The 54,961-nt window shown below is 71.2% G+C and carries 52 protein-coding genes and 3 tRNA genes (1 of these 55 cut by a window edge); 27 read left to right on the top strand and 28 right to left on the bottom strand.

Annotated elements, in window-relative coordinates:
- A protein-coding gene (locus ACIBJB_RS42360; RefSeq protein ID WP_398939354.1) for an MFS transporter crosses the window boundary here: on the bottom strand, positions 1 to 1,343 show its 5' portion. 61 nt of this gene lie to the left of the window's left edge; the window shows 1,343 of its 1,404 coding nt (coding positions 1-1,343); it begins with the start codon at positions 1,341 to 1,343; the stop codon falls past the left edge of the window.
- 67 nt (positions 1,344 to 1,410) lie between these two features.
- On the opposite strand from ACIBJB_RS42360, the gene ACIBJB_RS42355 reads away from it, so the two are divergent.
- The 4 genes from ACIBJB_RS42355 (at position 1,411) to ACIBJB_RS42340 (ending at position 4,093) form a co-directional block, all read left to right on the top strand.
- On the top strand, positions 1,411 to 1,938 hold the full coding sequence (locus ACIBJB_RS42355; RefSeq protein WP_398939352.1) for a winged helix-turn-helix transcriptional regulator: 528 nt from the start codon (positions 1,411 to 1,413) through the stop codon (positions 1,936 to 1,938).
- 49 nt (positions 1,939 to 1,987) lie between these two features.
- Positions 1,988 to 2,299, top strand: a complete 312-nt coding sequence (locus tag ACIBJB_RS42350) for a DUF6412 domain-containing protein (RefSeq protein ID WP_398939350.1) — start codon at positions 1,988 to 1,990, stop codon at positions 2,297 to 2,299.
- Positions 2,300 to 2,405: 106 nt separating this feature from the next.
- Complete coding sequence (locus tag ACIBJB_RS42345) at positions 2,406 to 3,119, top strand: YidC/Oxa1 family membrane protein insertase (RefSeq protein ID WP_398939348.1); 714 nt, start codon at positions 2,406 to 2,408, stop codon at positions 3,117 to 3,119.
- 116 nt (positions 3,120 to 3,235) lie between these two features.
- On the top strand, positions 3,236 to 4,093 hold the full coding sequence (locus ACIBJB_RS42340) for a fumarylacetoacetate hydrolase family protein (protein WP_398939347.1): 858 nt from the start codon (positions 3,236 to 3,238) through the stop codon (positions 4,091 to 4,093).
- A gap of 122 nt (positions 4,094 to 4,215) precedes the next feature.
- Here the strand turns inward: ACIBJB_RS42340 and ACIBJB_RS42335 are convergent, their stop codons facing one another.
- The 3 genes from ACIBJB_RS42335 to ACIBJB_RS42325 form a co-directional block, all read right to left on the bottom strand.
- Positions 4,216 to 5,073: an LLM class F420-dependent oxidoreductase gene (locus tag ACIBJB_RS42335; protein ID WP_398939345.1), complete on the bottom strand. Its 858-nt coding sequence runs from the start codon at positions 5,071 to 5,073 to the stop codon at positions 4,216 to 4,218.
- Positions 5,074 to 5,213: 140 nt separating this feature from the next.
- Positions 5,214 to 5,723 (bottom strand): heme-degrading domain-containing protein, encoded by a 510-nt coding sequence (locus ACIBJB_RS42330; RefSeq protein WP_398939344.1) that lies wholly within the window; start codon positions 5,721 to 5,723, stop codon positions 5,214 to 5,216.
- Entirely contained in the window at positions 5,720 to 6,793 is a 1,074-nt protein-coding gene (locus tag ACIBJB_RS42325; RefSeq protein ID WP_398939343.1) for a Gfo/Idh/MocA family oxidoreductase, read from the bottom strand. Before ACIBJB_RS42325 ends, ACIBJB_RS42330 begins: the two co-directional genes overlap by 4 nt.
- Before the next feature lie 48 nt (positions 6,794 to 6,841).
- Here ACIBJB_RS42325 and ACIBJB_RS42320 point away from each other — a divergent pair, with 48 nt between their 5' ends.
- From ACIBJB_RS42320 to ACIBJB_RS42300, 5 genes are all read left to right on the top strand, one after another.
- Positions 6,842 to 7,996, top strand: a complete 1,155-nt coding sequence (locus ACIBJB_RS42320) for an ROK family protein (RefSeq protein WP_398939342.1) — start codon at positions 6,842 to 6,844, stop codon at positions 7,994 to 7,996.
- Between the two features lie 432 nt (positions 7,997 to 8,428).
- Positions 8,429 to 9,187 (top strand): hypothetical protein, encoded by a 759-nt coding sequence (locus tag ACIBJB_RS42315; protein WP_398939341.1) that lies wholly within the window; start codon positions 8,429 to 8,431, stop codon positions 9,185 to 9,187.
- A gap of 113 nt (positions 9,188 to 9,300) precedes the next feature.
- A complete protein-coding gene (locus ACIBJB_RS42310) occupies positions 9,301 to 10,080 on the top strand; it encodes an HAD-IIA family hydrolase (protein ID WP_280851281.1) in 780 nt (259 codons plus the stop codon).
- 100 nt (positions 10,081 to 10,180) lie between these two features.
- Positions 10,181 to 10,720, top strand: a complete 540-nt coding sequence (locus ACIBJB_RS42305) for a hypothetical protein (RefSeq protein WP_398939339.1) — start codon at positions 10,181 to 10,183, stop codon at positions 10,718 to 10,720.
- 6 nt (positions 10,721 to 10,726) lie between these two features.
- Positions 10,727 to 11,428: a class F sortase gene (locus tag ACIBJB_RS42300; protein WP_398939337.1), complete on the top strand. Its 702-nt coding sequence runs from the start codon at positions 10,727 to 10,729 to the stop codon at positions 11,426 to 11,428.
- Positions 11,429 to 11,700: 272 nt separating this feature from the next.
- On the opposite strand, the gene ACIBJB_RS42295 is transcribed toward ACIBJB_RS42300, so the two are convergent.
- On the bottom strand, positions 11,701 to 12,480 hold the full coding sequence (locus ACIBJB_RS42295) for a GAF and ANTAR domain-containing protein (RefSeq protein ID WP_398939335.1): 780 nt from the start codon (positions 12,478 to 12,480) through the stop codon (positions 11,701 to 11,703).
- A 163-nt stretch (positions 12,481 to 12,643) separates the two neighbouring features.
- On the opposite strand from ACIBJB_RS42295, the gene ACIBJB_RS42290 reads away from it, so the two are divergent.
- Positions 12,644 to 13,684: a glycoside hydrolase family 6 protein gene (locus tag ACIBJB_RS42290; RefSeq protein WP_398939333.1), complete on the top strand. Its 1,041-nt coding sequence runs from the start codon at positions 12,644 to 12,646 to the stop codon at positions 13,682 to 13,684.
- A gap of 64 nt (positions 13,685 to 13,748) precedes the next feature.
- Here ACIBJB_RS42290 and ACIBJB_RS42285 read toward each other — a convergent pair whose 3' ends face one another.
- The 3 genes from ACIBJB_RS42285 to ACIBJB_RS42275 form a co-directional block, all read right to left on the bottom strand.
- Complete coding sequence (locus ACIBJB_RS42285) at positions 13,749 to 15,686, bottom strand: galactose oxidase-like domain-containing protein (protein ID WP_398939331.1); 1,938 nt, start codon at positions 15,684 to 15,686, stop codon at positions 13,749 to 13,751.
- The gene (locus ACIBJB_RS42280; protein WP_398939329.1) at positions 15,683 to 17,707 is read right to left on the bottom strand and encodes a glycosyltransferase family 2 protein; all 2,025 of its coding nucleotides are present in this window, start codon (positions 17,705 to 17,707) and stop codon (positions 15,683 to 15,685) included. Before ACIBJB_RS42280 ends, ACIBJB_RS42285 begins: the two co-directional genes overlap by 4 nt.
- A 516-nt stretch (positions 17,708 to 18,223) precedes the next feature.
- Positions 18,224 to 18,297 (bottom strand) — tRNA-Lys (locus ACIBJB_RS42275).
- A 168-nt stretch (positions 18,298 to 18,465) separates the two neighbouring features.
- Between ACIBJB_RS42275 and ACIBJB_RS42270 the strand changes: the two genes are divergently transcribed.
- From ACIBJB_RS42270 to ACIBJB_RS42250, 5 genes are all read left to right on the top strand, one after another.
- The gene (locus tag ACIBJB_RS42270; protein ID WP_398939327.1) at positions 18,466 to 19,800 is read left to right on the top strand and encodes a peptidoglycan-binding protein; all 1,335 of its coding nucleotides are present in this window, start codon (positions 18,466 to 18,468) and stop codon (positions 19,798 to 19,800) included.
- A 121-nt stretch (positions 19,801 to 19,921) separates the two neighbouring features.
- On the top strand, positions 19,922 to 21,043 hold the full coding sequence (locus ACIBJB_RS42265) for an SPFH domain-containing protein (RefSeq protein ID WP_398939325.1): 1,122 nt from the start codon (positions 19,922 to 19,924) through the stop codon (positions 21,041 to 21,043).
- Positions 21,044 to 21,139: 96 nt separating this feature from the next.
- The gene (locus tag ACIBJB_RS42260; protein WP_398939323.1) at positions 21,140 to 21,745 is read left to right on the top strand and encodes a lytic polysaccharide monooxygenase; all 606 of its coding nucleotides are present in this window, start codon (positions 21,140 to 21,142) and stop codon (positions 21,743 to 21,745) included.
- An 86-nt stretch (positions 21,746 to 21,831) separates the two neighbouring features.
- Positions 21,832 to 22,266, top strand: a complete 435-nt coding sequence (locus tag ACIBJB_RS42255) for a hypothetical protein (RefSeq protein WP_398939321.1) — start codon at positions 21,832 to 21,834, stop codon at positions 22,264 to 22,266.
- Positions 22,267 to 22,306: 40 nt separating this feature from the next.
- On the top strand, positions 22,307 to 24,010 hold the full coding sequence (locus tag ACIBJB_RS42250; RefSeq protein WP_398939319.1) for a long-chain-fatty-acid--CoA ligase: 1,704 nt from the start codon (positions 22,307 to 22,309) through the stop codon (positions 24,008 to 24,010).
- 98 nt (positions 24,011 to 24,108) lie between these two features.
- Here the strand turns inward: ACIBJB_RS42250 and ACIBJB_RS42245 are convergent.
- From ACIBJB_RS42245 to ehuB, 6 genes are all read right to left on the bottom strand, one after another.
- A tRNA-Lys gene (locus ACIBJB_RS42245) sits at positions 24,109 to 24,185 on the bottom strand.
- 187 nt (positions 24,186 to 24,372) lie between these two features.
- The gene (locus tag ACIBJB_RS42240; RefSeq protein ID WP_398939317.1) at positions 24,373 to 25,131 is read right to left on the bottom strand and encodes an IclR family transcriptional regulator; all 759 of its coding nucleotides are present in this window, start codon (positions 25,129 to 25,131) and stop codon (positions 24,373 to 24,375) included.
- A 220-nt stretch (positions 25,132 to 25,351) separates the two neighbouring features.
- Positions 25,352 to 26,128 carry an ectoine/hydroxyectoine ABC transporter ATP-binding protein EhuA gene (ehuA, locus tag ACIBJB_RS42235; protein WP_398939315.1) on the bottom strand — a complete coding sequence of 259 codons (777 nt, stop codon included), beginning with the start codon at positions 26,126 to 26,128 and terminating at the stop codon, positions 25,352 to 25,354.
- A gap of 10 nt (positions 26,129 to 26,138) precedes the next feature.
- Positions 26,139 to 26,789 carry an ectoine/hydroxyectoine ABC transporter permease subunit EhuD gene (gene ehuD / locus ACIBJB_RS42230; RefSeq protein WP_057610923.1) on the bottom strand — a complete coding sequence of 217 codons (651 nt, stop codon included), beginning with the start codon at positions 26,787 to 26,789 and terminating at the stop codon, positions 26,139 to 26,141.
- A complete protein-coding gene (gene ehuC / locus ACIBJB_RS42225) occupies positions 26,786 to 27,508 on the bottom strand; it encodes an ectoine/hydroxyectoine ABC transporter permease subunit EhuC (RefSeq protein ID WP_398939310.1) in 723 nt (240 codons plus the stop codon). Before ehuC ends, ehuD begins: the two co-directional genes overlap by 4 nt.
- Positions 27,505 to 28,410, bottom strand: a complete 906-nt coding sequence (gene ehuB, locus ACIBJB_RS42220) for an ectoine/hydroxyectoine ABC transporter substrate-binding protein EhuB (protein ID WP_398939308.1) — start codon at positions 28,408 to 28,410, stop codon at positions 27,505 to 27,507. Before ehuB ends, ehuC begins: the two co-directional genes overlap by 4 nt.
- Positions 28,411 to 28,507: 97 nt before the next feature.
- On the opposite strand from ehuB, the gene ACIBJB_RS42215 reads away from it, so the two are divergent.
- Entirely contained in the window at positions 28,508 to 29,002 is a 495-nt protein-coding gene (locus ACIBJB_RS42215; RefSeq protein ID WP_398939306.1) for a DUF3830 family protein, read from the top strand.
- On the opposite strand, the gene ACIBJB_RS42210 is transcribed toward ACIBJB_RS42215, so the two are convergent.
- Both ACIBJB_RS42210 and ACIBJB_RS42205 read right to left on the bottom strand, forming a co-directional pair.
- Complete coding sequence (locus ACIBJB_RS42210) at positions 28,989 to 30,416, bottom strand: amidase (RefSeq protein ID WP_398939304.1); 1,428 nt, start codon at positions 30,414 to 30,416, stop codon at positions 28,989 to 28,991. The two genes, ACIBJB_RS42215 and ACIBJB_RS42210, sit on opposite strands and share 14 nt — an antisense overlap.
- A 22-nt stretch (positions 30,417 to 30,438) precedes the next feature.
- The gene (locus ACIBJB_RS42205; protein ID WP_398939302.1) at positions 30,439 to 31,386 is read right to left on the bottom strand and encodes a D-2-hydroxyacid dehydrogenase; all 948 of its coding nucleotides are present in this window, start codon (positions 31,384 to 31,386) and stop codon (positions 30,439 to 30,441) included.
- A gap of 198 nt (positions 31,387 to 31,584) precedes the next feature.
- On the opposite strand from ACIBJB_RS42205, the gene ACIBJB_RS42200 reads away from it, so the two are divergent.
- Together ACIBJB_RS42200 and ACIBJB_RS42195 are read left to right on the top strand one after the other, a co-directional pair.
- Entirely contained in the window at positions 31,585 to 32,409 is an 825-nt protein-coding gene (locus ACIBJB_RS42200) for a decarboxylase (protein ID WP_398939300.1), read from the top strand.
- On the top strand, positions 32,406 to 33,137 hold the full coding sequence (locus ACIBJB_RS42195) for a decarboxylase (protein WP_398939298.1): 732 nt from the start codon (positions 32,406 to 32,408) through the stop codon (positions 33,135 to 33,137). Before ACIBJB_RS42200 ends, ACIBJB_RS42195 begins: the two co-directional genes overlap by 4 nt.
- Before the next feature lie 19 nt (positions 33,138 to 33,156).
- Here ACIBJB_RS42195 and ACIBJB_RS42190 read toward each other — a convergent pair whose 3' ends face one another.
- Together ACIBJB_RS42190 and ACIBJB_RS42185 are read right to left on the bottom strand one after the other, a co-directional pair.
- Positions 33,157 to 33,690, bottom strand: coding sequence for a hypothetical protein (locus ACIBJB_RS42190; protein ID WP_398939296.1), 534 nt, complete (start codon positions 33,688 to 33,690; stop codon positions 33,157 to 33,159).
- A gap of 14 nt (positions 33,691 to 33,704) precedes the next feature.
- Complete coding sequence (locus tag ACIBJB_RS42185) at positions 33,705 to 33,965, bottom strand: hypothetical protein (RefSeq protein ID WP_398939294.1); 261 nt, start codon at positions 33,963 to 33,965, stop codon at positions 33,705 to 33,707.
- 191 nt (positions 33,966 to 34,156) lie between these two features.
- On the opposite strand from ACIBJB_RS42185, the gene ACIBJB_RS42180 reads away from it, so the two are divergent.
- Positions 34,157 to 35,257 (top strand): LLM class flavin-dependent oxidoreductase, encoded by a 1,101-nt coding sequence (locus ACIBJB_RS42180; protein ID WP_398939291.1) that lies wholly within the window; start codon positions 34,157 to 34,159, stop codon positions 35,255 to 35,257.
- Here ACIBJB_RS42180 and ACIBJB_RS42175 read toward each other — a convergent pair.
- Positions 35,254 to 37,068 (bottom strand): putative bifunctional diguanylate cyclase/phosphodiesterase, encoded by a 1,815-nt coding sequence (locus tag ACIBJB_RS42175; protein ID WP_398939289.1) that lies wholly within the window; start codon positions 37,066 to 37,068, stop codon positions 35,254 to 35,256. The genes ACIBJB_RS42180 and ACIBJB_RS42175 overlap by 4 nt on opposite strands.
- 315 nt (positions 37,069 to 37,383) lie before the next feature.
- On the opposite strand from ACIBJB_RS42175, the gene ACIBJB_RS42170 reads away from it, so the two are divergent.
- Entirely contained in the window at positions 37,384 to 38,637 is a 1,254-nt protein-coding gene (locus ACIBJB_RS42170; protein ID WP_398939477.1) for a M6 family metalloprotease domain-containing protein, read from the top strand.
- A 134-nt stretch (positions 38,638 to 38,771) separates the two neighbouring features.
- Here the strand turns inward: ACIBJB_RS42170 and ACIBJB_RS42165 are convergent.
- The 7 genes from ACIBJB_RS42165 to ACIBJB_RS42135 all read right to left on the bottom strand — a co-directional run bounded on the left by ACIBJB_RS42165 (position 38,772) and on the right by ACIBJB_RS42135 (position 45,297).
- Positions 38,772 to 38,845, bottom strand: a tRNA-Lys gene (locus ACIBJB_RS42165).
- Positions 38,836 to 39,426, bottom strand: coding sequence for a bifunctional DNA primase/polymerase (locus ACIBJB_RS42160; protein ID WP_398939287.1), 591 nt, complete (start codon positions 39,424 to 39,426; stop codon positions 38,836 to 38,838). Before ACIBJB_RS42160 ends, ACIBJB_RS42165 begins: the two co-directional genes overlap by 10 nt.
- Before the next feature lie 145 nt (positions 39,427 to 39,571).
- Positions 39,572 to 39,940, bottom strand: a complete 369-nt coding sequence (locus tag ACIBJB_RS42155) for a hypothetical protein (protein WP_398939284.1) — start codon at positions 39,938 to 39,940, stop codon at positions 39,572 to 39,574.
- 304 nt (positions 39,941 to 40,244) lie between these two features.
- A complete protein-coding gene (locus ACIBJB_RS42150) occupies positions 40,245 to 41,582 on the bottom strand; it encodes an AAA domain-containing protein (protein ID WP_398939282.1) in 1,338 nt (445 codons plus the stop codon).
- Positions 41,579 to 43,171, bottom strand: a complete 1,593-nt coding sequence (locus tag ACIBJB_RS42145) for a hypothetical protein (RefSeq protein ID WP_398939280.1) — start codon at positions 43,169 to 43,171, stop codon at positions 41,579 to 41,581. The genes ACIBJB_RS42150 and ACIBJB_RS42145 overlap by 4 nt, the downstream gene beginning before the upstream one ends.
- A gap of 88 nt (positions 43,172 to 43,259) precedes the next feature.
- Entirely contained in the window at positions 43,260 to 44,393 is a 1,134-nt protein-coding gene (locus ACIBJB_RS42140) for a hypothetical protein (RefSeq protein ID WP_398939278.1), read from the bottom strand.
- Entirely contained in the window at positions 44,344 to 45,297 is a 954-nt protein-coding gene (locus ACIBJB_RS42135) for a phosphatase PAP2 family protein (RefSeq protein WP_398939276.1), read from the bottom strand. Before ACIBJB_RS42135 ends, ACIBJB_RS42140 begins: the two co-directional genes overlap by 50 nt.
- Before the next feature lie 209 nt (positions 45,298 to 45,506).
- Between ACIBJB_RS42135 and ACIBJB_RS42130 the strand changes: the two genes are divergently transcribed.
- A complete protein-coding gene (locus tag ACIBJB_RS42130) occupies positions 45,507 to 46,103 on the top strand; it encodes a histidine phosphatase family protein (protein WP_398939274.1) in 597 nt (198 codons plus the stop codon).
- A gap of 173 nt (positions 46,104 to 46,276) precedes the next feature.
- Here the strand turns inward: ACIBJB_RS42130 and ACIBJB_RS42125 are convergent, their stop codons facing one another.
- Positions 46,277 to 47,683 (bottom strand): tetratricopeptide repeat protein, encoded by a 1,407-nt coding sequence (locus ACIBJB_RS42125; protein ID WP_398939272.1) that lies wholly within the window; start codon positions 47,681 to 47,683, stop codon positions 46,277 to 46,279.
- A gap of 263 nt (positions 47,684 to 47,946) precedes the next feature.
- Between ACIBJB_RS42125 and ACIBJB_RS42120 the strand changes: the two genes are divergently transcribed.
- On the top strand, positions 47,947 to 48,327 hold the full coding sequence (locus ACIBJB_RS42120; protein ID WP_280857819.1) for a hypothetical protein: 381 nt from the start codon (positions 47,947 to 47,949) through the stop codon (positions 48,325 to 48,327).
- Positions 48,328 to 48,397: 70 nt separating this feature from the next.
- Positions 48,398 to 49,249 carry a spermidine synthase gene (locus tag ACIBJB_RS42115; RefSeq protein ID WP_398939270.1) on the top strand — a complete coding sequence of 284 codons (852 nt, stop codon included), beginning with the start codon at positions 48,398 to 48,400 and terminating at the stop codon, positions 49,247 to 49,249.
- Positions 49,250 to 49,265: 16 nt separating this feature from the next.
- On the opposite strand, the gene ACIBJB_RS42110 is transcribed toward ACIBJB_RS42115, so the two are convergent.
- Positions 49,266 to 49,766 carry a hypothetical protein gene (locus ACIBJB_RS42110; protein ID WP_398939268.1) on the bottom strand — a complete coding sequence of 167 codons (501 nt, stop codon included), beginning with the start codon at positions 49,764 to 49,766 and terminating at the stop codon, positions 49,266 to 49,268.
- Positions 49,767 to 49,864: 98 nt separating this feature from the next.
- Between ACIBJB_RS42110 and ACIBJB_RS42105 the strand changes: the two genes are divergently transcribed.
- The 4 genes from ACIBJB_RS42105 to ACIBJB_RS42090 all read left to right on the top strand — a co-directional run bounded on the left by ACIBJB_RS42105 (position 49,865) and on the right by ACIBJB_RS42090 (position 54,937).
- Positions 49,865 to 50,569: a response regulator transcription factor gene (locus tag ACIBJB_RS42105; protein ID WP_398939266.1), complete on the top strand. Its 705-nt coding sequence runs from the start codon at positions 49,865 to 49,867 to the stop codon at positions 50,567 to 50,569.
- The gene (locus ACIBJB_RS42100) at positions 50,566 to 51,975 is read left to right on the top strand and encodes a sensor histidine kinase (RefSeq protein ID WP_398939263.1); all 1,410 of its coding nucleotides are present in this window, start codon (positions 50,566 to 50,568) and stop codon (positions 51,973 to 51,975) included. Before ACIBJB_RS42105 ends, ACIBJB_RS42100 begins: the two co-directional genes overlap by 4 nt.
- Before the next feature lie 74 nt (positions 51,976 to 52,049).
- The gene (locus ACIBJB_RS42095) at positions 52,050 to 53,432 is read left to right on the top strand and encodes a cellulose binding domain-containing protein (protein ID WP_398939261.1); all 1,383 of its coding nucleotides are present in this window, start codon (positions 52,050 to 52,052) and stop codon (positions 53,430 to 53,432) included.
- A 200-nt stretch (positions 53,433 to 53,632) separates the two neighbouring features.
- Positions 53,633 to 54,937 (top strand): ABC transporter substrate-binding protein, encoded by a 1,305-nt coding sequence (locus ACIBJB_RS42090; RefSeq protein WP_398939259.1) that lies wholly within the window; start codon positions 53,633 to 53,635, stop codon positions 54,935 to 54,937.
- The last annotated feature ends 24 nt before the right edge of the window (positions 54,938 to 54,961 follow it).

The raw sequence follows: 54,961 nt of genomic DNA, 5'->3' as shown, positions 1-54,961 counted from the left end.
AGCATCGCGATGTCCGCGCCGTGGGCGAGGCCGCTTCCCGAGGACGTGGCGAGCGCGATCGTCAGGGCGACTCCGGCGCAGGAACCGATGTAACGGAAGGTCTGCTGGGCGCCCGATCCCATGGCGGCCCGCGCGGCCGGGACGGACTCCACCGCGAGCAGCGGGAGTGCCGCGTTCAGCAGGCCGCTCCCGATGCCGGCCACCACGAGACCGGGGAGCAGCCGTACCCAGGAACCGGCGTCCAGGGAGCCCAGCATGGTCAGGACGCCCGCCGCGTGCAATAGGAAGCCGATCGCGAGCTGCCAGCGCGGCGGCACCCGGCCCGCGAGGCGCCGGACCTGGAGGGCCACCGCGAAGGAGAGGCCGGACCAGAGGAGGAAGAGCCAGGCGGTGTCCATCGCGGACAGGCCGACCGTCTGCTGGAGGAGGGCCGGCAGGAAGCTGAACAGGCCGATCACCGCGAGACCCGTGAACAGGCCGCCGGAGGAGGACGCGAGGAACCGGCGGTGGCGCAGCAGGCCCAGGTCGATCATCGGGGTGGCCGAGCGGCGCTCCACCGCCGCGAACCCGGCGAGCAGGACCACGAACGCCAGCAGCAACAGCCCGACCGGTGCCCGCAGCCAGCCGTCCCGGCCCAGGGTCAGCGCTGCCACCAGGGCGACCAGGGCGAGCCCGAAGGTCACGGCCCCGGCGAGGTCGGGGCGGCCGCCGCGTGGGGCCCGGGACTCCGTCAGGAGCCGTGCGGACAGGGCGGCCACGAGCACGGCGGCGGCGCCGAGAACGCCGTAGGACACCCGCCAGTTCGGCATCGCGCCGCTCAGCAGCGGGCCGACCGCGATGCCGCCGCTCACGAACGCGCCCCACACGCCGGTCGCGTGCAGACGGCCCCTGGGTGAGGGGAAGGCGTGCACGATCAGGCCCAGGCTGCTCGCGAGGAGCGCCGCGCTGGCCGCGCCCTGGGCGATCCGGGCCAGGGTGAACAGCCAGGTGGACGAGGTCAGCGCGCCGAGGGCCGTGGTGAGGCCCAGTGCCAGGGTGCCGGCGACGAAGATCCGGCGGCGCCCGTAGTCGTCGGCGAGGCTGCCGGCGACCAGGAGGAGGGCGGCGAGGCCGAGCGGGGTGCCGTTCAGGAGCCAGGCCTGCGCGGACAGCGGGGTGTGCAGGTCGGCGGCGACATCGGGGAGCGTGACCATCGGAGCCGTGTACGTCATCAGGGCCACGGCGGTGGCGGCGCTGGTCAGGGCCAGGGTCGCGGAAGGGCGCGGGGGCGCTGGGGCCGGGGCGGCCGACACCTTCGTTTCGGAAAGAGCTTCCGATAGAGTTCGTTCACTGAACCTAGTCATGCCGAGAACCGTAGCAGAGTAGGTTCTGTCATTGAACCTACTGCCGGAAAATGGTTACAGTGGCGCCATGGCACTGGGTAAGGACTACGCGACACAGGAATGCTCGATCGCCCGCGCGCTGGAGATCGTCGGCGAACGCTGGACCCTGCTCGTCGTCCGCGACGCCCTCTACGGCGTCCGGCGCTACAACGACTTCCTCGCCCACCTCGGCATCCCGCGCGCGGTCCTCGCCGCCCGCCTCCAGATGCTCACCGAGGAGGGGATCCTCGAGAAGCGGCGGTACCAGGAGTCCCCGCCGCGCGACGAGTACGTCGCCACCGACCGCGCCATCGCCCTGTGGCCCGCCCTGCGCTCCCTCGGCCGCTGGGGCCGCGAGCACCACGGCGAGACAGCGCTGCGCACCTTCCAGCACACCGAGTGCGGCACCGAGATCGGCTCCTACGGCGAATGCCCCGCCTGCGCCAGGGTCGTACCGCTCGAGGAGGTACTGATGGTGCCGGGGCCCGGACTCGATCCCCACCCGGCGGATCCGGTCAGCCGGGCCCTGCTCAAGCCGAAGAGGCTCTTGCAACCGATCGTGGTCGATCAGGTATAACCGGGGGAGGACCGACAACGAGGCCGACAACAGGGAGAGGGGGAGCGCCGTGATCCGCAACTGGACGGGCGTGCGGCCCGCCGCCGTGCTCCTGCTCCTCGTCCTCGACGTCGTCCTGCTCGACACCGGCAGCCTCTCCGCCGCCGTCGCGCTCGCCGCGACCGCCGCGGCCGGCTCCGCCTTCGCCGCCTGCTCGCTGATCGCCTCGCGCTGCGCGCCCGCCGTACCGCCCACCCGGGTCCGTACGGCCATCCGCGACCGCGCCCGCCGCACGGCCTTCCTCCCCCAACGCGACCCCGACGCCAACGGCCGCCCCCGCCCCCGAGCGCCCGGACACGCCCTCCCGGCGACCGTCGCGTAGGGGCTCACTCCTGTAAGGACGCCCGCTCCTGCAAGGACACCCCGCGCGGGTCGTCATGCCGCCTCGCACCACTCCCGGCACGACGAGACCCCCGGAGGGCTCACCCATGTCCGTCTTCGCTGATCTGGTCCAGCATCTCGCCGACCTGCTCCACCCCCTCTTCGGCGCCACCGCGGCCGCCGCCGCGATCGTCCTGTTCACCGCTTTCGTACGACTGCTCGTGCATCCCCTGTCCCGCGCCGCCGCCCGCGGCCAGAAGGCCCGCACCAGGCTCCAGCCGAAGATCGCCGAGCTGCGCACCCAGCACAAGGGCAACCCCGACAAGCTCCAGAAGGCGGTGCTGGAACTGCACGCCGAGGAGAAGGTCTCACCGCTGACCGGCTGTCTGCCCGTGATGTTCCAGATGCCGGCGTTCTTCCTGCTCTACCACCTCTTCTCCAACACGACGATCGGCGGGAAGACGAACGAACTGCTCGGCCACCAGCTGTTCACCGCGCCACTCGGCGGGCGCTGGGCGGACGCGCTCGGAGACGGCGGGATGTTCCAGGGAGCGGGCCTCGTGTACGTCTGCCTGTTCGCGTTCGTGATCGTGGTGGCGACCTTCAACTACCGCCGCACGAAGCGGATGATGGCCGCGAACCCGGTCATGCCGGTGACGGAAGGGCAGCCGGTGCCCGGGGCGGGCGCGATGGGCAAGGTCATGCCGTTCATGTCCTTCTTCACGCTCTTCACCGTGGCGGTGGTGCCCCTGGCGGCCGCGCTGTATGTGGTGACCAGTTCGACGTGGGCCGCGGTCGAGAGGGCGGCCCTCTACCGCTGACCGGTCCAGTCCGTGAACCAGGTATTGCGGACTGGACACGCAGCTTGGAGGATCGACCAGTCATCCGATGGCTGCACCCGTCGGCGGGCGCCCCGCAATCGAGGGAGATAGTGATCATGAAGCTGCTGCGAGTCGGTACGGCGGGAACGGAGACGCCCGCGCTGCTCGACGCCGACGGGGTCCTGCGGGACCTGTCCGGTGTCGTGGACGACATCGACGGGACGCTGCTCGCCGACGACGCGGCACTCGGCCGGGTCCGCGCGGCCGCGGAGGCCGGGGAACTGCCGTCGCTGGACGCCACGGGGCTCCGCGTCGGGCCGCCGGTCGCCCGGATCGGGAAGGTCGTCTGCATCGGGCTCAACTACCACGACCACGCGCGCGAGACGGGGGCCGAGCCGCCCGCCGAGCCGGTGATCTTCTTCAAGGCCGCGGACACGGTGGTGGGCCCCTACGACACGGTGCTGGTGCCCCGGCGGTCGGTGAAGACCGACTGGGAGGTCGAGCTGGCGGTCGTCATCGGGCGTACGGCCCGCTACCTGGAGTCCGTGGAGGAGGCGCTCGCCCATGTCGCCGGGTACGCGGTGGCGCACGACGTGTCCGAGCGGGAGTTCCAGATCGAGCGCGGGGGGACGTGGGACAAGGGGAAGAACTGCGAGACGTTCAATCCCCTGGGGCCCTGGCTGGTGACCGCGGACGAGGTTCCCGATCCGCAGGACCTGTCCCTGAAGCTGTGGGTCAACGGCGAGCTGAAGCAGAACGGCACGACCGCCGAGCAGATCTTCCCCGTCGGTGAAGTGGTGCGGTACGTCAGCCAGTTCATGACCCTGTACCCGGGGGATGTGATCAACACGGGTACGCCGGCCGGCGTCGCGATGGGGGAGCCCGAGCCCAAGCCCTATCTCCGGTCGGGGGATGTGGTGGAGCTGGAGATCTCGGGGCTCGGGCGTCAGCGCCAGGAATTCAAAGACGCGTAAACGCTCCGCTGGGGGAACCGGGGACTGCGCGTTGTCCGGCGGCTGCAGGCCGTCTGTGGCTGGTCGCGCCCACGCGGCGGAGCCGCAGATCGACACAGTCCCGCGCCCCTGGGTCGGTCCAGTCACGTCAGTAGTGATGCGAGCTTGCGCCAGGCCTCCCTCGGGAGGCTGTAGCGCGGGCCGCCGTCCACGATCTGCAGGGCCACGTGGTCCGCGCCCGCCTCGATGAACTCGTCGATGCGGGCGCGGATCTTCTCGTCCGTGCCCCAGGCGTAGACCGCGTCGACCAGGCGGTCGCTGCCGCCGTCCTTCAGGTCGTCCTCCGTAAAGCCGTTGCGGAGGAAGTTGTTGGTGTAGTTGGGCAGGCCCAGGTAGATGGCGAGGTAGTCGCGGGCCACGCTGCGGGCCTTCGCAGGGTCGGATTCGAGGACGACCTTCAGCTCCGGGGCCAACAGGGGCGCCTCGCCCAGGAGTTCGCGGGACCGTGCCGTCTGCTCCGCGGTGATCAGATACGGGATCGAGCCGGCCGCGCGGTCCCGGGCCAGCTCGATGGTTTTGGGGCCCAGCGCGGCCAGCACGCGGCCCTCGGCAGGGACTCCCGCCTCGTCCAGGGCGTCCAGGTAGGCCACCAGGGCCGAGTACGGGCGCCGGTACTGGTCCGCGAGCTTGGCGTGGCTGACGCCCAGACCCAGGACGAAACGGCCGGGGTGGGAGGCGTTCAGGTCGGTGAAGCTCGCGGCGGCGGCCTCGGGTTCGTGTTCCCAGATGCTCTGGATGCTGGTGCCGACGACGATCCGGGAGGTCGCCTCGAGCAGCGGGGCGGCGTTGGCGGCCGAACTGTTGCCGCCCAGCCAGATCGCGCCGAACCCGAGTTCCGCCAACTCGGCGGCGGCCTCGGCGCGTTCGCCTCGCTGGGCCGGGTCCTCCCCGCGCAGACCGCCGCCGTTCCAGATGCCGTACTTGCCGATGATCTCCTTCATGGCAGGTGCCAACGCGGGAGGGCCCGGCGATAATTCCTGCCCGGACTCCCGGACTCCCGGACTCCCGGACTCCCGGACTCCCGGACTCCCGGACTCCCGGACTACCGGACTCCCGGACTCCCGGGCTACCGGACTACGGACTAACGGTCCTTGCTCAGGAACTCCTCCAGCGCCTCGACCACGAAACGGTGGTCCTGGAGCTGGGGCAGGCCCGAGACCGTCACCGTGCCGACGACGCCCACGCCCTCCACCGTGATGGGGAAGGAGCCGCCGTGGGCCGCGTACTCGTCCGGGTCCAGGCGCGAGGACTCCTCGAAGGTGCTGCCCTTGGCGCGGAAGCGGGCACCGACCAGGTAGGAGGCGGAGCCGTAGCGCTCCACGACCCGGCGCTTGCGGTCGATCCAGGCGTCGTTGTCCGGGGTCGAGCCCGGCAGGGCGGCGTGGAAGAGCTGCTGGCCGCCGCGGTGGATGTCGATGGCCACCGGCGCCTGCCGCTCCCGGGCCAGCTCGACCAGCAGGGAGCCCAGCGCCCACGCGTCCTCGAACGTGAACTGCCGGAAGACCAGGCGGCGTTCCTGCGCCTCCAGCTCCTCCAGCGGCGGGGTCAGTTCCGGATGGAACTTCGGGGTCAGCTCGGTGTTGTGCGTCACAGCTCCACCGCCACTCCGTCGTGGGCCGAACGGCGCGCCGCCTCCAGTACGTCGAGGGCGGCGGCCGCCTCCAGCGCGGTCACCGGGTTGGTGCCGCCGCCGGAAAGGGCCCTGGCCACGGCCGCATAGTAAGCGGGGTAGTCGCCGGAAAGGGTGGGGACGGGGCTGCCGCCGCCCGTCACGGGGGACTCTCCCGAGCCGAGCCGGCCCCACAGCGACTCCGGTTCCCGGCCCCAGTCGGCCGCCGTGCCGGGGCGCTCGCCCTCCCGCAGCGCGGCCTCCTGCGGGTCGAGGCCGTACTTCACATAGCCCGCCTTGGAGCCCAGCACCCGGAAACGGGGGCCGAGTTGGGCGGTGGTCGCGGAGACGTAGAGGTGGGAGCGGACGCCGCTCGTGTGGGTGATCGCGAGGAACGTGTCGTCGTCGACCTCGGCGCCCGGGCGGCGGACGTCCGCCTCGGCGTACACCAAGGCGGCGGGCCCGAAGAGGGTCAGGGCCTGGTCGACGACGTGGCTGCCGAGGTCGTAGAGCAGACCTCCGACCTCTGCGGGATCGCCGGACTCCCGCCAGCCGCCCTTGGGCTGCGGCCGCCACCGCTCGAAACGGGACTCGAAGCGCCATACGTCGCCCAGTTCGCCCTCGTCGATGAGGCGTCGCAGGGTCAGGAAGTCGTTGTCCCAGCGCCGGTTCTGGAAGACGGAGAGGAGCAGGCCGCGCTCCTCGGCCAGCGCCGCCAGCTCCCGTGCCTCGGCCGCGGTCCCCGCGATCGGCTTGTCGACCACGACCGGCAGGCCCGCCTTCAGGGCGGTGGTGGCGAGCGGGACGTGCGTCTTGTTGGGGGACGCGATGACGATCAGGTCCAGGTCGGCGGCGCGGGCGAACAGCTCGTCGGCGCCCGCGACCGTCCGCACGTCCGGGAACTCGGCGCGGGCCTGTTCCTGCCGCTCGGGGTTAGAGGTGACCACCGTGTCGAGGGTGAGGCCCTCGGTGGCGGCGATCAGCGGGGCGTGGAAGACGGAGCCCGCGAGGCCGTAGCCGACGAGGCCCACGCGGAGGTCAGCAGCAGTCATGCCTCCCACTTTCGCAACGCTGTTGCCAAAGTGCAAGCGAGGCGGAGAATGGCAGACGTGAACAGGACGAACGGCGGCGCCAACCTCCTGGCCCTGCGCAGCCACAACACCGCGCTCCTGCTCGACCTGCTGCGGGGTGCGGGCGCCGAGGGAATCAGCCGGCTGGAACTCGCCGACCGCACGGGGCTGACCCCCCAGGCCGTCAGCAAGATCACCGCCCGGCTCCGGGAGGAGGGCTTCGCGGTGGAGGCGGGGCACCGCGCCTCGACAGGCGGCAAGCGACGGACCGTACTGCGACTGGTGCCGGGAGCGGGCCACGCGGTGGGCGTCCACCTGGACCGGGACGCGCTGCGGGCCGTGCTGGTGGACCTGGCGGGGACGGTGGTGGCCGAGCGCTGCGCCGCGCTGGACCTGGGCGCGAGGGCGGGGGCGGAGGCGGTGGTGGCCGTGGTCGCGGGGGAGGTCGAGGCGCTGGGGAAGGGGGTGCCGGGAGCGGGCGGGACGGGAGTGGTGGGTCCGGACACGCCTTCGTCCACCAGCGCACACGAGCTCCCCGCCCTCCTCGGCGTCGGCGTCGCCCTCCCCGGTCCCCTCGACCACACCCGTGGCGTGCTGCACCGCGTCACCGGCTTCCCCGAGTGGGACGGGTTTCCGCTGCGGGACGCGCTCGCGCGGCGGCTCGGGGTGCCTGTGGTGGTCGACAAGGACACCAACGCGGCCGCGCTGGGGCTCGCGGTCGCGGGGGAGCGCGGGTCGTTCGCGTATCTGCACCTGGGTACGGGACTCGGCGCCGGGCTCGTCATCGACGGGGCCGTGCACCGGGGCGCGCGGACCGGGGCGGGGGAGTTCGGACACCAGGTCGTCCAGCTCGACGGACCGCCCTGCGACTGCGGTGACCGCGGCTGCGTCGAGGCGCTGTGCCTGGCCGCGGTGGCCCGCGGCGACCTCGCCGAAGCGGCACGGGTCCTGGGCATCGCGGCCGGCAACCTCATCGCCCTGCTCGACATCGACCTGGTCCTGCTGGGCGGACGTACCGTCGCCACCGCCCCGGACGCGTTCCTACGAGGCGTCGCAGCCGTCCTCGACGAACGCGCCCGGCGCGCGGGCGAGGAGCCGGTCCCCGTACGAGCCGCGCCCGGCGAGGTCGCCGACGGGGCGGCGCAGCTCGTGCTGGGCCCACTGTTCGGACGAGCCGACGCCTGACGTCCGCTGATCGAGGGGACTTCCCGTGGCCTCACGGAGCGGCATCCCCGGCCGACCGCACCCACCCGGCATGGTCATGTGTTTATGCGACGGTATGTGCACGCCCATACGCCCGCCCTCCTCGGCCTCGCGGCGGCAGCCGCCCTGTTTCCCGCGCCCTCGGCCGCAGCCGCTGCGTTCGCTGCGCCTCTGACGACGGCGGCCTCGCCCGGGTCCGCGGCTGCTGTGTTGCCCGCATCCTCGGCGGCGGCCGCTGCGTTCGCTGCGCCTCTGCCGGCGGCGGCCTCGCCCGGGTCCGCGGCTGCTGTGTTGCCCGCATCCTCGGCGGCAGCCGCTGTGTTGGCTGCGCCCGTGCCGGCGGCGGCCTCGCCCGGGTCCGCGGCCGCCCTGTTGTCCGCGTTCCCGGCGGCCGCTGCGTTTCCTACGCGCCTGATGGCGGCTGCCTCGCCTGCGACCGCCTCGTTCGCCGCGCCCCCGGCGGCGGCCTTCCGGGCTCCCGCCTCCCCGGCCACCCCCGTGGCCCCCGTCGGTGAGTCCTGTGCCCCCACCGGCCGAACCTTCCCCCTCACCACCCGCATCCACGGTGGTCCCGCCGTCTATGAGGCCGGTGGCGGTTACCGCATCTGGTACCTGGACCTCACCAACACGACCCGGCACACCTGCGCCGCCGTCCACCCCGTCGTCGTCCTCGTCGACGAGCGGCACGTCCTGAAGCCCTCCCAGCTCCGCCTCGGGTTCTACGACGGCCCCCGCACCCGCGCCGTCCGCTTCGAGAGCACCGACGAGGACGAACTCGTCGGGGCTTTCGGAGGAGCCGGGTTCACCGTCGGCCCCGGAAAGACCCTCACCGTGAAGGTACGGCTGGCGCTCGCCCGGGACGCCGTGCCGAACGAGGTCACCGTCAACGCGGCCGTCGTCCAACGGCGCGGTGATGACGGCGACTGGGTGGGGCAGTCCAACGCCTACCGCTTCGGCATCGACACCGATGTGAACCCGAGCCCGAGCCCGAGCCAGAGCCAGAGCCCGAGCCCGAGCCCGAGCCCCGACCCGGCCACCCCGGAAGGCCTCCCCTTCACGGACGCGGTCGAGGAACTCGCCAGCACCGGCCCCGGCGTGGCCGCCGCCCTCGCGGCCGTGTCCCTCCTCCTGGTCACGGTGGGCGCGATCCTGCGAGCCCGCGGCCGCCGTTGACCCCAAACCTTCCGAGGCCTGTCCCGAACCGGCCATTCCCGCAAGATCGGGCCACTGTCTAGGCTGGGGCCGACGCAGCACGGCGTACACGCGTACGGCAGGAGACCCCGCACATGGCAGACCGCAAGCCCATCGATTCGTGGCTCACCGACATGGACGGTGTGCTCATCCACGAGGGCGTGCCGATCCCCGGCGCCGACGCCTTCCTGAAGAAGCTCCGCGAGTCCGGCAAGCCCTTCCTGGTGCTGACCAACAACTCCATCTACACCCCGCGCGACCTGCACGCCCGCCTGCGCCGCATGGGCCTGGACGTTCCGATCGAGAACATCTGGACCTCCGCCCTGGCCACCGCCCAGTTCCTGGACGACCAGCGGCCCGAGGGCACGGCGTACGTCATCGGCGAGGCGGGTCTGACCACCGCGCTGCACGACATCGGCTACATCCTCACCGACCACGAGCCCGACTACGTCGTTCTCGGAGAGACCCGCACCTACTCCTTCGAGGCCATGACCAAGGCGGTCCGGCTCATCAACGACGGCGCCCGTTTCATCTGCACCAACCCCGACGAGACCGGCCCCTCCGCGGAGGGCGCGCTGCCGGCCACCGGCGCCGTCGCCGCCCTGATCACCAAGGCGACCGGCAAGCAGCCGTACTTTGCGGGCAAGCCCAACCCGCTGATGATGCGCACCGGTCTCAACACCATCGGCGCGCACTCCGAGACCAGCGCGATGATCGGCGACCGCATGGACACCGACGTCCTGGCCGGCATGGAGGCAGGCATGCAGACCTTCCTGGTGCTCACCGGCCTGACCCGCCCCGAGCAGGTCGAGGCCTTCCCGTACCGGCCCTCGAAGGTCGTGGACTCCATCGCGGACCTCGTCGACCGGATCTGACTGACGGATCTGAGACGGACCCGAACGGAGCAACGCGGCACCGCCTCGGGATGCGGACCCGGGCCCCCCGGGAGACCCTCCAGGTATCTGGAGGTTCACGATGGGTTCAGTACGCCTCACTCTCTGTACCGCGGTCCTGGCCGTCGCCGCCTTCGCCCCGGCCGCGCAGGCGGCGGACGGCGGCAGCGTCTCGGTGACTCCCTCCTCCCCGGCCGCCGGCGCCGACCTCACGCTGCGGGTGACCGGCTGCGCGGGGAGGACGGCCACCGCCGCCTCGGCCGCGTTCGTCGCGGACGCCCGGCTGACCGGGGCCGACGGCCGCCTCACCGGCGAGACCCGCGTCCGCTCCTCGATCGACCCCGGCCCCTACGACGTGGAGATCACCTGCGCCGACTTGCAGGTGAAGGGCCGGATCACGGTCGTAGCGGCAAAGGACCAGGAGGCCACCGCCACCGCCACCGCGACCCCCGCCGCCCCGGTGAACGCGGGCGGCGGCTGGACCGCCACCCACCTCTCCGCCATGCAGCCCCAGCCCACCGGCCCCGGCACCGGGCAGACCGTGACGGGGCTGGTGCTCGCCGGGGTCGCGGCGGTGGCCGTGGTGCTGCGCCGCAGCCGCCGGAGTCGCGGGACGGGCTGACCGGAGATGTCCGACCGTTTCCCCGACCAGGAAGGCGGTCCCGCCCACCGCGCACACGTCTCCGGGACCGGACGGCTGCTGGCCGGCGTGACCTGGGCGGTGCTGCTGCTCGGGCTGTGGCTGTGGGGCCGCGAGGTGACCGACGTACGGCACGTCCTGTCCGCGCCGACCACCGGTGACGTGGCCGCGGTCGGGCGCCCGCCCGAGGCCGTCGAACTGCCGCCCGCCGCGCGGCCCTTGACGGGAGCGCGACCGCAGCGCCTCGACATCCCGGACCTCGGGGTGCAGGCGCCCGTGGTGGCCCGAGGCCTGGACGCGCGGGGCGCCCTCGACCCGCCGCCCTTCGACCAGCCCGGAGTCGTCGGCTGGTACGCGGCCGGCGCGCAACCGGGGGCCGCCGGGACCGCGCTGATGGTGGGACACGTCGACACCGAGACCCGGCCCGCGGTGTTCTACCGGATCAGCTCCCTGAAGCCGGGCGAGACGGTCCGGGTGATCCGCGACGACGGCAGGGTCGCCGAGTTCACCGTCGACGACGTACGGACCCTCACCCGCGAGAGCTTCGACGCCCACCAGGCCTACGGCCCCCGCGAGTCGGGCCGCGCCGAACTGCGCCTGATCACCTGCGGCGGCACCTTCGACCGGGCGACCCGCAGCTACTCGGCGAACGTGATCGTCTCGGCGTATCTGACGGGCACGGGCCTGTAGGACCGGCAGGCATCACCTGGCCCGGTCGGCGACCCGCTCCCCCCGAAGTCGCCGACCGGGCTGGTCCTCGACCACGCACGCTCGGGCTGCGGGAGTAACCCGGCGACGGCGCGGGAGGCCTGGAGGCACGGTGGGTGCTGACTGCGGCCAGGGGCTGGGGCCGTGTCCGTATGAGGAGACTCTAGAACGGATGAGCGCCCGGGCCTAGAGGCTGATGGACGCCAAGTCCCGTGCTCGTGGCTCTCCGTCATACGACCTGGTGGTAGCGGGCGCTACGCGGGTCCGTCGGCGCTCGCGTCGCTCTCCCGGCGCAGCTCGGCGTCGTCCTCGACGCCCTCGATGACCGCGCTCGCCACCTGGTCCAGGGGCAGCCGGTGTCGTCGCGCGTACTGCCGCAGCGCCATGAACGCCTGGTCGGCGTGGACACTCCAGCGCTCGGCGAGCCTCCCCTTGGCCTGCTCGATGCGGACCCTGCTCGAGAGGGCTTCCTGCAACTGCCCGGACAGGGCGCGGTACTGGGCGTAGGTGCTGCGGTTCTGCAGGCCGAGGGCGGCGGCGTCGGCGAGGACCTGGGCGACATGGAGCTCGGAGGTGACGTCGTCGGCCGCAGTGGTGTCGGGCAGCGTGGGCACGAACACGTTGAGGGCGCCCAGCAAACTCTCGCGGCGGCGCAGCGGGACTGCGAACGTTGTCACGATGTCGTGGCTGAGGGCCCGTTCGGTGAAGTCGGGCCAGCGGGCGTCCGCGTGGGCGATGCGTATGGAGACCGGCGGTACGGGCTCTCCCGAGCCGTAGCTGTCCAGACAGGGGCCGCCGCCGTGCTGCGCCTCCAGCAGGTCCAGCGCCACCTGTTCGTGCCGGCTGCTGGCGGCCAGCGACACCGACCGGCCCGCGTCGATGAGCATCACTCCGGCCGCGCGGGCGTTGAGCAGGTCCACGCAGTGGTCGGAGACCCGTTGTAAGTACCGGGTGGCCTCGAAGCCCTCGACGAGGGTGTCCGCCGCTTCCACCAGTGCCGTGGCCAGCCGGATCTCCCTGGTGGCGTACCGCATCGCTGAGCACTCCCCTTCATCGACGAGCGCCCCCGTACGGCGCGCACCTACCCCGACCTTCGGGGGTGTAACGGCTCGTGGACAAGGCTCCGGCGACCTCGTGGGCGGCGCGACCGGTGTGTCACGATTGAGACTTTCCACGGTGCACCCAGGGGGGAATTGGATGTACGTCAGCAGGGGGGCCAGGAGGGCGACCCGCGCACGGGTTTCCGCGGCGGTGCTGGGGGCGGCACTGCTGCTCGCCGCGTGTTCGTCCTCGGGAGACGGAAACCAGGAGGGCGAAGGCGACAAGGCCGGTGCCGAGATCACCCAGCAGCCCAAGGAGGCCGACCCGTTCTGGGTCAACCCGGACGGCAACGCGGCCAAGCAGGTCGCGGCGTATGTGAAGAGCGGCAAGGACGACGAGGCCGAACAGATCCGCAAGATCGCCCAGCAGCCGACCGGCGAGTGGATCAGCCCGGAGAGCCCGGAGCAGGAGGCACGCGGCTTCACCGAGGCTGCGGACAAGGCCGGCCGTACGGCCCTTCTGGTCCTCTACAACATCCCGCACCGCGACTGCGGCCAGTACTCCCAGGGCGGTGCCGCCGACGGCAACGCCTACCGGACCTGGATCGACGGTGTGGCGGCGGGCATCGGTGACCGCTCGGCGACGGTGATCCTCGAACCGGACGCGGTTCTGCACCTGGTCGACGGCTGCACCAAGGACGAGTTCCACGAGGAGCGCTACGACCTGCTCACCGGCGCCATCGAGAAGCTCAAGTCCCTGAAGAACACGAAGGTCTACCTGGACGCGGGCAACGCGGGCTGGGGCCACCCCGACCAGATCTTCGAGCCCCTGAAGTGGGCCGGCCTCGCCAAGGCCGACGGCTTCTCGGTGAACGTCTCCAACTTCTACTCCACCCAGGACTCCATCACCTACGGCAAGCAGCTCTCCACCAAGGTCGGCAACAAACACTTCGTCATCGACACCAGCCGGAACGGCAACGGCCCGTACAAGGAGGGCGAAGAGAACGAACGCTGGTGCAACCCACCGGGCCGGGCGCTGGGGGAGACGCCGACCATAGAGACGGCGGACCCGCTGGTGGACGCCTACCTGTGGGTCAAGCGCCCGGGGGAATCGGACGGCGAGTGCAAGGGAGGGCCGAAGGCCGGCCAGTGGTGGCCGACCTACGCCTTGAAGCTGGCAGAGGCTTCGACTCCCTAGGGGCGCGGGGAACTGCGCGACCAGCCACAGCGCTCCCGCACCCGAAAGGCGACCCGCGGGAGCGCTACGGCACTCGAACCCACTGTGCCTTCGACGGCGTCCCCTGATCGTCATCGACAAACAGCATGTACCACCCCGACTGCACCAGATTCTTGTTCTCCGGCACCGTCACCTTCACCTTGTCCCCGGACACCGTGTACTTCAGCTCGATGGACCGCTGATCCACATCGGTCACATGAGTAGACGCACTGGGCCGAATCAACCGCACCTTCTTGATCACAGAAGCCTGCGGAGAGGTGAACGTCCCGGAGCCACCCCGAGCAATGGTCTGCGGCCCCCCGGACAAGGACGGCCGGGAATCCCGGTACAGATACGGCGGCGTATAGATCTCGATCCGCTGCTCGAAGACACCCGGCTTCGTGTTCGCCTTGTCCCCGTACAGCGAGTCCGACCCGAAGAACATCACCCGCCCGTCCGGCAACAGCAGCGACCCGGAGTGGTAGTTGCGCCCCACCAACGGATCGGCCACCGAATCGAACGTGTTCGTGTCGGGGTGGTACAGCCGGGCCTGAAGGATGTTGGAGTCACCGCGCCCGCGATAGTCCTCCGATCCCCCGGACACCAGCACGCTGTCGTCGGGAAGGATCGACGCCTGCGGATACCGCGTCCCCTTCTCCAGCGTCGGCCCGTCCACGAACTTCGGGCTGTCCGCCTTCATGTCCACGATCCGCGTCCTGTTGCTGGACAGCTTCGACTCGCCGACCCCGCCGCCGCCGATCACCATGAACTTCTCGTCCTGCGCCGGCGGCAGCAGCACGGTCCCGGAGGTCTCCATCTCGCCCGCATCGCTGAGCCCCGGGATCTTCGTGAACTTGTTGGTGTCCACGTCCCAGATGCCCGGCACCCGGCCCACGTTGTCCGGCCCGTACCCCGCGTTCGACCCCGAGTAGAAGACCTTGCCGTTCTGCAGGAGGAACAGCGCCGGGTACGTCGGGAACTGACGGACCTTCGGCAGATACGTCCACTTCTTGGTCTTCGGGTCGAAGACCTCGTTCTTGCCCGGCACCAGCTGCCCGATGTCGTCGAGCCCGGAGACACTGAGGATCTTCCCGTCGCTCAGGGTGGTGAGCGTCGGATACCAGCGGGCCTCCTTCATGGGGTCGACCTTGATGTACTTCTCGGCGACCGGGTCGAACTCGAAGGCGTCCCGGATCCCCTGGAAGTCCTTCTTGTCGAGCGCGAGCTTCTGCGCGATGCCGTAGGTGTTACGGGCCTCGGTGCCGGTCAGGCCCTGGATCCGGTAGTTGTCCTGGGTACCCGTCTCGTACTTGGCGCCGCTCTTCTGCGCCTCGACGTAGATACGCCCGAGACCGGGGGTGTTGCGCAGGAACTTCCCGGTCTTCTTGTCGAAGACCTTCGTGGCCCGCTCGACGACGACCGGGTCCCTCGACACGAACGTCTTGCCGTTCTCCTTGCCGGTGAACTTGGTGCCCGCCGGCAGGGTGATCGGCTGGTCCGGATTCTCGTTGTGGACGATCATCAGGCCGCCGGCCTTGGTGACGTCACCCTTGAGCTTCTCGTACCGCTTGGTGCCACCGGCGATCAGCAGATTGCCGTTCGCGAGCTGCGTGTGACCGGTGCAGAACAGGTCCTTGGGCGTCGGCACCTTCTTGATCGTGCCCTTGACCGGGTCCCAGATCCGGGTGTCGAACTTCTTCGCGTCGAAGTTGTCCTGGTTGTTACCCGAGCCGGCCACCAGCAGCACCTTCCCGGTGCGCAGCAGCGCCGCGTGGATGGTGTTCTGCCGGTACTTCTCGGGGAAATCGACGATCTCCCACTTGCCGTTCTCGGCTTTGTACTCCGGTCTGTTGATCTGGTACTGGTGGTATTTCTCGGTCCCGAAGCGGTACAGCCACGGCCCGTTCATCCCGGCCAGCGCGAGCACCACCGCCGTACCGATCGCGAGCCGACGGGCGCGGCGGCGGCCTGCACGGTCGTTCATTCCTTACGTCCCCCAAGTCCACCAAGGGCGATCTGCATGGTCTGGTCGTTGCCCCCGTCGTCTGCGGTGCCCGGGTTCGAGGCGGCGGCCCAGGTCGGCTTGTGGGCCGGGGCGTGCGGGGCCGGGGCGTGCGAGGTCGGGGCCTGCTGGGCGGGCAGCGGCTGCGGCTGGTACTGCGCCGGAATCTGAGCCGGGATCACCGGCCCCTGGGGCTCCTCGGCGGCCGCGGCGGGCTTCTTCTTCGCCTGTCGCAGCATGTGCCGCCAGGTGAAGATCGGTGTCGCGGTGATCAGCATGGCGAAGGTCGCCCAGGTGATCATCGCGGGGTGCGAGTGCCCGAGGGCGAGACCGGCACCGATCGAGCCACCGAAGATCAGGATGAAGTACCAGTGGTAGCGGAAGGTCGCGAACCACCGGTCGGGGCTGGCCGAGTCGCCCTTGGGCGTCACCACGAACTTGCTCTTGCGCCGCAGCAGCGAGTCGACCAGCGCCTTCGCGTACAGCGGGGCGGACAGCGCCGACATCACCATGCCCGCGACCCCGCCGGAGCCCTCCGGCTCGTGCGGGGAGACGTTGTGGCGGCGGTTCCAGATGTACAGGCCGATCTGGAGCGCGGAGGCGTTGCCGTAGAGCATCAGCCACACGGTCGGGTCGATGTTCACACCCGAGGCGCCCAGGCCCAGGAACAGCGCGCAGCTCAGGGCCGCGAGGATCCAGTTGAGGGCGGACATCGGGTAGAAGATGATCATCATCGTGTAGTTGAAGAGCTTGCTCGGCGGCAGCGAGTACCAGCCCTTCCAGTACTGCTTGAGGATCGTCTCGTACGTCCCGCGCGACCAGCGCATCTGCTGGGTGAAGAAGTCGGTCCAGGCGCTGGGGCCCTCACCGACCGCGAGCACGTCGGGGGTGTAGACCGAGCGCCACTTCCTCCCGGTCGCCGGGTTCTTGGCGCGGTGGATCTCGAAGCCGGTGGCCATGTCCTCGGTGATCGAGTCGTACAGCCCGCCGATCTGCTTCAGCGCCTTGATCCGTACGGCGTTGGAGGTGCCCACGAACATCGGGGCGCCGTACTTGTTGCCGGCGCGCTGGATCAGCGCGTGGAAGAGGAACTGCTGGGACTCGGCGGCCTTGGTGACGAAGTTGTCGTAGTTGCCGTAGACCTGCGGGCCGATCACGAAGCCGATGTCCGGGTCGCGGAAGTAGCCGAGCATCCGCTCCAGGTAGTTGGGCAGCGGCACGTGGTCGGTGTCCACGGAGGCGAAGTAGTCGTACTCGTCGCCGTGCGCGTCCAGCCAGGCGTTGTAGTTGCCGTGCTTGGTCTTGGCGCGGTGCGGGCCCTTGGGCCGGTTCCACTTCTCGACGCCCTTGCGGGAGAAGTGGTGCACGCCGAGCCGGGCGCACACCTCCTTGACCGCCGGGTCGTCGCCCTCGTCCAGGAGCCAGACATGCATGAGGCCGCGGTGGCGGATCCGCACCGCGGCTTCCAGGGTCTTCGTCACCATCTCCAGCGGCTCCTTGCCGGGCACGAAGGAGGTGAGGAAGGCGACTCTGGTGCCGGTCTCGGGAACCACCGGGATCGGGTCGCGGGCGACCAGGGTGGCGTGCGCGTTGGACAGGACGTTCATGCAGCGGAAGAACTCGATCAGGCCGATCGAGACCAGCATGACGATGTCCAGCGCCGGCAGCCACGAGAAGGCCGGGTAGTCCCGCTCGGTCCAGTGCTCGGGCTGCAGCAGCCAGGCCAGCAGGACCAGCGAGAGCAGCGGCGCCGCGGCGAGCATCAGGGCGACGCGGATGCGGTGCGGTTCCTGCGAGATCAGCGAGCGGTACTGCACCTTGTAGGGCTGGCCCGGGTCGGGCTGCGTGAGGGGACCGGCCAGTCTGCTGTAGTGCTCGTAGTCGTATTTCGGAAGCGTCTTCTTTATCCGGCGCAGGGTGCCGGTCCGATGCGAAGGCAGCCTGAGCTGAGTGGTGTCGGACGGGTCGAAGTTCTGCCGGGCGCCCGTCGGCGTCGACGTCATGAGTCATCCCCCCACACGCGGACGAGCCGCGTGTCGTCGGTTCCTTACGACTGCTCTGGTCCCCCTCGACCTTCACAGGCGTATCAGTGGTGGGCCGCAGTCACCACAATCTTCACAGCATTAGACAGGTAACAACGGCCTTCCGGTTGCAGACGCCCCCCTCGGCATCTTCCGAAGCGGGGCCCCTTTCCCCGCAACTCCGGCAACCGGATCCTTGCCCCCCAACTGCCGCGTATGCGCAGCATCTTGAAAAACCAGGGTTCTACGGTGCTCATCATGATCGCAAGATGCGAAACGCGGTGTTTACCGGTCATACGCGTTCAATGTGGCCCCTGTCATGCAAGAAGACCCCCCGCCTGAGCGAGGGGCCTTGCGTGTCTGTGCGCCGCCAGGGACTCGAACCCCGGACCCGCTGATGCTGTGTCTTCCCGGGGGCAACCCCCGGACCCCCGGCCGCCTTACAGTGCCGTGACGACTGAAGGCCCCCCACTGTCGCGGGAGGCCTTCAGTCGTCTGTGCGCCGCCAGGGACTCGAACCCCGGACCCGCTGATTAAGAGTCAGCTGCTCTAACCAACTGAGCTAGCGGCGCGCGCTGACCTGCACGACTCTACCGGATGCCGGAGGGTGCTCCGGGACGCGCTCCTGGGGGGCGCCGTACATCATTCGGACCGTCAGCATGCGCGTCCGGGCGACAGTTGAGAAACTGACGAATGTGCATAGTTGCGGACATTTCTACCTGGAGGGTGAGGGACGTCGCATGGAGACTCCGGTATTCGAGGAAGTCGATCCCGCGAGCGACTGCGACTGCCCCGGATGCGTCCACTGGCGTCGCGTGCTCCCACGATCGACCGGAGGTCACCCGGCGGCCACCCGAGTCGTGATCATGGCCGCCGCCGCGGCGGCCTCCACCGCCTTCGGCACGGTCCACGCGGCCCCGGCCCTCGCCGCCCCCCAAGCCCCCGCCCGACCCGGCGCTCCCGGCGTTTCCGCGGGTGACGAGCCCGACACCCCGCAGGGCCGCAAGGCCCCGCTGCACGGCCCCGGCGGCAGACCGGTGGTCGTCAAGGCGACGACCACCACCCGCGCCGACATCATCAGGCGGGCCAAGCAGTGGGTCGCCGCCAAGGTGCCGTACAGCATGTCCGAGTACTGGAGCGACGGCTACCGGCAGGACTGCTCGGGCTTCGTGTCCATGGCCTGGAACCTGCCGGCCAACGAGTGGACCGGCAGCCTCGGCCGGTACGGGATCAGGATCGCCAAGGACGACCTGCAGCCCGGCGACATCCTGCTCTTCCACAACCCGGACGACCCCGAGCAGGGCTCCCACGTCGTCATCTTCGGCGGCTGGACGGACTACACGCGCACCAACTACGTCGCCTACGAGGAGACCCGCCCGCACGCCCGCGAGCAGGCCACCCCCTACGCCTACTGGAGCAACTCGGACCGGTACGTCCCCTACCGGTACAAGGGCCTCGCGGCCGGCACCGCGGGCACCGGGACGGACCCCGCCGGGCCGGACAACGCCAAGCCGGGCTCACCGGCCGCGACGCCCTACCCGGGGAGTGCCTACTTCGGGCCCGGGGCCCACAACAAGTACGTCACCCAGCTCGGCCGGATGCTCGTCGCACGCGGCGCCGGGCGCCACTACACCTCGGGCCCCGGCCCCCGCTGGACGGACGCGGACCGCAGGGCCACCCAGGCGTTCCAGCAGGCGCAGGGGTGGCGGGGCAAGGACGCGGGCGGGCTGCCCGGGGCGCGGACCTGGACGCTGCTGGTGACGGGCGGCGGCAAGGACATCGGGGAGGGCGGTGGGACGGGGGCGGCGAGTCCGCCCGCACCCTCCTCCCACGGGGTCCCCGGCTACCCGGGGCGCGCGATGTTCCGCCCCGGCGCGACCAACACGTACGTCACCCAGCTCGGCAGACAGCTGGTGAAGAAAGGGTTCGGCAAGTACTACACGACCGGGCCGGGGCCGCGCTGGGGCGAACCGGACCGGCGGGGCGTCGAGGCCTTCCAGCGCGCCCAGGGCTGGCGGGGCGGCGCGGCGGACGGCTACCCGGGGCCCGAGACCTGGCGGCGGCTCTTCTCTTAGTCACCCGGCGCGTCGTCATCTCGCCATCACGCGGCGCGCCATCTCTTCATCACCCGGCTCGTCATCACCTGGCCCGTCATCACCTGTTGTGACGCATCTGGCGCGGAGGCTGGAGGCACTCATGAGCACGACCACTTCACACACCCCCGAACACACCCCCGAGTCCGAGGGGCCGGCACGGCCCGCCCGGCTCATCCAGAACGAGGCGACCACCGAGATCCCCGTCCATCTGCTCTTCCGCGACGACCCGGACCCGGTGTCGGTCCCGCTGACGCCCGCCGTGGTGGCACGCCGGCAGGGCACCGGGGAGCAGCCCCGCCTGCGCAGAACCGGCCAGGTCACCCCGCGCCCCGCCCCCGACGTCGACCCCGAGCTGGCCGAGCGCCCCGCGCGCGTCCTGCCGGGCTCGGCGGGCGTCCTCGCCGGCGCCTGCGGACTGGCCGGGTGCGCGGTCACCTCGTGGTGGGCGGGGCTGCTGCCGCCGCTCGCCCTGAAGGCGCTCAGGGTCCCGGAGTTCGCGGGCGCGGGCCTCGGCCCCGCGCAGTGGGCGGCGTACGCCGGAGCCGGCGCCCTCGGCCTGTTCGGGTTCGGCGGACTGGCCCGCGGCCGTACCGGACGCGCCTGGGTGCTCGGGCTGTTCGGCCGCTACCGGGGGACCGTCCGGCGCACCGGCCTGATGTGGGTCAACCCACTGCTGCTGCGCCGCCGTGTCGACGTACGGCTGCGGCACTGGCGCGGCGAGCCGATGCCGGCCGCCGACGCGAGCGGGGTCGCGCTCCGGGTCGTCGTCCTCGTGGTGTGGCGGGTGCGGGACACCGCGCGGGCCACGCTGGGCGTCGACGACCACGAGACGTTTCTGCGCGAGTGCGTCGAGTCCGCGCTCGCCCGGGTCCCGGTGGAGGCACCGGGTTCAGGGCGCGGCTCGGTCGACGCGGCGGGGGAGGCGCTGACCCGGCTGGTGGCCGCGGAGACCGCGCCCGTCGGCGTCGAGGTCTTCTCGGTCCAGCCGCTGCGCGTCGAGTACGCCCCCGAGGTCGCCGCCGCGATGCACCGCCGCCGCATCGCCGCGCTGGACGCCCAGCACCGGGCCACGATGCTCACCTCGGTCGTGGACTCGGTGGAGGACACCGTGACCCGGCTGACCATGCGGGGCCTGGTGGAAATGGACGACTACGAACGCAAGGCGCTGGTCAAGGACTTGACGGTGGCGTTCTGCGCGGGCCGTGGAGAACAGGGCGGGTGATTGGTATGGACACGGTCAACACACGGTAATAATCTGGGACTTGGTCTAGACCTGCAAGCTCACTGAACTTCCCCCACGTTCTCCAGGAGCGGCAGCATGCGCAGAAAGACCAAGTGGTACGCCGCCGTGGTGGGCCTCGCCACCACCGGGGCCGTCGTCCTCTCCTCCGGCGGCGCCAGCAGCCACGGCTACACCGACCTCCCCATCAGCAGGCAGAAGCTCTGCCAGAACGGCACCGTGACGAACTGCGGCGACATCCAGTGGGAGCCGCAGAGCGTCGAGGGCCCCAAGGGCTTCCCGGCCGGCGGTCCGGCCGACGGTCAGATATGCAACGGCGGCGTGAGCCGCTTCAGCCAGCTCAGCGCGCCGAGAACACCGTCGGGCAGCGCCTGGCCGGCGACCAAGGTGACGGGCGGCCAGAGCTATACGTTCCGCTGGCAGTTCACCGCCATGCACGCCACGACCGACTTCAAGTACTACGTCACCAAGGCGGGCTGGAACCAGAACCACAACCTCGCTCGCTCCGACCTCAACCTCACCCCGTTCCTGACCGTCCCCTACAACGGCCAGCGACCCCCCTCGACCCTCTCGCACAGCGGCACCCTGCCGTCCGGGCTCAGCGGACGGCATGTGATCGTCGCGGTGTGGACGATCGCCGACACGACGAACGCGTTCTACGCCTGCTCGGACGTCACGTTTTGAGCGTCGCTTGAGACAGTCCAGGCTTCCCCCGGGGTAGGTTCCCCCACACGATCACGCGATCGGTGCCTGACCTCGGGGGATCTGCCATGGACGCCTTCTTCTACATCATTCCCGTCCAGATCATGGCCGTGGTCCTGTTGGCCGCGTACGTCGTGGTGCGGCGCTGGCACCGGGCCGGCAGCGCCTGGCGGAGCGGGCTGACGGCCGAGGCGGAGTGCCTGCGCGTGTACGCGATGGCACATGGCGGCGGCGACAGCATGGTGCATACGAGACTGCGCCATGTGTACGAGTTCAGAACCCGCGAGGGCCGGGTCGTCCGTTTCGAGGAGGAGGGCGGTCCGGGGACGATACTCGAGGGCGACATCGTCACCGTCCACTACGCCGACGGCCCGGACGTCGTGGCGACGGCCCGCCCCGGCCCTGGCGGGCACGGGTGCGCTGCCTGCGCGGTGCTCGCCCTTGTCGGCGTGGTCGTGCTCGTCTGCGTGTTCTTCATGGTCGCCTTCGCCGCGATGTCCTAGGCCTCCACATCTGACGGTCCGTCAATTACCGTACGCGCCCATGGACTCCAGGAGGCGTACGGTCGCCGAGCTCGTCGCCGGGCGGTGGGGGGACCACCGGCCCGGGATGTGGTTCGAGGGGCGGGTGCTCACCCACCACGAGGTCGCTGCCGGTGCCGCCGCCCGGGCGGCACTACTCACCGACCTGCTGCCGGGGGCCGGGGCCCACATCGGTGTGCTGCTCCACAACATCCCCGAGTACCCGCTGTGGCTGAGTGCCGCCGCCCTCGCCCGGGCCGCCGTCGCCGGCATCAACCCCACCCGCCGGGGCCCCGAACTGGCCCGCGACATCCTGCACACCGAGTGCCGGCTGCTGATCACCGAGGCGTCCCACCTGCCGTTGCTGCGGGGCCTCGACCTGCCCGGCGTCCGCCTGCTGGTGACCGGCACCGAGGAGTACGACGCCCTGCTCGCGCCCTACGCCGGCGCCGAACCCGACGCCTCCCGCGCCGTGCCCGACGACCGGCTGCTCCTTTACTTCACCTCCGGCTCGACCGGCGCCCCCAAGGCCGCGCTCTGCTCCCAGGGCCGCCTCGCCGCCGCCGGGCGCTCGCTGGCCGACCAGTTCCAGCTCGGCCCCGACGGCGTGCACTATCTCTGCATGCCGATGTTCCACGGCAACGCGGTGATCGCCGACTGGGCGCCCGCGCTGGCGAGCGGGGCGGGGGTGGCGCTGAGGCGGCGGTTCTCGGCGTCGGGGTTCCTGGAAGACGTACGCGCGTACGGGGCGACGTACTTCACCTATGTCGGCCGGGCGATCCAGTACGTCCTGGCCACCGAGCCCCGCGAGGACGACCGGGACAACCCGCTGCGGCTCGGCTTCGGCACCGAGGCGGGGGCGGTGGACGCGGCGGCGTTCGAGCGGCGGTTCGGGGTGCGGCTGGTCGAGGGGTACGGGTCCTCCGAGGGTGGCGCGGCGATCCAGTGGGCGCCCGGCACGCCGGAGGGCGCGGTCGGGCGGGCGGGGCCCGGGCTCGTCGTACTCGATCAGGAGACGGAGCAGGAGTGTCCCCCCGCACGATTCGACACGGCCGGGCGGCTGCTGAACGGTGACGAAGCGATAGGCGAGCTGGTGAACCGGGCGCCGAACCCCTTCGAGGGGTACTGGCGCAACCCGGAGGCGGAGGCCGAGCGCCTGCGGGGTGGCTGGTACTGGACCGGGGACCTCTTCTACCGGGACGCCGACGGCTATCTCTACTTCGCGGGCCGCACCGACGACCGGCTGCGCGTCGACAGCGAGAACCTGGCCGCCGCGATGATCGAGAACATCCTCGCGCGCTACGAGGGGGCGGTGGCCGTCGCCGTGTACGCGGTGCCGGATCCGGTGACGGGGGACCAGGTCATGGCGACCCTCGCGGGGACCTTCGATCCGGCGGCCTTCGTGGACTTCCTGGAGGCCCAGCCCGATCTCGGGACGAAGATGGCGCCCCGGTTCGTGCGGGTGGTGCAGCGGATGCCGGTCACCGCCACGAACAAGATCCACCGGGCGCGACTCAGGAAAGAGGGCGTGCGGTGCGCGGACCCGGTGTGGTGGCGACCACCCGGGACGCGGACATACCGGCGACTGGAAAACGCCGAAGGGCCCCACGACCCCCAGACCCCGGCCGACCCCGTCTGGACCCGTGGAAACGCCGAAGAGCCCCTCGCTCCCACGAGAGGCCCTTCACTGGTGCGCCGCCAGGGACTCGAACCCCGGACCCGCTGATGCTGCGTCTTCTGGGGGGCGACCCCCAGACCCCCGGCCGTCCTCGCGGCACCGTGGAAACGCCGAAGGGCCCCTCGCTCCCACGAGAGGCCCTTCACTGGTGCGCCGCCAGGGACTCGAACCCCGGACCCGCTGATTAAGAGTCAGCTGCTCTAACCAACTGAGCTAGCGGCGCATGACTCTCGCCGTCCGCCTCTCGGCGGCTGGCGACGAGAAAATACTACCCGGTCCGCAGGGGTGCTTCTGACCATCATGAGCTGGACCCACTCAGGGGCGCGGGGCTGTATCGATGTGCGGCTCCGCCGCGTGGGCGCGACCAGCCCCCACGACCCGCGGACGACCGACAACCTCCTGCCCCACTCCTAGATCGCCAGTGACAGGAGAACCGGTGCCGCCCCCCGGTTCAAACGGTCCGTCGCCTGGCGGAGTCGGTGCGCCTGGTCGAGCGGCAGGGACAGTGCGAGGCATCCCACCGACGACCCCGCCGTGATCGGCACCGCGGCGCACACCGTGCCCACCGCGTACTCCTGGAGGTCGAGATGGGGGACCGTCGGCGGCTGGGCCTCCAGGCGGGAGAGCAGCAGCTTGTCGTTGGTGATGGTGCGCGAGGTGAGCCGGGTCATGCGGTGCCGGGAGAGGTGGTCGCGGCGGCCGTTGTGGTCGAGCTGGCTGAGCAGGCTCTTGCCGAGGGCGGTGGCGTGGGCGGAGGAGCGGAAGTCCACCCACTCGTTGACCGCCGGGGTCGCGGGGCCGTCGGCGTACTGGGCGATGGTGACCTCGCCGTCGACGTACCGGCTGATGTAGACGGCCGCGCCGATCGAGTCGCGCAGTTCGTCGAGGGTGTGTTGGAGCTTGTCGCGCAGGGCCTCGTCACGGTCGTGGGCGGAGCTCAGCCTGGTCAGGGCGGCTCCCGTCACATACGCGCCGTCGGCGACCTGCTCGACGTACCCCTCGCGGCGCAGCATCCTCAGGAGCGTGGTCAGCCGCTCCGGGTCGAGGCCGGTGGTACGCGCGAGTTCGACGTCGGTGACTCCGGCGGTGTGCCGTGCCACGGTCTCCAGGACGCGCAGTGCGTCCTGGGCCGAGTGGTACGGCGCGGTCGGCTCGTGCTTCAGCGCCACGGTTTTCCCCCTGCGCTCGCTCGGTCGCACTACTACTGGGCCGTAATCCAGACAGCGATCCCCTCCACGATAACCGGCAAAAGGCCTGTAGTGAGCGGCTGTTGACGAGATTCCGTCCCCGGGCCGGGCCTCTCAGCAGGGGTGCTGACACTCTGGCATATGCCAGAGGAACGACCCGGGTCCGGGACCTCGAAGATTGAACGCTGTTCACCTCTTGCAGTCAGAGAACCGCGCTGAGAAATTCCCGGGTGCGGTCCTGCTCGGGGTCGCTGAAGATCTTCTCCGGCGCGCCCGACTCGATGATGCGGCCCGAGTCGAACATCAGGACCTGGTCGGAGATGTCCCGGGCGAAGTTCATCTCGTGGGTCACACAGAGCATCGTGATGTCGGTGGTGCGGGCGATGTCCCGCAGCACGTCGAGGACCCCGGCGACCAGCTCGGGGTCGAGCGCCGAGGTGACCTCGTCGAGCAGCAGTACCTGCGGCCGCATCGCCAGCGCCCGGGCGATCGCCACCCGCTGCTGCTGACCGCCGGAGAGCTGGCTGGGGCGGGCGTCGGCCTTGTCGGCGAGGCCCACCAGGTTCAGCAGGTCGCGGGCGCGCTCCTCCGCCTCGTCCTTGGACATCCCGAGGACGGTGACGGGGGCCTCGGTGATGTTCCTGAGGGCCGTCATGTTCGGGAACAGGTTGAACTGCTGGAATACCATCCCGATCTTCTTGCGGACCTCGCGGACCTGCTTCTCCGGCGCCGGGAACAGCTTCTCCCCGCCCACGGTGACCGTGCCCTCGTCGGGCTTGGTCAGCGTCATCAGCATCCGCAGGATCGTGGTCTTGCCGGACCCGGAGGGGCCGATCAGCGTCACGTGCTTGCCGGAGTCCACGGAGAAGTTCAGCCGGTCCAGGACGGTGTTCGACCCGAAGCGCTTGGTCACGTCCTCGAAGCGGATCAGCTCGCTGCCGTCCACCGGCGGGTTGGTGTTCGCGTCGGGTTCTTTCATGAGGGGAGTGTCAGCGGACAAGACGTCGCTCCAGGGATCGCAGAAGAAGGGAGGCCAGATAGGAGATGACGATGAAGGCCACGCCGATCACGGTCAGGGGCTCGGTGAACTGGAAGTGCTCCTGGGCGAACAACCGCGCCTCGCCGAGCATCTCCAGCACCGTGATGACCATCAGCATCGGTGTGTCCTTGAGCATCGAGATCACGTAGTTGCCGAGGGCCGGCACGACCCGGCGGATCGCCTGCGGCAGGATCACCACCTGCCAGGTCCGCACCCGCGGCAGGTTCAGCGCCGTCGCCGCCTCCCACTGGCCGGTCGGCACCGCCTCGATACCGGCCCGGTAGACCTGCATGGTGTACGTCGAGTAGTGCAGCCCGATCCCGATGACACCGGTGGCCAGCGCCGAGAGGGTCACGCCCCACTCGGGCAGCACGTAGAAGAGGAAGAACAGCTGGACCAGCAGCGGGGTGTTGCGCACGAACTCCGTGACGACCCCGACCGGCCAGCGCACGAACCGCGAGGGCGCGCGCATCAGCAGCGCCCACACCAGCCCGAGCGCGAAGGAGATCAGCGAGCCGAGCGCGAGGGCCTGCAGGGTGACCAGCAGCCCGTCCCAGAACTGCGGCATGAAGTCGCTTACGGCACTCCAGTCCCATGTCATGCGACACGACCTCCTACGCCCGTCGTCTGGGCACGCTTCAGCTCGGCGTCGGTGTCAAGACCGAGTTGGGGCTCCTTGCCGACCCCCGCCTTGAGCTTCTTCTCGAGGCCGCGCATCAACCGCGTGAGCAGGAAGGCGATCACGAAGTAGATGAGCAGCAGATACGTGTAGATCCCGGCGCTCTCCTGGAGCGCGAGCCGCACCAGGTTGCCGCTGAACGCCAGATCGCCCATGCCCATCACGGACACCAGCGCGGTGCCCTTGAGCAGCTCGATCAGCAGGTTGGAGAACGGCGGGATCATCTCCGGCACCGCCTGCGGCAGCAGGATCAGCCGCAGCCGCTGCCAGGGCGTGAAGCTCAGCGCGATCCCGCCCTCCTGCTGCGCCGGGTCGACCGCCTTGAGCGCCCCGCGCACGATCTCGGAGCCGTAGGCCCCGTAGGTCAGCCCGAGGGCGAGCGTGCCCGCCCACATCGGCACCAGCTGCCAGCCGAAGGCCGGGGGCAGCACGAAGAACACCCAGAAGATCATCACCAGCGCCGAGGTCCCGCGGAACACCTCGGTGTAGAAGCCCGCGAGGAAGCGGACGATCCACAGCCGGTGGGTGCGCAGGACGCCGACCACGAAGGACACGGCGGCGGCGAGGATCGCGCTGAAGAACAGCAGCTGGACCGTCGTCCAGACGCCCTTGAGTACCAGGTCCCAGAGTCCGGAGGTCATCCGCCGCAGAGCTCCTTCGCGGTCAGGTCCGTCATCTCGGCCTGCGTGAACCCGAAGGGCTTGAGGACCCGGAACAGCTCCCCGCTCTTCTTCAGCTTCCGCAGCTCGACGTTGAAGGCGTCCCGCAGGTTCGTCTCGGTCCTGCGGAACGCGAACGCGCCGCCGTCGACGTGCGGTTTGCCGCCGACGGTCGGGGTGAAGGCCTTGGTGGCCTCCGCCTTGGCCGATTTCTTCACCACCTCGCGGGTGGTGAGCGCGGTCCCGGCGAACACGTCGACGCGTCCCGCCTCCACCGCGTTCAACCCCGCGACCTGGTCCGGCACGATCAGGATGTCGCTCTGCTTGTAACCCGCCTCGACGGCGTACCCGATCTCCGCGTAGCCGGTCCCGGTGGCGAACTTCGCCTTCTTCGCGACGACGTCCTTGTAGGTGTGAAGACCTTTGGGATTTCCCTTGCGCACGATGAAGGAATCGAGCATCTGGTAGTCGGGATCGGCGAAGATCACCTGTTCACAGCGTTCCGGCGTGACGTACATCCCGGCCGCCACGACATCGAACTGCTGAGAATTCAGCCCGGGAATGAGCGAGCCGAACTCGGTGGGCACGGGCTGCACCTTGTCCACCCCGAGCCGCTTGAATATGACCCTCGCGAGTTCCGGCGCCTCGCCGGTCAGGTCACCGTTCTTGTCGATGTATCCGAAGGGGATCTCACCCGCGATTCCCAGCCGTACGACACCTGCCGCCCTGAGCCGGTCGAGCAGTTGACCGCCTCCCGTGGTCGAGGCGGTGGCCACGCGTGAGCAGCCCGCGGCGCCCAGGGCACCGAGCGCCGCCACCCCCGCGAGCAGCGACCGGCGGGTGGTCCCGGATATGTGTTCGCCATGTTCCAGTGGTGGAGCCATGGCGGCGCGGCTACCCGACCGGATGCGACTTATGCCGATCGATTTGAGCCCCGTTCCTGACCGAGGCCCTCTTGACCGGCGGGGGACCATGGAATGCATGGCTGACCGCTACATCGAAGTCTCGCTGGTCAAGCGGGGAATCACCGCCACGGCTAAGCTCCTGGACGATCGGGCGCCGATCACCTGCGCGGCCGTATGGGACGCCCTCCCGCTCGCCGGTGACGTCTACCACGCGAAGTACGCACGCAATGAGATCTACGCCCTTTTCTCGCCTTTCGCGGAATCGGAACCACCCCTGGAAAATCCGACAGTTACCCCCATTCCCGGAGATCTCTGCTATTTCTCCTTCGCGGGCACCGAACTGGGCACGAAGTCCTACGGCTACGACCGCGAGGTCCGCGCCGGCACGACCGTCGTCGACCTGGCCCTGTTCTACGAACGCAACAACCTGCTCCTGAACGCCGACGTGGGCTGGGTGCCGGGGATCGTCTGGGGCCAGGTGGTGGACGGACTGGACGCCCTGGCCGAGGGCTGCAACGACCTCTGGCGCGCGGGCGCCCTCGGCGAGAGCCTCCGCTTCAGCCGGGCGTGACGCTGCTCGCGCGGGCCGGGTCGGGTGGCCGGATGCCCGCGGTTTCCGCCTCGTAGAGCGCGTGAGCAGCCCGCAGCACCAGGTCGTCCCGGTGCCGGGCCGCCACGATCTGGAGTCCCACCGGCAGCCCGTCGGCGTCGGTTCCCACCGGGACGGACGCTGCCGGCTGCTGGGTCATGTTGAAGGGGTAGGTGAAGGGCGTCCAGCCCGTCCAGCGTTGGTGGCCCGAGCCCTTCGGGACCTCCGTGCCCGCCTCGAACGCGGTGATCGGAAGGGCCGGGGTGACCAACAGGTCGTAGGAGTCGTGGAAGCGGCCCATCCGGCGCCCGAGTTCCATCCGGACGTCCACCGCGGCCAGGTAATCGAGCGCGCTCATCCGTGCCCCCTGACCGCAGATCTCCCGGAGCCCCGGGTCCAGCACCTCCCGCTGGTGCGGCCCGAGATGCTGGGTCACCCGGGCCGCCCCGCTGAACCACAGGGTGTGGAAGGCGTCCACCGGGTCGGCGAAGTCGGGATCGGTCTCGGTTACGTACGCACCGAGTCCGACCAGGCGCTCCACGGCCCGCCGTACCGCCGCGGCGACCCCGGGCTGTACGGCCACCTGGCCGCCGAGGGACGGCGAGTACGCGATCCTCAGCCCGCGCACCCCGCCCGACAGGGCCCCCGTGTACGGGCCGGCCGCCGGGCCCAGCGCCGACCAGTCACGGGAGTCCGGCACCCCGATCACGTCGAGGAGCAGCGCCGCGTCGGCCGCGTCGCGGGTCATCGGGCCCACGTGGGCGAGGGTGCCGAAGGCGCTCGCCGGGTACAGCGGGACGCGGCCGTACGTCGGCTTGAGGGCGAAGATCCCGCAGAACGCGGCCGGGATGCGGACGCTGCCCCCGCCGTCCGTGCCGAGCGCGAGCGGCCCCGCGCCGAGCGCCACGGCCGCCGCGGCGCCCCCGCTGGAGCCGCCCGCGGTGCGCGTCGGGTCGTAGGGGTTGCGTGTCACGCCCGACAGCGGCGAGTCCGTGACGCCCTTCCAGCCGAACTCGGGGGTCGTGGTCTTGCCAAGGAAGACCGCGCCCTGCTCGCGCAGCCGGGCGACGGACGGCGCGTCCTCGTCCCAGCTGCCGCTCTCCGGGATCGTCCTGGAGCCCTTCAGCGTCGGGGCGCCGCGCAGCAGCAGGATGTCCTTCACCGTGACCGGGACGCCGTCCACCGCGCCGGACGGCTCTCCGCGTCGCCAGCGGTCGGCCGAGGCGCGGGCCTGCGCCAGGGCCTCCTCGCCGGTCAGCCGCACGAACGCGTTCACCTCCGGCTGGATCCGTTCGGCCCGGTCCAGAGCCGCCCGGGTCGCCTCCACGGGGCTGAACTCGCCCTTGCGGTAGCCCTCCACGAGTTGTACGGCGGTCAGTTCGGTGAGGTCCTGCATGTGCTGCCCCTCCGCTCGACGTTCAGTGCCCCGGCACGTACCCGCGTTGCTTGTCGACCACGTTCGGCAGTGATCTGCCCGCCTCCCAGCGGTCGTACAACTGCAAGAACTGCGTGCCGAGTTCATCGCGCCAGCCGACCGTGTCACCGCTCATGTGCGGGGACACGATCAGGCCCGGAACCCGCCACAACGGGCTCTCGGGCGGCAGCGGTTCGGTGTCGAACACATCGAGGGCGGCCCCGGCGATCCACCGCTTGGACACCGCCTCCACCAGCGCGTCCTCGACCACCAGCTGACCCCGGCCGATGTTGATGAACCGGGCCGAGGGCTGCATCATCCCGAAGCGGCGGGCGTCGAACATGCCGTGCGTCTCCGCGGTGAGCGGGGCGGCCGCGATCACCCAGTCCGCGCGGGCCATCAGCCGGTCGAGGTCGTCGGGGCCGTGGATCCCGGTGCGGGAACGGCGGCCGACGAGGGCGGTGGTGATGCCGAGCGCCTTGAGGGTGCTCACGATCGCCCGGCCGATGGGCCCGGAACCGACCACACAGGCACGGGTCCCGGCCACCCGCTGGGACTCCCGGTGCTGCCACACGCCCTCCCGCTGCAGCTCCAGGGTGCGGGGCAGGTCCTTGGCCATCGTCAGGACCAGCGCGGCGACGTACTCGGCGATCGGCTGGTCGAAGACACCGCGGGCGTTGGTCACCACCGTGTCGGAGGCGGCGAGTTCGGGGCACATCAGGTGGTCCACGCCCGCGCTCGCCGTGTGCACCCAGCGCGGCCGCGGGCCCTCGCCCGGCCACGCGTCGCGCACCGCGGTCGAGGTGAAGTCCCAGACCAGCAGCACGTCGGCGAACGGCAGCCGCTCGGCGAGCGTGGACGCGTCCGCGTGCACGATCCGGGCCCGGCCGGTGAGGCTGCCGAGGCGCGGCGGGGGATCGGCGTCGAGGACGAGAAGGGTGGGGACGGACATCGAGGCACCGTTTCTACGGATTATCGCGGTGGCTGCCAGGCGTCTGACATGGGCGGGAACGCCGGTGGTGACACCGGTGTGACGTGAGCGTGACATGGGCGGATTGACCACGCTCGCACCCGAACCTACCTTCGTCAACACGGGCGTTGTGCACGTTCCGCTGTCCCCCCGTCTCTCACCGTGAGGCCGGTACCTGCCATGGACGTTTCCTTTCTGGGTGGGCCGCGCCCCCAGCGCGGTGTCGGTGTCGTCGCCCCCTTCGACTTCGCGCTGGACCGCGAGCTGTGGCGGTGGGTCCCCGACGAGATCTCGCTCCACATGACCCGCACCCCGTACGTCCCCGTCGAGGTCAGTCTCGACCTGGCCCGGCTGGTCAGCGAGCACCAGACCCTGCACGAGGCGGTGCGCACGCTCAACGCGATCGCCCCCGAGGTCGTCGCCTACGCCTGCACCTCCGGCAGCTTCGTCGGCGGGATCGCCGGGGAACGCGCCATGTGCGCGGCCATGACGGTGGCGGGCGCGGTCCCGTCCCTGACCACGTCCGGCGCCCTCCTGGACGCCCTCGCCGAACTCGGCGTGAGCCGGGTGGCGCTGGTGACGCCGTACACGGTGTCGGTGACCAGGTCGCTGGAGGAGTACGTCGCCGAGGCGGGCGTCTCCGTCACCGGGTGCGCCTACATGGGCCTGACCCGGCACATCTGGAAGGTGCCCTACCGCCAGGTCTCCGAGATGGCCCACAAGGCCGTACGGGCCGACGCCCAGGCGCTGTTCATCAGCTGCACCAACCTGCCGACCTACGACGTCATCCCGCAACTGGAAGCGGAACTGCGCATACCGGTGATCTCGGCCAACCAGGTGACGATGTGGGCGGCGTTGCGCCGACTGGGTACCCGAGCCGTGGGACCGTACCAGGCGCTGATCGACCCGGCGGCGAGGACCGGTCCCGTGCGCCCGGAGATTCCGGGACTGCCGGAAGTCCGGGGCCTGCCGGACGAAGAGCAGCAGCAGGAAGGCTGGACATGACCGCTCTCGGATTCCTCTACCCGGGCCACTCCGCCGAGGACGACTATCCGCGCATCGAACAGCTCCTGGGCAGCGACGTCCGCCTGGACGTCGTCCACACCGACATCGGCACGGACGCGCACCGCGTGGACGCCCTCATGGAGATGGGCTCGGCCGAACGGCTCGCCGCGGGTGTCGAGGAACTGCGCATGTCGGGCGCCGAGTCCGTCGTCTGGGCCTGCACCAGCGGCAGTTTCGTCCGCGGCTGGGAGGGCGCCCACGAGCAGGTGCGCGCTCTCGCCCTCGCGGCCGGCATGCCCGCGTCCTCGACGTCGTTCGCCTTCGTGCACGCGGCCCAGGAGATCGGGGCCGGGCGGGTGGCGGTCGCGGCGACCTACCCGGACGACGTGGCGAACCTGTTCGCGGAGTTCCTGCGGGCCGGCGGAGTGGAGGTCCTTCAGGTCCGCGGCGCCGGGATCATCACCGCCGCGGAGGTCGGCACGTGGGGCGAGGAGGAGGTCTTCGCGCTGGCCCGGGAGGCCGACTCGCCGGACGCCGAGGCGGTGCTCCTCCCGGACACGGCCCTCCACACGGCCGGCCACATCCCGGCCCTGGAGAAGGAGCTCGGCAAGCCGGTCCTCACCGCGAACCAGGTCACGGTCTGGGAGGCGCTGCGGCTGACGGACCGCCGGGTGAACGCTCCGTCCATGGGAGCGCTGTTCACCAGGGAGCCGATCGTCCAGGCGTGAGACACGCCTGTCCAGGAGCTCACCGCGGACGGTCCTGGGCGGCCTCGGCGGTGAGCTCCGTGTGCATGGCGCGCAGTCGCCGGTACTGACGGTTTCCGTACAAAATGAGCCAGCCCAGGAAGACCCCGGCGAACAGGCCCATGCCGAGGGTCTGCGGCAGGCTCGCGGTCAGGGCCGTCGCCACCACGACCGCGCAGCACAGGACGGCGAGGACGACCTGGGCGGCGACCCGGTGACGGCCGCGGTGCAGGCGGTCCTCGACCAGGTCACGCATGGCCCGCCGCTCCTGCGGCGCCGTGGGGACCTCGCCCCGGCGCAGCTTCCGGTCCAGCGACACCAGGCTGTCCACCGAGCCTCCGGCGGCCCGCTTCTCCCGGCGCCGCACGGCGAGCATGACGCCGACGCCGCCGACCGAGGCGAACACCACGTACAGCAGCGTCGAGGCGGTCGAGCGCTCGGGGGACAGCAGCAGGACCACGACGCACGCGACCAGGAGGGACAGGGCGACCTGGACCCACAGGTGCTTGCCGAGAAAGGAGTTGACGCGTTCCACCGCCGGCCTCCCCGTCACATCCGGTCGCGCCGGCGGACGGCCCGCAACCGCATCGTCAGGCCGATGGCCAGCAGCACCAGGGCCACGGCGCAGTAGGCCCACGAGCCGGTGCCGCGCACGGCGTCGACGGCGGCCAGGATCACCCACAGGGCGGCGACGACACTCAGTGCGGTCCACGCGATGTCGGCGATACGGATGGACAACTGGGCGCGCTGTCTGGTGCCGGGTTCGAGCGGTCCGAGTTCCGACGGCCGCGACGGGTGCTCTCGCGTCATGGCGATCCCTCCCGAATCGTGGATTTGTGCGCTCTGAGTACCCGGGGGCCGGTGCGGCAAGCCATCGACGCAGGTCGGGATGCGGAAGGCGGCGCTCCAGGAATCCTCGATCCCGCCCGGGAATAAACGGAGACACTCTCCTGTTAGTCCCTGACTGACAGCGCACGGCTCATGAGCAGGAGGCCCCCACCGTGGCGGAAGACGAGATCCGAGGTACCGCACAGGGCACCGCCCCCGTACCTCTCTCGGTACTCGACCTGGTCACCGTCGGCGCCGGACGCACGGCCTCCGACGCCCTGCGCACCAGCGTCGCCATCGCCAGGCTCACCGAGTCCCGCGGCTTCCACCGCTACTGGATCGCCGAGCACCACTCCATGCCGGGCGTGGCGTCCTCGTCCCCCGCGGTGATCCTCGCCCACCTCGCCGCCCACACCACCCGCATCCGGCTCGGCTCGGGCGGCGTCATGCTCCCCAACCACGCCCCGCTGGTGATCGCGGAGCAGTTCGGCACGCTGGAGGCGATGGCCCCGGGCCGGATCGACCTGGGCCTCGGCCGGGCGCCCGGCACGGACGGCGCCACCGCGGCCGCCCTGCGCCGCAGCGACCGGCTGAACGAGGGCGCCGACGACTTCCCGGAGCAGCTCGCCGAGCTCACCCGCTTCCTGGACGACGACTTCCCCGACGGCCACCCCTACGGCCGTATCCACGCCGTACCCGGCCCCGTCCAGGCGACCTCACCCGGCGGCGTCCAGTCCCCGCACCGCCCGCCGCTCTGGCTGCTCGGCTCCTCCGGATTCAGCGCCCGGCTGGCCGGCTCCCTCGGCCTGCCCTTCGCCTTCGCGCACCACTTCTCGGCGCAGAACACCATCCCGGCCCTGGACCTGTACCGCGAGTCCTTCCGGCCCTCCGCGGTCCTCGACGAGCCGTACGCCCTCATCGGCGTCTCCGCCCTCGCCACCGACGACGAGAAGGAGGCCCGCCGCCAGGTCCGCGCCGCCGCGCTCAGCATGATCCGGCTGCGCACCGGCCGCCCCGGCCTGGTCCCCACCCCCGAGGAGGCGGAGGCCCACGAATTCAGCCCGATGGAGGAGGAGTTCGCGCGCTCCTGGAACGCCAACGTCATCCACGGCACCGCCGACGAGGTCCGCTCCGGCCTCGACGACCTCCACAAGCGCACCGGCGCCGACGAGTTGATGCTCACGGGCAACGCCCACAGCGGTGACGTACGCCTGCGCTCCTACGAACTCGTCGCGGACGCCTACGGATTGCCCACGACCTCCGCGACCTCCTAGGCCTTCACGCCCATCAGCCCGGAGATACGGTCCGGCGACACCGGCCGCGAGTACAGCCAGCCCTGGCCGGTGTCGCAGCCGATCCGGCGCAGGCGGTTGGCCTGGGCCGAGGTCTCGACACACTCCGCGGTGACGGTGAGGCCGAGGCGGTGGGCGAGCTGGATCATCGCCTCGACGACGACCTCGTCGGCCGGGTTCGGGGGGACGCCCTCGCCCTCGTACTGGAAGCCGCGCACGAAGGAGCCGTCCAGTTTCAGGACGGAGACCGGGAGGCGGCTGAGGTAGGCGAGGTTCGAGTAGCCGGTGCCGAAGTCGTCGATCGCGATGCCGACGCCCATGTCGCTCAGCGCCTGGAGGGCCTGGAGCGGGCGGCCCGCCGAACCCATCACCGCCGACTCGGTGAGTTCGAGCTGGAGGAGATGGGGGGCCAGGCCGGTCTCCGCGAGGGTCTTCGCCACGTCCGCGACCAGGTCGGAGTCCCAGACCTGACGGACCGCCACGTTGACGCTGACGAAGATCGGCGGCTCGTCGGGGTGGTCGAGCTGCCACTGCCGGGCCTGACGGCAGGCGGTGGCCAGGATCCAGCGGCCGAGCGGGACGATCGAGCCGTCCTCCTCGGCCAGTGCGATGAACCGATTCGGCGTCAGCATCCCGAACTGCGGGTGATTCCAGCGCACCAGCGCCTCCACCCCGCGCAGCCGGCCGTCCTCCATGCCCACCAGCGGCTGGTACTCCAGCTGGAACTCGCCGCGCTCGATGGCCGGGCGCAGTGTGGAGGCGAGGGCCTGGCGGGTCATGCGGTGGGCGTTGCGCTCGGGGTCGAAGAGCGTCCAGCGGTCCCGGCCGTCCGCTTTGGCCCAGTACAGCGTGGTGTCGGCGGCCTGCATCAGCCCCGTCGCCGAGGTGCCCTTCGCCTGCCGCTCGACGACCCCGATCGACGCCGACACCGACATCCGGTTGCCGGAGACGTCGAAGGGCGCCTGGACGGCCTTCAGCAGGGACTCGGCGAGGTCGGCGAGCTGTTCGGTGCCCGTGGAGTCCTCGACGAGCAGCGCGAACTCGTCGCCGCCCAGCCTCGCCACCAGGGGAGCGGTCGCCCGCCCGTGGCCGGCCTCGTCGGCGCAGCGCGTGAGCCGCTCGGCGACGGCGGCCAGCAGCCGGTCGCCGACCCGGTGGCCGAGCGTGTCGTTCACGGCCTGGAACCCGTCGAGGTCCAGATAGCACAACCCGATCCGGCCTGTGCCGCCCTGCTCGTACGATTCCGGCTCCAGCGCGGCCGTCAGCCGCTCGAAGAACAGCGTGCGGTTGGGCAGCCGCGTCACCGGGTCGTGCATCTGCAAGTGCCGCAGCCGCGCCTGGAGTTCACGACGGGCCGTGATGTCGGCGACGGACAGCAGGACGCCGGGGGACCCCTGGGAGCCTTCGGCCAGCGGCGTGATCGTGATCTGCGCCCACATCGAGTGCCCGTCGGGATGCTTGAGCCGCCGCTTGCAGCGCAGCTTCGCCTGCCGACCGCGCAGCACCTCGCGGTAGGAGTGCCAGGTGCGGGCGTCCGAGGCCAGGTCCACCAGGTCGGCGGCCTGGGCCCCGGCCAGCTCCCCCGGTACGGCGCCGAGCAGCTCGCCGAAGGCGGGGTTGGCGTCGACGACCGTGCCCTCGCGGTCCACCACGGCCATGGCCAGCGGCGCCGCCGCGAAGGCGGCACGGTGCGTCGGGGGCTCCGTACGAGCAGGTGTCGTGATGTCACTCTCTGTTACGGCCGACCCGTCGAGGTCTGCCGCGGGCGCCGGCCCTTCGGACGTTCCGTTCACCGCTAGCTCCCGCAGTGCACTCGATCGCTGTCCGCGCAGGAAAGTGTGCCGATCATAGAGGCTGCCTTCGGGCCCTTCCAGCCATTGCCCGCTCCGGAGGACCGGCAACCCCTTCTGGCAGATCGTTTCTGCCCGCGGCTGGACGGGTTCTTGGGGCCTGGGACCGGTTGTGACGTTCCGTGAGCGATTCGGGGGTGTCGGCCGGTCCCTCAGGTCACGCCATCTCACTCGTCCGGTGCAGATAAACAGGGCGTACTACTGCAAAACCACACAGGCTGGGTGCGGTATCCCGTGAAACCGTTCCCGGAGGTCACGTTGCCGCGCCCGTTTCCGCGCACACTCCCGCGCCCCCGACTGCGCAGCACCGCCGCCGTGTTCACCACCATGGCCGCCCTCGCCTCCACCTCCCTCGTCACCGGCCCCTCGGTCGCCGAACCCTTCTCGTCGGAGCCCTGCACCCTGGAGCGCACCGAGGCCCACCACTCGGAGGGCCTCGACACCTGGAACACCGCCTATCCGCGCCCGGCCCGCGCCCTCGACGCGGTCATGGTCTTCCTGTCCTTCCCGGACGCCCCGCCGGTGACCGCCCCCGCCCAGCTGGCCGCCGATCACTTCCCGGCCACCACCCGCTTCTTCCAGCACGCCTCCTACGGCCGCTTCACGCTGCGCCCGCATCCGCTGCGGCACTGGATCCGGATGCCGCGCCCGTCGACGGCCTACGCCATACAGCGCGACTGGAGCGCCGCGGACCGGGGGGCCTATCTGCGCGACGCGCTCGCCGCGGCCGACGGGCAGGTCGACTTCTCGCGCTACGACGTCGTCTACTTCGTCGCCGACCCGGACGCGCCCGGCGTCGACTCGGACGCCACGAAGGTCGTCAACCTGGACGTACCGCTGCGCGCCGACGGCACGGACATCCGCCGGGTGGTCACCGTCTTCGAGAAGCACCCGCCGGACCGGCTCGTGCTCGCCCATGAGACGGGGCACGTGTTCGACCTGCCGGACCTCTACCACCGGCCGGTGGACGGCAAGGGGGACTGGGACACCTACGTCGGCGACTGGGACCTGATGGGCAGCCAGTTCGGTCTGGCGCCCGATCTGTTCGCCTGGCACAAGTGGAAGCTGGGCTGGCTGGAGCGGCGGCAGGTGGTGTGCGTACGGGGGCCGAAACCGACCCGGCTGACGCTGGAGCCGCTGGGGACCGGCCCCGGAAACGCCGGGATCTTCGGGCCCGGCCGCGGCACCAAGCTCGCGGTCGTGCGCACCGGGGCCGACAGCGCGCTCGCCTTCGAGGCCCGCGTGGCGACGGGCGACGACGCGGCGGTCTGCCGGCAGGGCGTGCTGATCTACCGCGTCCAGAGCGGCGCCGCGTCCGGCGGCGGCCCGATCCAGGTGATCGACGCCCACCCCCGTACCGAGGCCTGCTGGGAGAACTCCGTCTACCCACCCCTCGCGGACGCCCCCGTCGACACCGGCGAGACCTTCACGGTCCCGGACGAGCACGTACAGGTAAAGGTGACCGGCCGAACGGCCTCGGGGGCGTGGAACGTGGAGATCGCGCTGGGGTGACGTCCCGGCCGACGGTTCGGTGGGTGAGGGGGTGTGGGTGGCGGAGCCCCCACGGCGCGCGGCGCAGCCGCGCAGAAACGACGATGGCGAGGCCGGTTCGCGCTTTCCGCGAACACGCCTCGCCATCGACATCGTGCGCCGCCAGGGACTCGAACCCCGGACCCGCTGATTAAGAGTCAGCTGCTCTAACCAACTGAGCTAGCGGCGCTTGCTGACGTCGTAGACCTTAGCATCCTGATCGGCGGAGGGAAAAATCGATATCCGCACGGCGGTGCGAGCCGCTCGTACCGCCGCCCAGAGCAGGATTTCCGGGCCCGGCAGCCAGGGGTGGCGGGTGTCGGGGGCGACCAGCCAGCGGGAGGCCGACGCGGACTTCGGGGTGCTCAGCGGGGCCGGGACGGTGACCGCGTCGCCGATGCCGTGGCACAGCAGCGGCGGGATCGCGGCCGTACGGCCGATCTCCTCCCACCGCAGCAGCGACGGCAGCCGCTGAGCCGTACCGGGCGCCGCGAACAGCAGCATCCGGGCCCGGAGCATCGCCACCGGTCCCGAGCCCGGCCCCTCCTCCCACAGCCGGTCGAGCATCCGGCGCCCGAACATCGCGGGGGCGCTGACCACGTCGAAGGCGGTGCCGCAGGGCAGGACGACCGGGGCCGTGGGGCGCTCCTCCCAGAACGCCAGGGTGCTGCGCGGGTACGTCCCCGCCGAGGCGAGCCAGGCGGCTCCGTCCGCGGTGACGCCCGAGACGTCGAAGCGTGTGTCGGAGAACGGTTCGTCGCGAGTGCTCATGCCGACTACATCTACTGGGCGTGAGCAGGTCGTTCCCCAGAGTTGCGAGAAACCGGGACAGGAAGGGTCGAGGAGGGGTATCTTGCCCGCCTGGCATATGCCTCTGATCGTTTACGGCGGCTACGGCGAGGGCGGTGCCCGTGGCTCACACCGGGTCCGCGTGCCCCGCTCCGCCCTCCGCGCCCGCCAGCAGATCCCGACCGAACTCGACCATCTTCTTGGCGTAGTCCTCGGTCCACTCGGCGCGCTCGGCGATGTCGGCCGTCGTGAGCCGGTCGAAGCGCCTGGGGTCGGCCAGCTGGGCAGCCGCCATCGCCTGGAACTCCACGGCACGGTCCGCCGCCGCGCGGAAGGCCTGCGCCAGCTCGGTGGACCGGCTCAGCAGCGCGCGCGGGTCGTCGATCGACTCGAGGTCGAAGAAGTGCTCCGGGTCGTCGGCCACCTGTGCGGGCTCGAACAGCAGGGGCGCGGGGCGCAGCCGCGGTTCGTTCCGACGCGGCGTGGGCTCCGCCATGTCTTCATCCTCCTCGTACGTCGTCCGTGGTGACGGCCCATCTGTGCATGGGCCACCGTCCATTGTCCCGCGCCCGTGCAAGAGGGCGGGCGCCTCCGGCGGTACCAAGGTCTACGGCCCGCACGATGTTCCCGCTCACGGTCACCACGCCCCCGGTGCCCCGCCAGCCGCGCGAGTACCGCGTGGTTCGCCTCCCAGCCGTCCGGGCTGTTTCCATCGGCCGCCTCCGGCGGCGTGCCGGACTCCGTCCGGCGAGGGGCGGCGCTGAGCCGTATGCCCGCCGACCAGGTGCCCGGTGTGTCGATCACGACCGCAAGACCACCCGGTGCTCCGCCAGCCGTGCCAGTACCGCGTGGTTGGCCTCCCAGCCGTCCGGGAACTTCACCAGTGTTCCCAGCTGGACCGGTTCCGTCGACGGGTAGTCGTCCAGGAGTTCGCTCACGCCCGCGCGGCACACCACGACGCACGCGTGGCGGTGCCGGGAGGCCAGGACGCACAGGCGGCCCGTCTCCAGGTGGAAGGCGGTGGCGTCGGGGCGGCCGGAGAGGGGGTGGAGGATCACCGTGACGTCGTACTCGCGACCCTGGAGACGGTTCGCCGTGTCGACGGTGACCTGCATGACGCCGAGGTCGGTCAGCGCCGCGCGGACCGCAGCCGCCTGGTCCCGGTGCGCCGTGCCCACCGCGATACGGTCGGCCGTCAGCGGCGCGGGGTCCGGTGAGCGTTCCGACGTGGCCGCCCCGCCCCGGTCCAGCAGCCGCCGTACGACGGTCGCGACGGCCCGTACCGCCTCGGGGTCCGTGCGCGGAGTGTGCCGCGCGGGCAGCTCCAGCAGGCCCCAGCCGGACTCCGCCGCCGCGTCGATCACCCGGTCGGGGCCCGAGCCGTCCGAGGGGACTCCGAAGGTGAGCCGGCGGTCGCCGTGGTCCGTGCCGCTGCGGAACGGCGTGTACGGGTAGAAGGCGTCGGAGACCAGGGGCGCGGCCGAGGCGGGCAGCCGCCAGGACACCGGCAGGCGGTGCTGGGGCAGCTCCGGGTTGTGGGCCAGCAGGGTCGTCACCGCCGAGGCCGAGGGGTCGTACGACAGCCCCGCCCACTGCTCGCTGCCCACGATCGCGAACGGGTCCAGCTGCCCGGGGTCGCCCACGAACAGCGCCCGCTCGAACAGCCCCGCCACCGCCAGCAGCGCGTCCGAGCGCATCTGGTACGCCTCGTCCACGATCGCGTGCTGCCATGGCTCGTCGACCTTCACATGCCCCCACTTGGCGGCCGTGGAGATCACCACGGGCAGCCCGGTCAGATCACCCGCCTTCGCCGACTTCCGTACGTTCGCCAGCGCGTCCAGCGCCTTGTCGTACGGGTCGGCGTCACTGCTGTGCAGCCGCCCGACCGGCAGTTCGGGGTTCTTCTCGGCGAGCCGCAGGACCAGGTCGTCCACCTGGGCGTTCGTCTGCGCCACGACCATCAGCGAGCGCCCCGCGTCGGCCAGCTCCAGCGCGGCACGGACGACGAGGGTGGACTTGCCGGCGCCGGGCGGGGAGTCGACGACGACACCGCGGTGGGTGCCGTGCAGGGTGTCGTGGAGGATCGCGTCGGTGGCCCGCGCGGCTTCGGCACCGGGGTCGAAGGTCCGGGTGGTCACAGGACGTCCTCCGGGGTCAGGGGATCGGCACTCTCCTGCACGGCCTCGCCGGGCGGCCCGCCGTGCGTCCACGGCGTGTCCTCCGGGTCGGGCAGCTTCGCGCCGCCGCGCTGCTCGTGCTCGAAGAGCGTGAAGCACACCCGGTCGCCCTTCTCGGGCACGGACCCCCTCTCGGGCTCCTTGCCGCGGCCCATCTTGTCGAGGATCTTGAGGACGACGAGGGCGCCCTCCTCCTCGTACCCCACGAACTCGGCCGACTGCGGTTTCCCGCCCAGCGCGCGGTACACCTTGGCCCGCTCGCCCAGATGCGGCCGGTCGTCGGTCCGTACGGTCACCAGGGGGCGCGGGCTCGGCCGCTTGCCCTCGCTGTACGTCATCACGACGTCCGTGACCTCCCCGGCGAACGCCTCCCCGGCCAGCCGCCGCCCCGCCATCACCAGCGGGTCGTCGAGCGCCTCCTGTGCCTCCAGACGGGCCTGTTCGCGCTCGCGCGCGGCGAGCTTGTTGGCGGCGGTCACCGCGTCGTCGCGGCGCGGCTGCGGGGGCTCGCCCGCCACGACCCGGTCGCGGTGGCTCGTGAACGACCAGCGGTCGCGCGTCCACCGCTCCTCGGCGTGCGCCCCCTCGGGGAGCGTCCGCAGCAGGTCGATGCCCCGCCACACCGCGTCCCAGGTCGGCCGGGTACGACTCGCGACCAGGGCGCGGATCTCCTCCTCGGCGGCGGTGAGCGCGCCCAGCCGGTCGTCGGCCTCCAGTCCGTCCTCGGCGGCGGCGAGAGCGGTACGCGCGCGGTCGTAGCGCAACAGGGCCGGTGCGAGCAGTTTGTTGTCGAACGCCGGGTCGGTGGCGGGCCCCGCGGGCGGGTGCCGCAGCTGGCCGTGGTCGTCCCGGGCGAGCTCGGCCTCCAGCGCGGCGTCGGCGCCCGAGCGGCCCTGCGGCGGGTCGATCCACGCGAGCAGCGCCCCCAGGTGCTGGTCCTCCAGCGTGGACTGGCCGGTGGACCAGTGCCGGGACAGCACGTCCGTCATCGCCAGCACCAGCGAGGAGCCGGGCACCCGGGCCCGCTCCCCGAAGTGGGTCAGCCACCGGCCCAGCAACGGCACCCGGGGCGGGGCCGGATACGGGGTCTCCGGGTCCTGCTCCGCCGTACGCCTGAAACGCATGGAACGCCCGAGCAGCCGTACGAAATCGACACCCGCGCGGCTCGGCAGGATCAGCTGCGGGGCGTCCGCGCACAGCTCGACCTCGACCTTGACCCGCTTGCCGGTCTCCGGATCGGTCTCATTGCGCTCGGCGGCCTCCACGGCCTCGGCGTATCCGTCGACGTACGGCAGGACGACGTCCGCCAGCTCGGCCAGGAACGCGAACCTGAGGTCCCGGTCCCGTGGCTGCGGTACGACCAGGAGGTGCGGCGCGTCCCGGTCGGTGCCCACGAGCGCGCCCAGCGGGGCACCGGCCTCGCCCGCGGTGGTGAGCGGGACGAGGACGAGGGGGTGGTCGGAGAGGTGCCGGTGCAGGACGGTCGCGGCGGGCTGGGCGCGGCCGGTGCGCACGGCTTCCAGCCGGGCCAGGGTGGTGATCAGTGACACGGGGGCTCCTGGAGACGCGGGGCCGTGGGGACGCCGCGAGGGGGCGTGACGTGGGGTGGGGCCGCGGGGGCCCGGCGCGGAGGCGCACTCACCGCGCGGCACCTCCCGGCACCGCGTCCAGCGCTTCGGCACGCAGCTCGGCCGCTCTGCGCAGAGCCGCCACGGCCGGGTCGTCCGGGTCCCCGGCTTCCCCGCTTGCCGCGGCCAGGACCTCCTCGACCGTGGTCAGGCCGCCCAGTTCCGCGCGTACAGAGCGGCCCAGGGAGGTCACCGCGCCGGCCGCGCGGGAGCGGTCCCGGCAGTGGAAGGCCAGTTCGCACGCGGACAGGCATTCGGGGGCGTAGGTCGCCGGGACCGACTCGACCGCCGCGGTCAGTTCGGCGGCGGGCTGGTCGGGGGCGAAGCAGGTGCCGTCGGGGAGGGCGTCGGCGATGTCCTGGATGCGGGTGAGACGGGCCAGCTGGCGGGCGGTGACCGCGCGCTGCTTGCGGATGTCGACGGCCGAGGCGGTGGGCAGGTTGGAGAAGTCCTTGGGGCAGACCAGCAGGACCCGGTGGCGGACCTTCGGAGCCGGTTCCAGGCGGGCGGCGACCTCCTCCAGTGCCAGGACGTACACCGCGGCCTGGCGGGCGGCCGCGCCCACCTTCGACGGGTCCGCCGAACCGTCCAGCATCGGGAAGGACTTGATCTCCACGACCGTCCAGCTGCCGTCCGGGTGCACGACCACCGCGTCCGGCTCCAGGAAGGCGGGGGAGCCGGCGACGTCGAGCGCGAGCATCGGGTGGTCGAGCAGCGTCCAGGTGCCTGCCGCCTCGGTGGCCTCGCGCAGGGCCAGTGCCGTCCGCGCGGTACGGCCCTCGGGGCCGATCGCGGTGAGGTCGGGGACCTGGGCGTCGGCGGGGGGCTGCGCGGTGCGGTCCAGCCGCTCGTGCACCAGCCGCAGCAGCTCCGCGCCGCCGTCCGCCTTGACCTTCGCCTCGAAGGCGTTGCCCCGCGTCAGGGCGAACTGCGACTGCCCGAAGGCGGACGGCGCACCGAGCGCGCTCGCCACCGCCGTCTTGTCCACACCGGCGCCGTCGAGGATCGCGCGCCGCTTGCAGCCGGGGTTCGCGGCCAGGGCCGCGAGGGCGCGCGCGTCCAGTGCCTTGGCCGGTACCTCGGGCCCGCGCAGCTCAGCGAGCCGCTGCCGGAGCGCCGTCCCCGGCTTCCGCGGGAGAGGCACTGGGCTCGACTCCGCTTCCGAAGAGGGATTCGCGCTGCCGTGGAATGTGCTCACCCGCGGAAGTCTGGCATCCGTCACTGACAATTGAGGGCTCTGCGTCCCGCGAGACGGCGGTGACGGGGGCTATCCGGGCCCGGATGCCCGCCGTGGCCCGCTCCGCGGCCCGTGTGACGTACGGGGCGAGCAGGAACCCGAGCCCCATCACGGCCGCGCCCGCGACCGCGTCGAGGAAGTAGTGGTTCGCGGTGCCCATGACCACGATCGTGGTGATCAGCGGATAGGCGACGGCCGCGACCTTCGTCGTACGCGTCCTGCCGTAGCGCCACAGCATCACACCGCACCACAGGGCCCAGCCGACATGCAGGCTCGGCATGGCCGCGTACTGGTTCGTCATGCCGCCCATGCCCCGCGGGGCGCTCGCCTCGCCGCCCCACCAGCCGTACGAGCTGTACTGGGCCATCGTGTCCACGAAGCCGTGGCTCGCGGAGAGGAGGCGGGGCGGGCAGGTCGGCAGCAGGGTGAAGCCGATCAGGCCCATGAACGTGGACGTCATCAGCCAGGTGCGGGCCGCGCGGTAGTGCAGGGCGCGGGACCGGAAGAGCCAGATAAGGATGGCCGGCGTAACCAGGTAGTGCAGCGAGGCGTACCAGAAGTCGGCCGGTACGCCGATCCAGGTCTGGCTGGTGAACAGCCGGTTGAGCGGATGCTCGGCGTTGAGGTAGAGGAACTTCTCGACCTTGAGGATCGCCAGGCCGTGGTCGACGGCGCCCGTGACATCGCCCCTGGCGAGGAGCCGGCCGGCGCTGTAGCAGGCGTACACCAACAGGATCAGGGGCAGCTCGGTCCACCAGCGCAGCCGTGCGTCCGGGACTGCCTCGGTGCCTGGTGTCTCGGTCAGCGGCATCCGATCCTGTCCCCCTTCGTTTCGCGCGGCGTCCGGCGGTCCTTGTCCGGGGGTGCCACTTTACGGCGTATGCGCGGGCCCATGTGGAGTGCCCCCACGCAGCGCCTTCGGCCCTCAAAGACGCTGAGATCGCCCGTCGGGTTGCCCCTGCACAGCGTGCGCGATGATGGAGGTGTTCCGCCTCCGCTTTCCCCCGGAAAGGTCTCTTCATGGCTCCGCGCGTCCTGCTGGCCCGGCACGGACAGACCGAGTGGTCGCTGTCCGGCAAGCACACCGGCAGGACCGACGTGCCGCTCCTGGAGGAGGGACGGCGGGGCGCCAAGCTGCTCGGCGAGCGGCTGCACCGGGCTCCGTACGACGGTCTCCCCGGGGTGGAGATACGCACGAGCCCGCTGGCACGCGCGCGGGAGACCTGCGAACTCGCCGGGTTCGCAGAGCGGGCGGCCACCTGGGACACGCTCATGGAGTGGGACTACGGCGCGTACGAGGGCATGACCCCGGACGAGATCCAGGCCGTCCGGCCGGGGTGGCTGATCTGGCGGGACGGGGTGCCGGACGGGGAGTCCCTGGCGGAGGTCACCTCGCGCGCGGACGAGGTCGTCGCCTGGGCGCGTTCCGCCGACCGGGATGTGCTGGTGTTCGCCCACGGGCACATCCTGCGGTCCATCGGGGCGCGGTGGCTGGGGTTGCCGATCGACTTCGCGGCGCGGGTGCGGCTGAATCCGACGTCCTTGTCTGTGCTGGGGTGGGCGTATGGGGAGCCGGCCATTGAGAGCTGGAACGACTCGGGGCATCTGGGTTCGTAGTCGGGTGCCGGCCGGTGGGGGCTGGTCGCGCCCCGCGGCGGAGCCGCTGATGTCACAGCCCCGCGCCCCCAAGGAGGTGGGTGCTGGCCAGGCGGGCCGTCACTGCACCCACTCAGGGGCGCGGGGAACTGCGCGACCAGCCCCCACCGGCTCGCAGCCGAACAACAACCGGCTCACGCAGTCCTCGGCGTCGACGCATGGCGTTCCAGAAAGGCCGACACCCCAGAAGCCCGCCGATGCGGCAGCAACACCCTCGCCGTTCCCGCCAGCATCGTCTGGATCCGGGACGACTGGACCTCGCCCAGCAGCTCCAGCACCCGCAGCCCCGCCGCCGCACTCTCGTCGGGGTGGCCGCCGCGGGCCAGGTCGTCGGCCAGTTCGGCCGTGTACAGCGCGATGTTGCGGGTGAAGTGCGGATCCTGGAGGTCCGCCGCCCGCCCCGCGTGCCGGGCGGCCCGGCGCCAGTCGCCCAGCGTCGACCAGCACTGCGCCTCCAGACCCTCCAGCTCGGCCTCGCCGTAGAAACTCATCCACTCGGGGTCGGCGTCCGAGAGGCCTCGTTCGAAGAAGGCCTGGGCGCGGGCGAGGGCCTGCTCGCACCCCGTGCGGTCGGCGAGTCCCGCCCAGCCGCCCGCCTCGCGCAGCGCGAGCAGCGACATCAGCCGGGGCGAGCCCAGGGACCGGGCCACCCGCTGCGCGGCCTGTGCGGCCCGCACCGCCTCGCGCGGCCGTCCCGCGTCGCGCGCGAGGAAGGCCGTGTTGCAGAAGGCGTGCGCCTCCAGGGCGTCGTCACCGGTCACCCGGGCCGTCGCGAGGGCCTCCGCGTAGTGCGAGCGGGCGTCGTCGAAGCGTCCCGAGTCGTGCGCCAGCCAGCCCACCGAGATGGCGAGCTCGCCCGCGCCCGAGTGCAGCCGGTCCGCGGTCGTCTGCCGGGTCGCGCCGGCGTCCAGCAGCGCGTAGGCGGCGCGCAGTGGAGCCGCCGCGCGCCGGTACAGGCCGTCCGCGCCGTGCCGGTCGTCGAGCAACCGGATCCTGCGCACGGCCTCTTCCAGGGCGCCCGCCTCGCCCGTCCCGGCGCGACGGACCGGCTGTCCGGCGGCCGTGGCGTCGACGGCGAGCCCGAGGGGGCCCAGTGAGGCGGCGGCCACCGTGGCGCCCCCGCCGGTCATGAATGCGCGACGCAGCACGTCGCTCTCCTCGTAGTTGTCGTACGTCTCGTCAGGGTCTTGCGTGTCTTGCGGGTCATACGGCTCGTACGTCCCCTCTGTCTCACTCGCCGGACGCGCCCGGCGTCCACGTACGGATGCGCGGGGCGCGAAGCCCAGGTCGGTGAGTGTGCGGCCGGGGAACATGTGCAGGAACACCCGTTCGTACGCGTAGTTGGGGCAGCGGATCTCGCCCGCCTCGACGCGGCCCACATAGCGCGCGTCGCAGCTGACCCGCTCGCCGATCTCGCGCGCGGCCCGCCGCACCGCCGCGGCGAACTCGGCCGGCGAGCGCTGTCCGCGCAGGCGCCGGAACGCGAGGTTCGGCCGCGGTGGGGTGGGGGACTGGGACGAGGTCACCATTGACGACGCCATGGCCGGGTCCTCTCGTGCGAACCGTCGAACCATGCCGGAGGTGGGCGAGTTGACTGGTTTGTCAGTGTGACGCCCTGTTTCCGGCGGGCAAGAACGTACCTGCTGTGTCCGGGTCGCCATGCGGGGTTTGGCTACAAACCGGATATCTCATCCGAGATCTGCCATGAACTGCCATCCTTTGCGGCGGACTTCTGCCGTAGCCGTTGACGCGGGCGCGCGTTGAAATCCTCGGAGTCGGACGAGGGTTCCTTGTTGGAGGCCGCGTGGAGATCAGCCAGAGCGTCGATCCTTGTACGCCGGTGTCCTGTGACGTGGTCACGGTGCCGACGCGACACGGCCTGGAGGCCGTCGACATCCTGCGGCGGGGGGTGGGGGACGGGGTCGGGCCGGTGCTGCACGACGACGGCGGCCAGACCTTGGGGTTCCTGGTGCCACCGGGGACCGCGGCAGGCTGGGACATGCCGGGGAGTACGTGCACGGAGACGGACGGCCGGGGTCTGCGGCTGACTCCGGAGCCTCCGGTGGCGGGATCGGACTGGCTGCTGCCACCGGGAGACGCCGACCTGGCGACGGACCCAGCGGTGCTGCGGGCGGCACTGGGCGAGGCGGCGAGACTCATCGAGGCCGCGGACAACTGCCAGTGAGTTCGCCGGCCCGAGGGGGCCCCGCCGGCCCGCAGACGCGTGACCACCCGCTGCTGCGGATAATGGCGGAGTGGGAAAGTCCAGAAGGTCCGCCGAAGCCGTCGTAGAACCCGTGGACGGCGGCCTCGCCGAGCTCATCCCCGATCGCGAGCGCACCCACGCGTGGACGCTGCTCATCGACGGCGCCCCGCAGTCCCATGTCGACCTGGACGACCCGACCCACCTCTCCTTCGAGTACCAGCGCCGCCTCGGTCACGTCATCGACCTCGTCGCGCCCCCCGGCAAGCCCGTGCACGCCGTGCACCTCGGCGGAGGCGCCTTCACCCTCGCCCGGTATCTCGCCGCCACCCGACCCCGCTCCACCCAGCAGGTCGTCGAGCGGGATGCCGCTCTGGTCCAACTGGTCCGGCGAAAGCTCCCGTTGGAGCAGAACGCGCGGATACGGGTGCGGTCCGTCGACGCGCGCGAGGGCCTCGCCAAGGTGCCCGACGGGTGGGCCGACCTCGTGATCGCCGATGTGTTCAGCGGAGCCAGGACCCCGGCCCATCTCACCTCCACCGAGTTCCTCGACGAGGTCCGCCGGACCCTCACACCGGGCGGGTACTACGCCGCCAACCTCGCCGACGGACCGCCGCTCGCCCATCTCCGCGGCCAGATCGCCACCGCCGCCGCCCGCTTCCCCGAACTCGCCCTCGTGGCCGACCCGACGGTCCTGCGCGGCAAACGCTTCGGCAACGCCGTCCTGGTCGCCTCCGACACCCCCCTGCCGCTCGCGGAACTGACCCGCCGCGCCGCCTCCGACCCGCACCCCGGCCGCGTCGAACACGGCAAGGCGCTCCTCGACTTCACCGGAGGCGCCGCGGCCGTGACGGACGCCGGAGCGGTGGCCTCACCCGCCCCGCCGGCCTCCGTCTTCAGATGACCGATGACCCGGTGACTCAGTACGTGCCGATCTCCACCCGCGGCGGCCCGTCGTGCCAGGTGCAGAACACCGACACCCGGTCCGTGCCCGAGGCGAACTCCACCCGGATCCAGGACTCCGTCTTCCACACCTGCATCGACCAGCCCGTGCCCGGCGTCGCGGACACCAGGGCCGCCGACGTCTCGCCGAGGTCGAAGACCGCGCGGCCGCCGTCGGTGTCGTAGCTCCTGACCTGACCGGAAGCCGTGGGGGAAGGGCTGTTCGAGGGCGTCGGCCTCGCGGACGTGGCACTCGGCGTCGGTGACGGGCTCTTCGACGGGGCCGGCCGCTTCGCCGGGCTCGGTGAGGCCAGCGGCTTCGACTCCTGTGTCGTCGCCTCGGCCGCCGTGATGGGCAGGGCGCGCGGCGGATCGTAGGCCGTGCCCGCCATGACCGTGTGGACGCCCCACCACGACAGCGTGGCCGCTGCGCCCGTGGCGAGCGTCCAAGCCAGTACGTGTACGAGTCCTCTGCGCATCGCGGGCCATACTGCCTCAGGCACCTCACGGTGCGCACCCGGACCGAGTTGTCCACAGGCACCGGAAGGGGTCCGCCATATGGCGTACGGTGCCGCGCATGGCAAGTGTGCTCGTGGTCGAGGACGACCAGTTCGTTCGCTCGGCGCTCATCCGGCACCTGACCGACGCGGCACACACCGTGCGCAGTGTCGGCACGGCACTGGAGGCGCTGCGCGAGGTCGCCCATTTCCGGTTCGACGTGGTGATCCTGGACCTCGGACTGCCCGATCTGGACGGGTCCGAGGCCCTGAAGATGCTGCGCGGGATCACCGACGTCCCGGTCATCATCGCCACCGCGCGGGACGACGAGACGGAGATCGTGCGACTGCTGAACGCCGGGGCGGACGACTACCTCACCAAGCCCTTCTCGGTCGAGCACCTCTCCGCCCGCATGACCGCCGTCCTACGGCGGTCCCGTGCCGCCGGCGGTGACGGACCGCCGGAGACCGTGCTGCGCGTCGGCGGCCTGAGCATCGACCCGCTGCGCCGCCAGGCCGAGCTGGACGGCGTCCGACTCGACCTCACCCGCCGCGAGTTCGACCTGCTCGCCTTCCTGGCCGCCCGCCCCGGCGTGGTCGTGCCCCGCAAGGAACTCCTCGCGGAGGTCTGGCAGCAGTCCTACGGCGACGACCAGACGATCGACGTCCATCTGTCGTGGCTCAGGCGCAAGTTGGGGGAGACGGCCGCGCAGCCCCGCTATCTGCACACCCTGCGGGGCGTCGGCGTGAAGCTGGAACCACCGGGCGGGGGGCTGCCGCTGTGAGATGGGCCCTGGTCAAGGTCTGCCTGGCGGTCACCACCATGGTCGTGGTCGCCTTCGCCATCCCGCTCGGCCTCGTCATCAGGGAGATGGCCCGGGACCGCGCGTTCTCCAACGCCGAGCGGCAGGCCGCCGCCGTCGCCCCGGCGCTGTCCATCACCACCGACCGCGACCAGCTGGAGCGGGTCGTCGCCTCCGCGGGCTCGGACTCCGGGATGGCCGTCCACATACCGGCCGACGGCGACCGGAAAAGCGGTCAGAAGGCGGTCGACATCGGACGGCAGCGGGCCGCCGCCGAGGACATCGCGACCGTGCGGAAGCTGGGCCGCGCCTCCACCACCGAGGTGCCCGGCGGCTCCACCCTGCTCCAGCCGGTAGCGCTCAGCTCCGGCGAGATTGCTGTCGTCGAGGTGTACGTCCCCGAGTCCGAGGTGAGCAACGGCGTCGCGACCGCCTGGGCGGTGCTCGCGGGTGTCGGCATCGCGCTCGTCGTCGGCTCGGTCGCGGTCGCCGACCGGCTCGGCGTCCGGATGGTGCAGCCCGCTCAGAAACTCGTCGAAGGCGCCCATGAACTGGGGGAGGGGAAGCTGGGGTCGAGGGTGCCGGAGGAGGGGCCGACCGAACTGCGGCTGGCGGCGGTCGCGTTCAACTCCATGGCCGACCAGGTCGTACAACTGCTGGCGAACGAAAGGGAGTTGGCCGCCGATCTGTCCCACCGGCTGCGCACCCCGCTGACCGTGCTGCGGCTCAACGCGGCCTCGCCCGGGGACGGGCCCGCCGCGGAGCAGACCCGGGCCGCGGTCGCGCAGCTGGAGCGCGAGGTCGACACCATCATCCGTACCGCCCGGGAGGCCAAGCCGCAGACGGCGGCCGCCGGGCCCGGCGCCGGGTGCGACGCGGCCGAGGTGGTCCGGGAGCGGATGGGATTCTGGTCCGCGCTCGCGGAGGACGAGGGCCGCAAGTGGCGGGTGGCCGGCACCGAGCGGCCGGTGCGCATACCCGTGGCCCGGGCGGATCTCGCCGCCGCGCTTGACGCCCTGCTCGGCAACGTCTTCCGGCACACCCCGGAGGGCACCGCCTTCGCGGTCGACGTGCACAACGGCGAGGACGCGGTGATCGTGCTCGTCTCCGACGCCGGGCCCGGCATCCGCGACCCCGAGGCCGCGATGGCGCGCGGGCGGGGATCGGGCAGCGCCGGGTCGACCGGGCTCGGGCTGGACATCGTGCGGCGGCTCGCCGAGTCGACCGGCGGGGACGTACGGATCGGGTCGTCGGTCCTCGGCGGCACCGAGGTACGGATCTGGATCCAGCTGGACGGACGGGAACCGGTGCGCCGGGGACACCGGGTGCGCCGGCGCCGGACGGGCAGATTGGTCTCGACCTTTAACCGACCCCGATCCCTTCCTTAAGGGCGCCCTAAGATCCTCAACCCCCGTCCTGATCAGGCCATTTGCCCGATTCCGGCTCGCTAGCGTGCCGCGTCATGAGCATGCATCGGCACAAGGTGAGTGGCAGGAACAAGCTGATCGGCGGGGCGGTGGCCGCCGCCGTGGTCGGGGGCGGCGCGGTCCTCGTCACCGGTACCGCCCAGGCGGCCGGGGTCGGCGCCGCGTACAGCAAGACCAGTGAATGGTCGACGGGTTACTCCGCGCAGTACGTCGTCACCAACAACAGCGGCGCGGTCGACAAGGACTGGAAGCTGGAGTTCGACCTGCCGAGCGGATCCACGCTCGGCTCCCTGTGGAACGGGGAGTCCGGTGTGAGCGGGCGGCGTGTCACGGTGAAGCCGCCCCGGTGGGACACCGACGGTCTGGCCGCCGGTGAGTCCGTCACGGTCGGGTTCGTGGTCAACGGCACGGGCGACCCCACAGGCTGTCGCATGGACGGCGCCGACTGCGCCACCGACGGCAACGACACCCCCCCGCCCACACCCACGGCCACCCCCACACCCACCTCCACCGCTGCCCCCACAGTGAGCACCGGCTTCGCCCCCTACGTCGACACCTCCCTCTACCCCGCCTTCGACCTCCTCGCGAGCGCCGCGTCCACCGGCGTCAAGAACTACAACCTCGCCTTCGTCACCGACGGTGGCGGTTGCACCCCCAAGTGGGGCGGGGTCACCGATCTGGCGAGCGACGCCGTGGCCCAGCAGATCGGTGCGCTGAGGGCCAAGGGCGGGGACGTCCGGGTCTCCTTCGGCGGCGCCTCCGGCTCCGAGCTGGCCACGACCTGCTCCTCGGCGGACGCGCTGGCGGCGGCGTACGGGAAGGCCGTGGACGCGTACGGCCTCACCAAGGTCGACTTCGACGTGGAAGGCGGGGCGCTGCCGAACACGGCCGCGAACACCAGGCGGGCACAGGCGATCGCGAAGCTCCAGTCACTCCACCCCGGCCTTGACGTCTCCTACACCCTCCCGGTCATGCCCGAGGGCCTCACCCAGGACGGCGTGGACCTGCTCGCGAACGCCAAGGCGAACGGCGTCGAGATCAACACCGTCAACATCATGGCGATGGACTACGGGCCCGCGTACAGCGGAGACATGGGCACCTATGCCGAGCAGGCCGCCACGGCCACCCAGGCGCAGGTCAAGGGCGTTCTCGGGCTGTCCGACAGCGCGGCCTGGAACGCGGTCGCCGTCACCCCGATGATCGGGGTCAACGACGTGGCCTCCGAGATCTTCAAGGTCGACGACGCCTCCCAGCTGGTGACCTTCGCCAAGGCGAAGGGGCTGGGCGGGCTGTCGATGTGGTCCGCCACCCGGGACAAGCAGTGCCCCGGGGGTGCCAAGCCCTCCGCCGACGCGACCTGCAGCTCGATCGTCCAGGACGCGTTCGCCTTCTCGAAGGCCTTCGCCGCCTACAACTGAACCCGTCGCCGACGGGGCTCCTGGGTCACCGATAGGCAGGGATGTCGGTCACGTTTCGACAAATCGGGCCGATAGCTATTGACGCATGACCTGACATAACGCTGTCATTGCGCCACCGTGTTCGGTCAAGTTGGTTTCTGGTCGATTACGACCGGTCTCCAGACCCTCCATGATCGAACCCCTGCCTTCAGGAGCCGTACATGCGTGACCTCTCGTCTTCCCTCTCCTCGCCCAGCCGTCGTGGTGTCCTCAAGGGCGTGGGCGGCGCCGCCCTGCTCGGGGCCGGTATACCCCTGCTGTCCGCCTGCGGCAGCAGCGACAGCTCGTCGGACTCCAAGACCGTCACCCTGGGGTCGAACCAGTCGGATGCCGTGCCGAAGAAGGCGTACGGGGAGATCTACACGGCGTTCACGAAGCAGTCGGGGCTCTCGGTCAAGGTCAACACCAAGGACCACAACACCTTCCAGGAGCAGATCAACTCCTACCTCCAGGGCACGCCGGACGACGTGTTCAACTGGTTCGCCGGGTACCGCATGCAGTTCTTCGCGGCCAAGGGCCTCGCCTCCCCGATCGACGACGTGTGGGACAAGATCGGCGACAACTTCCCCGACGCCATGAAGAAGCTCAGCAAGGGCGCGGACGGCAAGTACTACTTCGTGCCGCTGGTCACGTACCCGTGGGCGATCTTCTACCGCAAGAGCGTCTTCGCGCAGCACGGCTACGAGGTGCCCACCACCTGGGACGCCTTCATCGCCCTGTGCAAGCAGATGAAGAAGGACGGCCTCGTGCCGATCGCGTTCGGTGACAAGGACGCCTGGCCGGCGATGGGCACCTTCGACCAGCTCAACTTCCGCACCAACGGCTACGACTTCCACGTCGACCTGATGGCGGGCAAGGCCTCCTGGACCGACCCCAAGGTCAAGAACGTCTTCGACCACTGGGCCGAGATACTGCCCTACCACCAGGACGGCTTCATGGGCCGCACCTGGCAGGACGCGGCGCAGACCCTGGTGGCCAAGAAGGCCGGCATGTACGTGCTGGGCACCTTCGTGGCGCAGCAGTTCACCAACAAGGCCGACCTGGACGACCTCGACTTCTTCGCCTTCCCGGAGATCAACTCCGCGTACGGGCAGGACACCGTCGAGGCGCCGGCCGACGGCTTCATGGTGAGCAAGTCGCCGAAGAACAAGGCGGGCGTCACCAAGCTCATGGAGTACCTGGGCACCCCGGCGGCGGAGCAGATCTACCTCAAGTCCGACACCAGTGTGGTGGCCGCCTCCAACAAGGCCGACACCTCCTCGTACACGCCGCTGCAGAAGAAGGCGTACGAGATGATCACCGGCGCCAAGAGCCTGACCCAGTTCATGGACCGTGACTCGCGTCCCGACTTCACCTCGACGGTCATGCAGCCCTCGCTCCAGAAGTTCCTGCAGAACCCCAAGGGGATCGACAGTCTGCTGTCCTCGATCGAGCGCCAGAAGAAGACGATCTTCGCGTCCGGCTGAGCTGAGCGATTACATGACTACCGA

It is taken from the genome of Streptomyces sp. NPDC050759, from assembly GCF_044456945.1.
Taxonomy (GTDB): Bacteria; Actinomycetota; Actinomycetes; order Streptomycetales; family Streptomycetaceae; genus Streptomyces.
The sequence above is the reverse complement of the archived record's forward strand: the minus strand, read 5'-3'. Positions and strand labels throughout refer to the sequence as shown.

What these genes read in the sequence shown, in the direction of transcription:
- ACIBJB_RS42095 (WP_398939261.1), top strand. Translation starts at nt 52,050, where the DNA reads ATGAGCATGCATCGGCACAAGGTGAGTGGCAGGAACAAGCTGATCGGC.
- ACIBJB_RS42125 (WP_398939272.1), bottom strand. Translation starts at nt 47,683, where the DNA reads ATGGCGTCGTCAATGGTGACCTCGTCCCAGTCCCCCACCCCACCGCGG.
- ACIBJB_RS42200 (WP_398939300.1), top strand. Translation starts at nt 31,585, where the DNA reads ATGGACGTTTCCTTTCTGGGTGGGCCGCGCCCCCAGCGCGGTGTCGGT.
- ACIBJB_RS42215 (WP_398939306.1), top strand. Translation starts at nt 28,508, where the DNA reads ATGGCTGACCGCTACATCGAAGTCTCGCTGGTCAAGCGGGGAATCACC.
- ACIBJB_RS42290 (WP_398939333.1), top strand. Translation starts at nt 12,644, where the DNA reads ATGTACGTCAGCAGGGGGGCCAGGAGGGCGACCCGCGCACGGGTTTCC.
- ACIBJB_RS42105 (WP_398939266.1), top strand. Translation starts at nt 49,865, where the DNA reads ATGGCAAGTGTGCTCGTGGTCGAGGACGACCAGTTCGTTCGCTCGGCG.
- ehuA (WP_398939315.1), bottom strand. Translation starts at nt 26,128, where the DNA reads ATGAAAGAACCCGACGCGAACACCAACCCGCCGGTGGACGGCAGCGAG.
- ACIBJB_RS42295 (WP_398939335.1), bottom strand. Translation starts at nt 12,480, where the DNA reads ATGCGGTACGCCACCAGGGAGATCCGGCTGGCCACGGCACTGGTGGAA.
- ACIBJB_RS42355 (WP_398939352.1), top strand. Translation starts at nt 1,411, where the DNA reads ATGGCACTGGGTAAGGACTACGCGACACAGGAATGCTCGATCGCCCGC.
- ACIBJB_RS42260 (WP_398939323.1), top strand. Translation starts at nt 21,140, where the DNA reads ATGCGCAGAAAGACCAAGTGGTACGCCGCCGTGGTGGGCCTCGCCACC.
- ACIBJB_RS42340 (WP_398939347.1), top strand. Translation starts at nt 3,236, where the DNA reads ATGAAGCTGCTGCGAGTCGGTACGGCGGGAACGGAGACGCCCGCGCTG.
- ACIBJB_RS42130 (WP_398939274.1), top strand. Translation starts at nt 45,507, where the DNA reads ATGGCTCCGCGCGTCCTGCTGGCCCGGCACGGACAGACCGAGTGGTCG.
- ACIBJB_RS42195 (WP_398939298.1), top strand. Translation starts at nt 32,406, where the DNA reads ATGACCGCTCTCGGATTCCTCTACCCGGGCCACTCCGCCGAGGACGAC.
- ACIBJB_RS42265 (WP_398939325.1), top strand. Translation starts at nt 19,922, where the DNA reads ATGAGCACGACCACTTCACACACCCCCGAACACACCCCCGAGTCCGAG.
- ACIBJB_RS42305 (WP_398939339.1), top strand. Translation starts at nt 10,181, where the DNA reads ATGGGTTCAGTACGCCTCACTCTCTGTACCGCGGTCCTGGCCGTCGCC.
- ACIBJB_RS42110 (WP_398939268.1), bottom strand. Translation starts at nt 49,766, where the DNA reads ATGCGCAGAGGACTCGTACACGTACTGGCTTGGACGCTCGCCACGGGC.
- ACIBJB_RS42300 (WP_398939337.1), top strand. Translation starts at nt 10,727, where the DNA reads ATGTCCGACCGTTTCCCCGACCAGGAAGGCGGTCCCGCCCACCGCGCA.
- ACIBJB_RS42255 (WP_398939321.1), top strand. Translation starts at nt 21,832, where the DNA reads ATGGACGCCTTCTTCTACATCATTCCCGTCCAGATCATGGCCGTGGTC.
- ACIBJB_RS42250 (WP_398939319.1), top strand. Translation starts at nt 22,307, where the DNA reads ATGGACTCCAGGAGGCGTACGGTCGCCGAGCTCGTCGCCGGGCGGTGG.
- ACIBJB_RS42135 (WP_398939276.1), bottom strand. Translation starts at nt 45,297, where the DNA reads ATGCCGCTGACCGAGACACCAGGCACCGAGGCAGTCCCGGACGCACGG.
- ACIBJB_RS42285 (WP_398939331.1), bottom strand. Translation starts at nt 15,686, where the DNA reads ATGAACGACCGTGCAGGCCGCCGCCGCGCCCGTCGGCTCGCGATCGGT.
- ACIBJB_RS42280 (WP_398939329.1), bottom strand. Translation starts at nt 17,707, where the DNA reads ATGACGTCGACGCCGACGGGCGCCCGGCAGAACTTCGACCCGTCCGAC.
- ehuB (WP_398939308.1), bottom strand. Translation starts at nt 28,410, where the DNA reads ATGGCTCCACCACTGGAACATGGCGAACACATATCCGGGACCACCCGC.
- ACIBJB_RS42090 (WP_398939259.1), top strand. Translation starts at nt 53,633, where the DNA reads ATGCGTGACCTCTCGTCTTCCCTCTCCTCGCCCAGCCGTCGTGGTGTC.
- ACIBJB_RS42320 (WP_398939342.1), top strand. Translation starts at nt 6,842, where the DNA reads ATGGCAGACGTGAACAGGACGAACGGCGGCGCCAACCTCCTGGCCCTG.
- ACIBJB_RS42345 (WP_398939348.1), top strand. Translation starts at nt 2,406, where the DNA reads ATGTCCGTCTTCGCTGATCTGGTCCAGCATCTCGCCGACCTGCTCCAC.
- ACIBJB_RS42185 (WP_398939294.1), bottom strand. Translation starts at nt 33,965, where the DNA reads ATGACGCGAGAGCACCCGTCGCGGCCGTCGGAACTCGGACCGCTCGAA.
- ACIBJB_RS42205 (WP_398939302.1), bottom strand. Translation starts at nt 31,386, where the DNA reads ATGTCCGTCCCCACCCTTCTCGTCCTCGACGCCGATCCCCCGCCGCGC.
- ehuD (WP_057610923.1), bottom strand. Translation starts at nt 26,789, where the DNA reads ATGACATGGGACTGGAGTGCCGTAAGCGACTTCATGCCGCAGTTCTGG.
- ACIBJB_RS42160 (WP_398939287.1), bottom strand. Translation starts at nt 39,426, where the DNA reads ATGAGCACTCGCGACGAACCGTTCTCCGACACACGCTTCGACGTCTCG.
- ACIBJB_RS42325 (WP_398939343.1), bottom strand. Translation starts at nt 6,793, where the DNA reads ATGACTGCTGCTGACCTCCGCGTGGGCCTCGTCGGCTACGGCCTCGCG.
- ehuC (WP_398939310.1), bottom strand. Translation starts at nt 27,508, where the DNA reads ATGACCTCCGGACTCTGGGACCTGGTACTCAAGGGCGTCTGGACGACG.
- ACIBJB_RS42210 (WP_398939304.1), bottom strand. Translation starts at nt 30,416, where the DNA reads ATGCAGGACCTCACCGAACTGACCGCCGTACAACTCGTGGAGGGCTAC.
- ACIBJB_RS42310 (WP_280851281.1), top strand. Translation starts at nt 9,301, where the DNA reads ATGGCAGACCGCAAGCCCATCGATTCGTGGCTCACCGACATGGACGGT.
- ACIBJB_RS42315 (WP_398939341.1), top strand. Translation starts at nt 8,429, where the DNA reads ATGGCGGCTGCCTCGCCTGCGACCGCCTCGTTCGCCGCGCCCCCGGCG.
- ACIBJB_RS42335 (WP_398939345.1), bottom strand. Translation starts at nt 5,073, where the DNA reads ATGAAGGAGATCATCGGCAAGTACGGCATCTGGAACGGCGGCGGTCTG.
- ACIBJB_RS42155 (WP_398939284.1), bottom strand. Translation starts at nt 39,940, where the DNA reads ATGGCGGAGCCCACGCCGCGTCGGAACGAACCGCGGCTGCGCCCCGCG.
- ACIBJB_RS42270 (WP_398939327.1), top strand. Translation starts at nt 18,466, where the DNA reads ATGGAGACTCCGGTATTCGAGGAAGTCGATCCCGCGAGCGACTGCGAC.